Origin of the sequence: Campylobacter sp. BCW_6873, assembly GCF_001762365.1 — a bacterium.
Lineage (GTDB): Bacteria > Campylobacterota > Campylobacteria > Campylobacterales > Campylobacteraceae > Campylobacter_D > Campylobacter_D jejuni.
The window spans coordinates 1627-57904 of sequence record NZ_MJWS01000107.1; the positions used below are offsets into that span (position 1 = coordinate 1627).

Annotated in this window: 62 protein-coding genes and 9 tRNA genes (1 of these 71 cut by a window edge); 30 read left to right on the top strand and 41 right to left on the bottom strand. The window is 30.8% G+C overall.

Translation table 11 applies throughout. The features are described 5' to 3' along the window. Positions 1–309: 309 nt before the first annotated feature. From AJ932_RS09195 to AJ932_RS09205, 3 genes are read right to left on the bottom strand one after another with little or no spacing between them, the layout of a single operon-like run. Positions 310–1086, bottom strand: a complete 777-nt coding sequence (locus AJ932_RS09195; protein ID WP_070261517.1) for a UDP-N-acetylmuramate dehydrogenase — start codon at positions 1084–1086, stop codon at positions 310–312. Continuing rightward, positions 1083–1352, bottom strand: coding sequence for a flagellar biosynthesis protein FliQ (fliQ, locus tag AJ932_RS09200; RefSeq protein WP_070261516.1), 270 nt, complete (start codon positions 1350–1352; stop codon positions 1083–1085). The genes AJ932_RS09195 and fliQ overlap by 4 nt, the downstream gene beginning before the upstream one ends. 11 nt (positions 1353–1363) lie before the next feature. After that, positions 1364–2224, bottom strand: a complete 861-nt coding sequence (locus AJ932_RS09205) for a menaquinone biosynthesis family protein (RefSeq protein ID WP_070274047.1) — start codon at positions 2222–2224, stop codon at positions 1364–1366. A gap of 106 nt (positions 2225–2330) precedes the next feature. Here AJ932_RS09205 and recA point away from each other — a divergent pair, with 106 nt between their 5' ends. The 12 genes from recA to AJ932_RS09270 all read left to right on the top strand — a co-directional run bounded on the left by recA (position 2331) and on the right by AJ932_RS09270 (position 8188). Next, positions 2331–3362 (top strand): recombinase RecA, encoded by a 1032-nt coding sequence (gene recA / locus AJ932_RS09210; RefSeq protein ID WP_002862302.1) that lies wholly within the window; start codon positions 2331–2333, stop codon positions 3360–3362. Continuing rightward, a complete protein-coding gene (eno, locus tag AJ932_RS09215) occupies positions 3362–4606 on the top strand; it encodes a phosphopyruvate hydratase (RefSeq protein WP_070277714.1) in 1245 nt (414 codons plus the stop codon). The genes recA and eno overlap by 1 nt, the downstream gene beginning before the upstream one ends. A gap of 65 nt (positions 4607–4671) precedes the next feature. After that, entirely contained in the window at positions 4672–4875 is a 204-nt protein-coding gene (locus AJ932_RS09220) for a hypothetical protein (protein WP_002839177.1), read from the top strand. After that, complete coding sequence (gene cgpA, locus AJ932_RS09225) at positions 4865–5527, top strand: glycoprotein CgpA (RefSeq protein WP_070277998.1); 663 nt, start codon at positions 4865–4867, stop codon at positions 5525–5527. The genes AJ932_RS09220 and cgpA overlap by 11 nt, the downstream gene beginning before the upstream one ends. Continuing rightward, complete coding sequence (locus AJ932_RS09230) at positions 5527–6375, top strand: DNA ligase (RefSeq protein ID WP_070261512.1); 849 nt, start codon at positions 5527–5529, stop codon at positions 6373–6375. Before cgpA ends, AJ932_RS09230 begins: the two co-directional genes overlap by 1 nt. A 42-nt stretch (positions 6376–6417) precedes the next feature. Beyond that, positions 6418–6495: transfer RNA gene (locus AJ932_RS09235), tRNA-Pro, on the top strand. A gap of 24 nt (positions 6496–6519) precedes the next feature. After that, a tRNA-His gene (locus AJ932_RS09240) sits at positions 6520–6596 on the top strand. Between the two features lie 4 nt (positions 6597–6600). Beyond that, positions 6601–6677 (top strand) — tRNA-Arg (locus tag AJ932_RS09245). Between the two features lie 13 nt (positions 6678–6690). Continuing rightward, a tRNA-Arg gene (locus AJ932_RS09250) sits at positions 6691–6767 on the top strand. 5 nt (positions 6768–6772) lie between these two features. Then, positions 6773–6857 (top strand) — tRNA-Leu (locus AJ932_RS09255). 174 nt (positions 6858–7031) lie between these two features. Further along, positions 7032–7448 (top strand): hypothetical protein, encoded by a 417-nt coding sequence (locus AJ932_RS09260; protein WP_070209896.1) that lies wholly within the window; start codon positions 7032–7034, stop codon positions 7446–7448. Between the two features lie 302 nt (positions 7449–7750). Then, the gene (locus tag AJ932_RS09270) at positions 7751–8188 is read left to right on the top strand and encodes a DUF411 domain-containing protein (protein ID WP_044779906.1); all 438 of its coding nucleotides are present in this window, start codon (positions 7751–7753) and stop codon (positions 8186–8188) included. Positions 8189–8197: 9 nt separating this feature from the next. Here the strand turns inward: AJ932_RS09270 and AJ932_RS09275 are convergent, their stop codons facing one another. From AJ932_RS09275 to AJ932_RS09315, 9 genes are all read right to left on the bottom strand, one after another. Then, positions 8198–8701, bottom strand: coding sequence for a TlpA family protein disulfide reductase (locus AJ932_RS09275; RefSeq protein ID WP_070233505.1), 504 nt, complete (start codon positions 8699–8701; stop codon positions 8198–8200). Next, positions 8662–9150 (bottom strand): TlpA family protein disulfide reductase, encoded by a 489-nt coding sequence (locus AJ932_RS09280; protein WP_002851267.1) that lies wholly within the window; start codon positions 9148–9150, stop codon positions 8662–8664. The genes AJ932_RS09275 and AJ932_RS09280 overlap by 40 nt, the downstream gene beginning before the upstream one ends. Then, positions 9147–9800, bottom strand: a complete 654-nt coding sequence (locus tag AJ932_RS09285; protein ID WP_002860103.1) for an ABC transporter ATP-binding protein — start codon at positions 9798–9800, stop codon at positions 9147–9149. The genes AJ932_RS09280 and AJ932_RS09285 overlap by 4 nt, the downstream gene beginning before the upstream one ends. Continuing rightward, a complete protein-coding gene (locus AJ932_RS09290) occupies positions 9797–10915 on the bottom strand; it encodes an ABC transporter permease (RefSeq protein WP_070277997.1) in 1119 nt (372 codons plus the stop codon). The genes AJ932_RS09285 and AJ932_RS09290 overlap by 4 nt, the downstream gene beginning before the upstream one ends. Then, positions 10905–12194 (bottom strand): ABC transporter permease, encoded by a 1290-nt coding sequence (locus AJ932_RS09295; protein ID WP_044779903.1) that lies wholly within the window; start codon positions 12192–12194, stop codon positions 10905–10907. The genes AJ932_RS09290 and AJ932_RS09295 overlap by 11 nt, the downstream gene beginning before the upstream one ends. Next, on the bottom strand, positions 12184–13587 hold the full coding sequence (locus AJ932_RS09300; RefSeq protein ID WP_070277996.1) for a Fe-S-containing protein: 1404 nt from the start codon (positions 13585–13587) through the stop codon (positions 12184–12186). Before AJ932_RS09300 ends, AJ932_RS09295 begins: the two co-directional genes overlap by 11 nt. A gap of 83 nt (positions 13588–13670) precedes the next feature. Continuing rightward, complete coding sequence (locus tag AJ932_RS09305) at positions 13671–14210, bottom strand: iron transporter (protein ID WP_002778842.1); 540 nt, start codon at positions 14208–14210, stop codon at positions 13671–13673. Then, positions 14207–16297, bottom strand: a complete 2091-nt coding sequence (locus AJ932_RS09310; protein ID WP_070277995.1) for an FTR1 family protein — start codon at positions 16295–16297, stop codon at positions 14207–14209. Before AJ932_RS09310 ends, AJ932_RS09305 begins: the two co-directional genes overlap by 4 nt. A gap of 351 nt (positions 16298–16648) precedes the next feature. Continuing rightward, complete coding sequence (locus AJ932_RS09315; RefSeq protein WP_002862290.1) at positions 16649–16861, bottom strand: hypothetical protein; 213 nt, start codon at positions 16859–16861, stop codon at positions 16649–16651. A gap of 360 nt (positions 16862–17221) precedes the next feature. On the opposite strand from AJ932_RS09315, the gene AJ932_RS09320 reads away from it, so the two are divergent. The 6 genes from AJ932_RS09320 to map all read left to right on the top strand — a co-directional run bounded on the left by AJ932_RS09320 (position 17222) and on the right by map (position 21843). After that, positions 17222–17404 (top strand): YjfB family protein, encoded by a 183-nt coding sequence (locus AJ932_RS09320; RefSeq protein WP_002856010.1) that lies wholly within the window; start codon positions 17222–17224, stop codon positions 17402–17404. Between the two features lie 141 nt (positions 17405–17545). Further along, positions 17546–18694 (top strand): Na+/H+ antiporter NhaA, encoded by a 1149-nt coding sequence (nhaA, locus tag AJ932_RS09325; protein ID WP_032603391.1) that lies wholly within the window; start codon positions 17546–17548, stop codon positions 18692–18694. Further along, a complete protein-coding gene (gene nhaA / locus AJ932_RS09330) occupies positions 18691–19860 on the top strand; it encodes a Na+/H+ antiporter NhaA (protein ID WP_070277993.1) in 1170 nt (389 codons plus the stop codon). Before nhaA (AJ932_RS09325) ends, nhaA (AJ932_RS09330) begins: the two co-directional genes overlap by 4 nt. Before the next feature lie 8 nt (positions 19861–19868). Beyond that, the gene (locus tag AJ932_RS09335) at positions 19869–20330 is read left to right on the top strand and encodes a C40 family peptidase (RefSeq protein ID WP_002862288.1); all 462 of its coding nucleotides are present in this window, start codon (positions 19869–19871) and stop codon (positions 20328–20330) included. Position 20331: 1 nt separating this feature from the next. After that, positions 20332–21075 (top strand): glutamate racemase, encoded by a 744-nt coding sequence (gene murI / locus AJ932_RS09340; RefSeq protein WP_002862287.1) that lies wholly within the window; start codon positions 20332–20334, stop codon positions 21073–21075. A gap of 9 nt (positions 21076–21084) precedes the next feature. Then, positions 21085–21843, top strand: coding sequence for a type I methionyl aminopeptidase (map, locus tag AJ932_RS09345; protein ID WP_002856112.1), 759 nt, complete (start codon positions 21085–21087; stop codon positions 21841–21843). Between the two features lie 370 nt (positions 21844–22213). On the opposite strand, the gene AJ932_RS09350 is transcribed toward map, so the two are convergent. The 13 genes from AJ932_RS09350 to dnaG all read right to left on the bottom strand — a co-directional run bounded on the left by AJ932_RS09350 (position 22214) and on the right by dnaG (position 34228). Beyond that, complete coding sequence (locus tag AJ932_RS09350) at positions 22214–22714, bottom strand: flagellar FLiS export co-chaperone (RefSeq protein ID WP_002862286.1); 501 nt, start codon at positions 22712–22714, stop codon at positions 22214–22216. A gap of 55 nt (positions 22715–22769) precedes the next feature. After that, positions 22770–23369: an ABC-type transport auxiliary lipoprotein family protein gene (locus AJ932_RS09355; protein WP_002862285.1), complete on the bottom strand. Its 600-nt coding sequence runs from the start codon at positions 23367–23369 to the stop codon at positions 22770–22772. Next, entirely contained in the window at positions 23369–24259 is an 891-nt protein-coding gene (locus tag AJ932_RS09360) for an MlaD family protein (protein WP_002862284.1), read from the bottom strand. The genes AJ932_RS09355 and AJ932_RS09360 overlap by 1 nt, the downstream gene beginning before the upstream one ends. 2 nt (positions 24260–24261) lie before the next feature. Then, positions 24262–24984 carry an ABC transporter ATP-binding protein gene (locus AJ932_RS09365; protein ID WP_002862283.1) on the bottom strand — a complete coding sequence of 241 codons (723 nt, stop codon included), beginning with the start codon at positions 24982–24984 and terminating at the stop codon, positions 24262–24264. Further along, positions 24985–26094: an ABC transporter permease gene (locus tag AJ932_RS09370; RefSeq protein ID WP_070277991.1), complete on the bottom strand. Its 1110-nt coding sequence runs from the start codon at positions 26092–26094 to the stop codon at positions 24985–24987. A gap of 1 nt (position 26095) precedes the next feature. Further along, entirely contained in the window at positions 26096–27994 is a 1899-nt protein-coding gene (gene tkt / locus AJ932_RS09375) for a transketolase (RefSeq protein ID WP_070277989.1), read from the bottom strand. Between the two features lie 9 nt (positions 27995–28003). Continuing rightward, the gene (locus AJ932_RS09380) at positions 28004–28849 is read right to left on the bottom strand and encodes a polyprenyl synthetase family protein (protein ID WP_070277987.1); all 846 of its coding nucleotides are present in this window, start codon (positions 28847–28849) and stop codon (positions 28004–28006) included. Next, a complete protein-coding gene (locus AJ932_RS09385) occupies positions 28846–29940 on the bottom strand; it encodes a PDZ domain-containing protein (protein WP_002870243.1) in 1095 nt (364 codons plus the stop codon). The genes AJ932_RS09380 and AJ932_RS09385 overlap by 4 nt, the downstream gene beginning before the upstream one ends. Next, positions 29937–30248 (bottom strand): YbaB/EbfC family nucleoid-associated protein, encoded by a 312-nt coding sequence (locus AJ932_RS09390; RefSeq protein ID WP_052949887.1) that lies wholly within the window; start codon positions 30246–30248, stop codon positions 29937–29939. Before AJ932_RS09390 ends, AJ932_RS09385 begins: the two co-directional genes overlap by 4 nt. 3 nt (positions 30249–30251) lie before the next feature. After that, positions 30252–31535: a UDP-N-acetylmuramoyl-L-alanyl-D-glutamate--2,6-diaminopimelate ligase gene (locus AJ932_RS09395; protein WP_070277984.1), complete on the bottom strand. Its 1284-nt coding sequence runs from the start codon at positions 31533–31535 to the stop codon at positions 30252–30254. Then, positions 31519–32070, bottom strand: a complete 552-nt coding sequence (locus AJ932_RS09400; RefSeq protein ID WP_070277981.1) for a histidine kinase — start codon at positions 32068–32070, stop codon at positions 31519–31521. Before AJ932_RS09400 ends, AJ932_RS09395 begins: the two co-directional genes overlap by 17 nt. After that, positions 32057–32329 (bottom strand): NifU family protein, encoded by a 273-nt coding sequence (locus tag AJ932_RS09405; protein ID WP_002866611.1) that lies wholly within the window; start codon positions 32327–32329, stop codon positions 32057–32059. The genes AJ932_RS09400 and AJ932_RS09405 overlap by 14 nt, the downstream gene beginning before the upstream one ends. Before the next feature lie 81 nt (positions 32330–32410). Next, positions 32411–34228, bottom strand: a complete 1818-nt coding sequence (gene dnaG, locus AJ932_RS09410; RefSeq protein ID WP_070277979.1) for a DNA primase — start codon at positions 34226–34228, stop codon at positions 32411–32413. A gap of 69 nt (positions 34229–34297) precedes the next feature. Between dnaG and AJ932_RS09415 the strand changes: the two genes are divergently transcribed. From AJ932_RS09415 to aroC, 4 genes are read left to right on the top strand one after another with little or no spacing between them, the layout of a single operon-like run. After that, on the top strand, positions 34298–35284 hold the full coding sequence (locus AJ932_RS09415) for a hypothetical protein (protein WP_044779894.1): 987 nt from the start codon (positions 34298–34300) through the stop codon (positions 35282–35284). Next, the gene (gene rnhA / locus AJ932_RS09420) at positions 35271–35711 is read left to right on the top strand and encodes a ribonuclease HI (RefSeq protein ID WP_002851277.1); all 441 of its coding nucleotides are present in this window, start codon (positions 35271–35273) and stop codon (positions 35709–35711) included. The genes AJ932_RS09415 and rnhA overlap by 14 nt, the downstream gene beginning before the upstream one ends. Continuing rightward, positions 35698–36372 carry a ribonuclease III gene (gene rnc / locus AJ932_RS09425; RefSeq protein WP_070277977.1) on the top strand — a complete coding sequence of 225 codons (675 nt, stop codon included), beginning with the start codon at positions 35698–35700 and terminating at the stop codon, positions 36370–36372. The genes rnhA and rnc overlap by 14 nt, the downstream gene beginning before the upstream one ends. Beyond that, positions 36372–37460 (top strand): chorismate synthase, encoded by a 1089-nt coding sequence (aroC, locus tag AJ932_RS09430; RefSeq protein WP_002862274.1) that lies wholly within the window; start codon positions 36372–36374, stop codon positions 37458–37460. Before rnc ends, aroC begins: the two co-directional genes overlap by 1 nt. A gap of 84 nt (positions 37461–37544) precedes the next feature. On the opposite strand, the gene AJ932_RS09435 is transcribed toward aroC, so the two are convergent. Continuing rightward, positions 37545–38528, bottom strand: coding sequence for an MnmA/TRMU family protein (locus tag AJ932_RS09435; RefSeq protein WP_002862273.1), 984 nt, complete (start codon positions 38526–38528; stop codon positions 37545–37547). A 94-nt stretch (positions 38529–38622) separates the two neighbouring features. Between AJ932_RS09435 and AJ932_RS09440 the strand changes: the two genes are divergently transcribed. Beyond that, the gene (locus AJ932_RS09440) at positions 38623–38784 is read left to right on the top strand and encodes a hypothetical protein (RefSeq protein ID WP_002778908.1); all 162 of its coding nucleotides are present in this window, start codon (positions 38623–38625) and stop codon (positions 38782–38784) included. A gap of 3 nt (positions 38785–38787) precedes the next feature. Beyond that, the gene (locus AJ932_RS09445) at positions 38788–39657 is read left to right on the top strand and encodes a hypothetical protein (protein WP_002862272.1); all 870 of its coding nucleotides are present in this window, start codon (positions 38788–38790) and stop codon (positions 39655–39657) included. 12 nt (positions 39658–39669) lie between these two features. On the opposite strand, the gene AJ932_RS09450 is transcribed toward AJ932_RS09445, so the two are convergent. From AJ932_RS09450 to exbB, 3 genes are read right to left on the bottom strand one after another with little or no spacing between them, the layout of a single operon-like run. Then, on the bottom strand, positions 39670–40353 hold the full coding sequence (locus AJ932_RS09450) for an energy transducer TonB (RefSeq protein ID WP_002862271.1): 684 nt from the start codon (positions 40351–40353) through the stop codon (positions 39670–39672). After that, positions 40350–40739, bottom strand: a complete 390-nt coding sequence (gene exbD / locus AJ932_RS09455; protein WP_002851470.1) for a TonB system transport protein ExbD — start codon at positions 40737–40739, stop codon at positions 40350–40352. The genes AJ932_RS09450 and exbD overlap by 4 nt, the downstream gene beginning before the upstream one ends. Further along, on the bottom strand, positions 40732–41157 hold the full coding sequence (gene exbB / locus AJ932_RS09460) for a TonB-system energizer ExbB (RefSeq protein WP_002862270.1): 426 nt from the start codon (positions 41155–41157) through the stop codon (positions 40732–40734). The genes exbD and exbB overlap by 8 nt, the downstream gene beginning before the upstream one ends. Positions 41158–41315: 158 nt before the next feature. Here exbB and AJ932_RS09465 point away from each other — a divergent pair, with 158 nt between their 5' ends. From AJ932_RS09465 to AJ932_RS09480, 4 genes are all read left to right on the top strand, one after another. Continuing rightward, positions 41316–42059, top strand: coding sequence for a DUF4261 domain-containing protein (locus AJ932_RS09465; RefSeq protein WP_002881746.1), 744 nt, complete (start codon positions 41316–41318; stop codon positions 42057–42059). A 64-nt stretch (positions 42060–42123) separates the two neighbouring features. After that, positions 42124–42540, top strand: a complete 417-nt coding sequence (locus tag AJ932_RS09470) for a PepSY-like domain-containing protein (RefSeq protein ID WP_070277975.1) — start codon at positions 42124–42126, stop codon at positions 42538–42540. 260 nt (positions 42541–42800) lie between these two features. Continuing rightward, entirely contained in the window at positions 42801–44051 is a 1251-nt protein-coding gene (locus AJ932_RS09475) for an aromatic amino acid transport family protein (protein WP_002862268.1), read from the top strand. Positions 44052–44065: 14 nt separating this feature from the next. After that, a complete protein-coding gene (locus AJ932_RS09480; protein WP_002855898.1) occupies positions 44066–45430 on the top strand; it encodes an L-serine ammonia-lyase in 1365 nt (454 codons plus the stop codon). Between the two features lie 7 nt (positions 45431–45437). Here AJ932_RS09480 and AJ932_RS09485 read toward each other — a convergent pair whose 3' ends face one another. The 7 genes from AJ932_RS09485 to AJ932_RS09515 all read right to left on the bottom strand — a co-directional run bounded on the left by AJ932_RS09485 (position 45438) and on the right by AJ932_RS09515 (position 48351). After that, on the bottom strand, positions 45438–45959 hold the full coding sequence (locus tag AJ932_RS09485) for a hypothetical protein (RefSeq protein WP_002862267.1): 522 nt from the start codon (positions 45957–45959) through the stop codon (positions 45438–45440). Then, a complete protein-coding gene (gene ribD, locus AJ932_RS09490; RefSeq protein WP_074470060.1) occupies positions 45940–46950 on the bottom strand; it encodes a bifunctional diaminohydroxyphosphoribosylaminopyrimidine deaminase/5-amino-6-(5-phosphoribosylamino)uracil reductase RibD in 1011 nt (336 codons plus the stop codon). The genes AJ932_RS09485 and ribD overlap by 20 nt, the downstream gene beginning before the upstream one ends. Positions 46951–47152: 202 nt before the next feature. Further along, positions 47153–47240 (bottom strand) — tRNA-Ser (locus tag AJ932_RS09495). Positions 47241–47262: 22 nt separating this feature from the next. Continuing rightward, a tRNA-Cys gene (locus tag AJ932_RS09500) sits at positions 47263–47336 on the bottom strand. Positions 47337–47354: 18 nt separating this feature from the next. Further along, positions 47355–47443: transfer RNA gene (locus AJ932_RS09505), tRNA-Leu, on the bottom strand. 9 nt (positions 47444–47452) lie between these two features. After that, a tRNA-Gly gene (locus AJ932_RS09510) sits at positions 47453–47527 on the bottom strand. A gap of 71 nt (positions 47528–47598) precedes the next feature. After that, positions 47599–48351, bottom strand: a complete 753-nt coding sequence (locus tag AJ932_RS09515) for a hypothetical protein (protein ID WP_070277971.1) — start codon at positions 48349–48351, stop codon at positions 47599–47601. A gap of 72 nt (positions 48352–48423) precedes the next feature. Between AJ932_RS09515 and mutY the strand changes: the two genes are divergently transcribed. Beyond that, positions 48424–49443, top strand: coding sequence for an A/G-specific adenine glycosylase (gene mutY / locus AJ932_RS09520; protein ID WP_002868837.1), 1020 nt, complete (start codon positions 48424–48426; stop codon positions 49441–49443). On the opposite strand, the gene AJ932_RS09525 is transcribed toward mutY, so the two are convergent. Beyond that, positions 49429–50688, bottom strand: coding sequence for an MFS transporter (locus tag AJ932_RS09525; RefSeq protein ID WP_002851199.1), 1260 nt, complete (start codon positions 50686–50688; stop codon positions 49429–49431). The genes mutY and AJ932_RS09525 overlap by 15 nt on opposite strands. Positions 50689–50853: 165 nt before the next feature. Between AJ932_RS09525 and AJ932_RS09530 the strand changes: the two genes are divergently transcribed. Next, on the top strand, positions 50854–51711 hold the full coding sequence (locus AJ932_RS09530) for a radical SAM/SPASM domain-containing protein (protein ID WP_002862259.1): 858 nt from the start codon (positions 50854–50856) through the stop codon (positions 51709–51711). Here the strand turns inward: AJ932_RS09530 and AJ932_RS09535 are convergent. The 4 genes in view from AJ932_RS09535 to AJ932_RS09550 are tightly spaced (each overlapping or abutting the next) and all read right to left on the bottom strand, a layout consistent with a single transcriptional unit that may run on beyond the window. Further along, entirely contained in the window at positions 51708–52514 is an 807-nt protein-coding gene (locus AJ932_RS09535; RefSeq protein ID WP_002862258.1) for an ABC transporter substrate-binding protein, read from the bottom strand. The two genes, AJ932_RS09530 and AJ932_RS09535, sit on opposite strands and share 4 nt — an antisense overlap. Beyond that, positions 52511–53287 carry an ABC transporter ATP-binding protein gene (locus tag AJ932_RS09540; protein WP_044794091.1) on the bottom strand — a complete coding sequence of 259 codons (777 nt, stop codon included), beginning with the start codon at positions 53285–53287 and terminating at the stop codon, positions 52511–52513. Before AJ932_RS09540 ends, AJ932_RS09535 begins: the two co-directional genes overlap by 4 nt. Then, positions 53287–54273, bottom strand: a complete 987-nt coding sequence (locus AJ932_RS09545) for a FecCD family ABC transporter permease (RefSeq protein WP_070277969.1) — start codon at positions 54271–54273, stop codon at positions 53287–53289. The genes AJ932_RS09540 and AJ932_RS09545 overlap by 1 nt, the downstream gene beginning before the upstream one ends. After that, positions 54248–56278: the 3' portion of a TonB-dependent receptor gene (locus tag AJ932_RS09550; protein ID WP_070248922.1), read on the bottom strand. It continues 93 nt past the right edge of the window; the window shows 2031 of its 2124 coding nt (coding positions 94–2124); its start codon lies off the right edge, out of view; the stop codon is at positions 54248–54250. The genes AJ932_RS09545 and AJ932_RS09550 overlap by 26 nt, the downstream gene beginning before the upstream one ends.

A 56278-nucleotide genomic window follows, 5' to 3' on the forward strand; every position in this document is an offset into this window, starting at 1 on the left:
GCTAAGAAAGAAATAGCAGCCAAAGATAAAACTATCTTTTTAGAATTTAAACAGGATTCTTTACCCTCTCCTATAGGTGTTTTAGTTAATGTGATATTTTTCATAAGAATTTCCTCCCTTTATAATTTGTTCTATATATTATATTTTTTAAAAATAATATAAAATACAAAATAAAACGACAGAATATTAAAATAGTTATACTTAAAATATTATTAAATACTTATTATAATAAAACTATATTGTTTGAATTTATGTTTTATTTAAAGTTAGATTAAGAGTAAATTTTTAGACTTTTATTGTTTTCTGTGTTTAGATTATAATCACTTCATTTTCTAAGTTTATGCCAAATTCTTCAAAGACTTTTTTTCTAGCTAATTCGATAAGAAAAAACGCATCTTCAAAACTTGCATTTTTTTTATTGATTAAAAAATTTGCGTGTTTGTCGCTTAACATAGCATCTCCCTTGCTAAATCCTTTAAGTCCTACAGCTTCGATTAAACGTCCTGCAAAGTCGTTTTTTGGATTTTTAAAGATAGAGCCAAAGCTTGCCCCACTAGGTTGGTTGCTCCTTGCATTTTTTAAAGTTTTATCTTTAAGGGTATCAAAGCCAAAATTTAGTTTAAATTCAGCCCAAAAAAAAGGCATATTTAAAGGACAAAAACGATAATCAAAATTTATATTTTCTCTTAAAATTTCGCCTTGAAAAGTAGCAATTTTGATTAAATTTTGACTAATGCACTCTCCTTTAAGTCCTGCATTCATCTTCAAAAGCCCGCCAAGTGTACCAGGAATTTTGCTTAAATACTCAAAACCCTTAAGATTATTTTCTTTGGCAAAACGATACATTTTGCTTGATTTTGTTTTGCAGCCTATGCGAAGATGTATAAAATCTTTATTTTGATCTAAAATTTGTATAAAATCAAAACTATCTCCTAAAATTCCTATATTTTTAGGTTTTGGGCTAACTAAAAGGTTATTTGCGCCGCCTATTAAAAAACCATCAAAATCACAAATTTGATCCAAAACTAAAACTTCAAATTCATTTCCTATACGCACAGAAGAGTATTTTTTAAAATCAATGATCATTTGATAAAAGTTGGAATTTGATTTAGTATGTTTTCAGTAAAGTCAATCATAGTTGTAGTCATCCAAGGCATTAAAAAGATTAAAACAACTACAACCAAGATGATTTTAGGAACAAAAGAAAGTGTCATTTCGTTAATCTGTGTAGTTGCTTGAAAAATACTGATTACAAGCCCTGCAATAAGCCCTGCTAAAAGCATAGGCAAGGAAAGTAAAAGTGTGATTTTAAAGGTTTGCACTCCAAGAGCAACTAAGGTACTTTCATCCATTTTTATCCTTTTTAAGAATTTCTAACTTCTTCGTATTCGCTAGGGATAAGATAATCATTTACATGTATGATTTTATCATAAAATTTATAATCATATCCTAGTTTAAAAAGCGTATCTACAGCTAAAAGTTGAGTTTGATTCATGCTAATGGAGTTTTTATTGGCGTATAGATTAAGATAAGTATCCAGTTTTTCTTCATCAACACGGATAAGTTTTCTTTCCATAAGCATAGGGGCTAAAATTTTACGATTTGCATCGGCGATTTTTACAGCATTGGTTAAATCCTTTTCGATCTTAATCGCATCGCTTAAAGGCAAAGAGCGACGCAAAGCCATTCCACCTAAAGGCAAAGGTAAATTTTCTTTAGCAAATTCAAGCCATATATCCCAAAGTTCTGCTTCCACGCAAAGACTTTGATCAAATTCTAAAATGCTTTCATGGATCAAAACTCCTGCATCTACTTCACCACTTAAAACTGCATTTTCAATGTCTAAAAAATTCTTATAAATAATTCTAGCTTCAGGATATTTCATACGAAAAATCAAAGCATTGGTGGTATTTGCTCCACTCAAAGCGACTTTAAAATTTCTTTTTAAATGCGTATCTTTTTTCTTGATGAGTTTTGGCCCATAACCTTCGCCAAAACTCACTGCTGTGCGTAAAAGCGCATACTCAGAAGCGATTAAAGGATAAAGCCCAAAAGAAATAGCTGTAGCATCAAATTCATTTTTCAAGGCAAATTCATTTAAAGTTTGTATATCTAAAGCTGTATTTTCATAAGCAAAATCATTCCCCATCCACCCAAATTTAATAGCCATATACATAAAAATATCATCAGCATCAGGAGAATGTGCAATAGTAATTTTTTTCATCTATGCTTCCTTGTAAATCTTTGCTTTAATTCTAGCAAAATAAACCATTATTTAATTTTATTTTGTTAGAATTCTAACTAAAAATTTAGAATTTTTAAGGAAAGTTATGGATGATAATAAAAGAAAATCCCTAGATGCTGCCCTAAAAAGTTTAGATAAAACCTTTGGAAAAGGCACTATCTTAAGACTAGGGGATAAAGAAGTCGAGCAAATCGATAGCATAGGTACAGGTTCAGTTGGGCTTGATCTTGCTTTAGGTATAGGCGGTGTTCCAAAAGGAAGAATCATAGAAATTTATGGGCCTGAAAGTTCAGGTAAAACCACTCTAACTTTACACATTATCGCAGAATGCCAAAAAGCAGGTGGAGTTTGTGCTTTTATCGATGCAGAACATGCGCTTGATGTAAAATATGCTAAAAATTTAGGTGTAAATACAGATGATTTATATGTTTCACAACCTGATTTTGGAGAGCAAGCCTTAGAAATTGTAGAAACTATAGCAAGAAGTGGTGCAGTAGATCTTATCGTAGTAGATAGCGTTGCAGCACTTACCCCAAAAGCAGAAATTGAAGGCGATATGGGTGATCAACATGTAGGACTTCAAGCAAGACTTATGTCTCAAGCTCTAAGAAAACTTACAGGTATAGTTCATAAAATGAATACCACAGTAATTTTCATCAACCAAATTCGTATGAAAATCGGCGCTATGGGTTATGGTACTCCTGAAACCACAACAGGTGGAAATGCGTTAAAATTTTATGCTTCTGTGCGTTTAGATGTTAGAAAAGTAGCAACCTTAAAACAAAACGAAGAACCTATAGGAAACCGCGTTAAAGTAAAAGTAGTTAAAAATAAAGTTGCTCCTCCATTCAGACAAGCTGAATTTGATGTGATGTTTGGAGAGGGTTTAAGCCGTGAAGGTGAGTTGATTGATTACGGTGTAAAACTTGATATCGTAGATAAAAGTGGTGCGTGGTTCTCTTATAAAGATAAAAAACTTGGACAAGGTAGAGAAAACTCAAAAGCTTTCTTAAAAGAAAACCCTGAAATTGCAGATGAAATCACAAAAGCGATTCAAAATTCTATGGGAATAGAAGGTATGTTCAGCGGTAGCGAAGATGACGAAGGAGAAGAATAATGTTAGTAATTGAAGATGTTAGAGCCTATGAAGTTCTTGATAGTAGAGGAAACCCAACCGTAAAAGCTGAAGTTACGCTAAGCGATGGAAGTGTAGGTGCGGCCATAGTTCCAAGTGGTGCAAGTACAGGTTCAAAAGAGGCTTTAGAATTGCGTGATAATGATGAAAGATTTGGCGGAAAAGGCGTTTTAAAAGCTGTTGTAAATGTCAATGAAACCATTGCAGATGAAATTTTAGGGCTAGATGCTTTTAATCAAACTCAACTTGATGATACTTTGCGTGAGCTTGATGGAACAAATAATTACTCAAATTTAGGCGCAAATGCGACTTTAGGCGTGTCTATGGCAACAGCTCGTGCAGCTGCGGCTGCTTTGGGAATGCCTTTGTATCGCTACTTAGGTGGTGCAAATGCAAGCATTTTGCCTGTACCAATGTGTAATATCATAAATGGCGGTGCTCATGCAAACAACAATGTAGATTTTCAAGAATTTATGATCATGCCTTTTGGTTTTACTAGTTTTAAAGAAGCTTTGCGTTCAGTTTGTGAAATTTATGCGATATTAAAAAAAGAACTCGCAAATTCTGGACATTCTACGGCTTTAGGTGATGAAGGCGGTTTTGCTCCAAATTTAGCTAACAACACAGAACCTATCGATCTTTTAATGACTTGTATCAAAAAAGCAGGTTATGAAAATCGTGTAAAAATCGCTCTTGATGTAGCAAGTACAGAATTTTTCAAAGATGGCAAATACCACATGGAAGGCAAGGCTTTTTCAAGCGAGGATTTGATCGAACGCTATGTAGAACTTTGTGCAAAATATCCAATTTGCAGTATCGAAGATGGCTTAGCTGAAAATGACTTTGAAGGTTGGATCAAGCTTACTGAAAAATTGGGCAATAAAATTCAGCTTGTGGGTGATGATTTATTTGTAACCAATGAAGATATTTTAAGAGAAGGCATCATCAAAAAAATGGCAAATGCTGTACTTATCAAGCCAAATCAAATCGGAACTATTACCCAAACTATGAGAACTGTGCGTTTAGCGCAAAGAAATAACTATAAATGTGTGATGAGTCATAGAAGCGGCGAAAGTGAAGATGCTTTTATAGCAGATTTTGCCGTAGCTTTAAATACAGGACAAATCAAAACAGGAGCTCTAGCAAGAGGCGAAAGAACCGCAAAATACAATCGCTTGCTTGAAATTGAACTTGAAAGCGATGAATACTTAGGAGAAAAGCTCTGAGCGATTTACTTAAAGAATACGATGAAAGCACAAGAAAAAAAAGTTTTTATACCCATGTTATAAAAATGATTTTTTGGGCTTTTCTTGTTGTAATTGGAGCGATTTATTTTGGCAATATGTTTTTTGGGCAGTATTCTTTGGATACTTTATTAAGCTTAGAAAATACCAAAGAAGAGCTTAATAAAAAGATTATTTTACTTAAAGAACAAAACGCTAAAGCACAAAAAGATTATTTTGAATTAAAAGGATTATATCCAAATGAAAACTAGAATTTTAGCAATATTTTTTATTTTTACCTCTCTTTTATATTCTGATGAAAATCCTTTCAAGGCAGATCAAAATATAACCTTGGTTGCTCCACCTGAATTTCAAAAAGAGGAAGTTAAATTTAATTCTAGTGCAAGAATTTTAAAAAGCATCACTTTTAATTATATCAATTTAGACGGAAGTGAAGATAAGATTGATTTAGATGTTAATAAAAGTATTGATTGGCACGATACTTATACTATATCAAGATTTAAAAGCCCTGATCCTTCAAAAGTACTCGATGTTTCAGTTACTATACCTGAAAAAAATAGCTCTAAACAAGAATCAAACTCAACAGCCAATGTTGAAATACCTTTACAGGTTGCAAAGATTTATGATTTTATTTCTTACGCGGTTTATAAAAACAAAATAAAACTTAACACTAGTGATGAAATGATCACAGATTTTTCAGTAGGAAATCCGAGCAAAATCGTTATAGATTTTAGGTCTAATTTGATTAGCCCTACAAAAAACATACGCCTTAGCAATTCTATTTTTAAACGCATAGGCTTTGGATCTCATAAAGGATATTATCGACTTGTAATATATCTTGATGGAACTTATAATTATAATATTCAAAAAGATGCAACTGGATATATGATTAATCTGCTTTGATGAGATTTATTTTTTTAATATGTTGTGCTTGTTTAGTTTTTGCTAATGAAATTTTACTTCTTAGCAAATTCGATAAGCAAGATTTTAACTCTAAAGATTTTAATGCTTATTTGATGAGCGAAAAACTTGATGGAGTGCGTGGAATTTGGGATGGGAAATATCTAAAAACTCGCCAAAATTACCAAATAAAAACTCCTGACTTTTTTACAAAAAATTTCCCTCCTTTTGCTATTGATGGTGAGCTTTGGATAGCAAGAAATAAATTTGATGAAATTTCAGCTTTAATTCGTAGTGGCGATAGCAATTTGACCTTATGGAAGGAAGTAACTTATAATATTTTTGATGTGCCAAATGCTTGCGAAGAATTTCAAATTTCTACTTGTACTCTTAAAAATCGTTTGGCTGTTTTAGAAGAGTATTTGCAAAAATATCCTAGTGCCTATATAAAAATTATTCCTCAAATTCCAGTTGAAAATCAAAATAATTTAAATCAATTTTACGAAAGCATTATAAAAAATCAAGGTGAAGGTATTGTCATACGCAAAAATTTAAGTCCTTATGAAAAAGGCAGAAGTAAAAATGCTATGAAATTAAAACCCTATGATGATGCAGAATGTGAGTTGGTAGGATTTCGCAAGGGTAAGGGTAAATTTGAAAATCAAGTAGGTGCCTTACTTTGTAAAATGCCTAATGGACAAATCATTAAAATAGGCAGTGGTTTAAAAGATGAAGATAGAAAAAATCCTCCAAAAATTGGTAGTATTGTGACTTATAAATTTAATGGATTGACCAAAAATTCCTTACCTCGCTTTCCGGTTTTTTTAAGAATAAGAGATGAAAATCCTTGACTTTAAAATTATTTTGTGATAAAATATTTCCTTTTATTTATTCGGGGTGTAGCGCAGTCTGGTTAGCGCACTTGGTTTGGGACCAAGGGGCCGAAGGTTCGAATCCTTTCACCCCGACCATTTTTTATAAATTTATACAAAATGGTGAGTGTAGCTCAGTCGGTTAGAGCATCAGATTGTGGTCCTGAGGGTCGTGGGTTCAATTCCCATCACTCACCCCACTAAGCGCTCGTAGCTCAACTGGATAGAGCAACAGACTTCGGATCTGTAGGTTATGGGTTCGATTCCTATCGGGCGCACCACCAGATTTTATATGCGTTCATAGCTCAGCTGGATAGAGCAACGGCCTTCTAAGCCGTAGGTCAGAGGTTCGAATCCTCTTGGGCGTACCACTTTAGCGGATGTGGTGAAATTGGCAGACACGCCAGACTTAGGATCTGGTGCAGCAATGCGTGAAGGTTCAAGTCCTTTCATCCGCACCACTTACTTTTATTATTTTCAAACAAGAGTTGATTTCTCATAAATTTTTATTTCATTTTAAAATTTCTTATGATTGTTAGATAAAATGCAAATTTAATTTAGATAAATTTAAAAATTATCTTGCAAAAGATTTGAAAAATAATTAAAATATACAAAATTCAATTCAAGGAGATAAAATGAAAAAATTAGGTTTAGCTTTAGCAGCTTTAGTTGCTTTAAATGTGTCAGCATTTGCAGATTTGATAGTTATCAATAAAAAAGATTTAGTTCCAGTTTCAGCAAGCGAAATGCAAAACAAATATTTCCAAGAGAGCATCAAACCAATTATAGATCAGCCACTTTTTAAAAAGGCAACTTTTTATGAAGCAGATATTGTTGCAAAAGTTGATCCAAGAACTTATAATTCAACTCAAGCTATAATACAAAAAATATATTCAGATAAAAGCAATTATGTTTATTATAAACAAGTTCTTATATTAACTAGTGATGGTAAAAGAGCTAAGCTCTCTACTCTTTCTTGCGAAATTGCAAGTTTTGATAAGAAGGGATATTTATGTGGAGGAACAAGCGATCATAATTATTCTATTAAGTAAATATTGCAAATAAAAATCCGCCTTGAGTTTTCACTCTTGGTGGAAATCCACTATTAGAACATACTATGAAAAAACATAGTAAGTATAAAGTATATCTAAATTTTAAGCTTTTTAAGTTAAAAAATTCTAGTTTTTTTTAAAATCGTTTTATCTTTTATATCTTTGCCGTAAAGACAAAATCAGCACCCATTAAAAATCTTTTTCTTGATTAAATTTTTGTAAATTCATTTTTAGTGTTAAAAATGTGATGGTATTAACTTTATAAAAGTATTATTACATATTTTTTACTTAGGATAGCAATTATGAAAAAAACAATTTTAACCATTCTTTTTTTACTCACTCTTACGCAGGCTAAGGAAATACAAGTTTATGAAAGTCCTACTTGTGGCTGTTGTGATCTTTGGGTTGATTATATGAAAGCTAAGGGTTATGAGGTTAGTATTCATAAAACCAATGATTTTCTTAAAATCAAAGAAAAAATGGGTATAAAAGATGAGTATCAAAGTTGCCATACGGGTGTGATCGAAGGCTATGCTATTGAAGGGCATGTTCCTGAAAGTGCCATAGCATGGTTGCTTGAAAACAAACCTAAAGATGTTATAGGAATTTCAGCTCCTGGCATGCCGCAAGGAAGCCCAGGAATGGAACAAGGTTATAGTGAAAAATATCCTGTAATTTTGATGAAAAAAGATGGAAGCTATGAGCTTTATGGATATTTTATAGGAGATAAAAAGCTTTAAAGTAAATTTTTAGCTTTTTACTTTTTTGATTTCTTTTTCAAGTATGCTATAAGGAGTTAAGCCTATGAATTTTTCATCCATTTTTCCTTCTTTGAAAAAACTAAGCACAGGTACTCCATATATTTCCCCAATGGCACTTGAAAGGTATTTAGCTGCTCTTTTTTCATAAAACATTGCTAAATTAGATAAACCTTTTTCATCAGCCCAAGCTTTTGCATCATTTGCATCATTTGCATCGCCTAAAACCACAAAGATATTAAAATCATAATTTTTAGCCAAATTCTGTAAAATAGGAATTTGTTCTTTACAAACTCCACAATCTTTTGTGAAAAATATTAAGGCAAAATTTTGTGCTTTATCATTTATTTTTAGGCTTTTTTCAAAACCATTGTAGGCAAAATTATAGGTTTTATCACTATTTAAAGCTTTAAAATTTTCTCCACTATCACAAGCTACAAAAAATAAAGCTATGATTAAAGCAAAGAAATAAGCTTGGATTCGAAAAATTCCCATGGTTTTTCTCCTAAAATTCTATCTTTTATCATCCCATCTTTAATGATGATGGTAGTAGGGGTTGCAAACACAGCATAACGATCATTGGTGATTTTAAGATCGTCTTTTAAAACTTTTACATTTTTAAAGTCAAATTGTTCGGCTAAAACTTTAACCACATTGGCATTATCGATGGAATTTATAGCATAAACACTGATTTTATTGGGGTGATTTTGTATGAATTCATCCAAAGAAGGGAGTTCTTTTAAACAAGAAGGGCAGCCATTTTGAAAAAAGACTAAGACTTTTAAACTTGTATTATCATCAGCAAGTTTTACAGCTTTTCCTAAAGTATCTTTAGCTGAAATTTCAGCGCTTTTTTCTCCAACTTTTCCAGTATCTTTTGAATTTTCAAAAGAACAAGCATTGAGCAAAAACAAAATGCTTAAGATTAAAAGGCTTTTTTTCATTTTAACACCCCATGTTGTAAGATAAGGGTTCGATCTGCGAATTTGGCTAAATCAGGATTGTGTGTGATTAAAACTATGGTTTTACCTTCATTTTTTAATTTTTGCAAGGTTTGAAGAACGATTTGTTCATTGGCTTCATCTAAATTCCCTGTGGGTTCATCTGCGAGTAAAAGCTCTGGGTTGTTGATCAAAGCTCTTGCTATACAAACTCTTTGTTGTTCCCCGCCACTTAATTGGCTAGGTAAATGAGTGAGTCTATGTGAAAGTCCTACTTTTTCAAGAACCATTTTAGCATCTTCTTCATCTACGCTTGAGTGATAATACTGAGAGAGCATAACATTTTCTAAGGCGTTAAGATAGGGGATAAGATGAAATTGTTGAAAGACAAGTCCTATTTTTTCACGACGCAAGGTGATTTTTTGCTCTTCATCCATTTGCTCTAGGTTTTCATTGTCTAAGATATACTCCCCAGAGCTTGGAGTATCCATGAGTGATAGTATGTTTAAAAGCGTTGATTTTCCACTTCCTGATGGACCCATGATGGCAAGCCATTCTCCTTCATAGACGCTTAAGTTGATATTGTTTAAGGCTTTAACTTTGCCAAATTCTTTATTTAAGTTGTTTATTTTAATAAGTTCTTTTTTCATCATTCACCTTTCAAATTTTCACACACATTGATTTTTAATGCTCTTTTTATAGGAAAAAATGCAGCCAAAAAGGCAAAAATCAAAGAAATGATTAAGGCTATAAAAACAGCTATAAATCTAAAATCAATACTAGAATTAAAAATCAAATAACCAAAGACATTGGCTAAAAATATCCCACAAAAAGCTCCGATTAAACTAGCAAAAAAACTTACTATAAAGCATTCACTAGCAAAAAGTTTAAAAATTTCACTTTTTTTTGCACCCAAGGCTAAACGCAGTGCGATTTCTTTTTTGCGAGAAAATATAATAGAACTTAAGGTCGTATTAACGCTAGTGGTGACTATGATCAATACTACAAGTATGATTAAAAACATTAAAGCTTTGATTTTTCCAAGTACTAAACCTTCGCTTAAGGATACTGAAGATATAGGTTTTGCATCGATGAATTCATTGTTGATTGCTTGTGTTTTGGCTTTAACTTCATCAAAATTTCCATAAACTACAGCATTAGCATAGTTAATACCGGCTCTATCGCTTAAATTTTGCACCACGCTTAAAGGGGCTAAAACAATGCTATCAAATTCATCATTGCTTGAAAGTATGCCTTTTATGGTAAGTTTTATGCTTTTTCCGTTGTTTGGATTGTAAATTTGAAGTTCATTGCCTGTTTTTAGGCCTAGTTGCTTGGCTAAATTAACCCCTAAAAAGGCTGAATTTTCATCAAAATCATTTAGAGAAAAGCTTCCTTCTTTAACTTCTAAAAAAGGTTTAGTGATTTTTAAAGCCCTAAAATCAGTGCCTAAAACCACTCCGCTTGTACTACCTAAATTTAAAAAATCATGCAAAAAAGGAGTTAAAGCCCTAGCCTTTAAATTTTCTTTTATTTTTTCATACTCAGCATTGGAGATAAAATTTTCATCCTGCTTCGGGCTTATCATTACATTTGCTCCATAGGCTTTTAATTCTTTAGAAAGTTTGGTGTCAATATCAAAATAAATATTTAAAAAAGCTGAGCAAGTAAGTGCTCCTATAAAAACACTTAAAACTATTATAAAAAGTCTTTGATAAGAAAAGCTAATGCTTTTAAAAAGCTCATTAAGGAAAAACTTATCTACCATAAAGCACTCCTGCAGCTGAAAGTTGTGTGATATTTTTGATAGGAAGCAAGCAACCTAGCAAGGCAATAAGTCCTGCAAAAATAAAGCTTAAAGGTAAAGCTACAAAGGCTATATCAATAAAATATCCAAAAATGCTAAGGCTGATGATTTGAGAAAGTGCTGTGCCAAAAATAAAGCCAAATAAAGCAGCAAATAAAGCTACGATTAAATTTTCACTAGCAAAGATGAGATAAATTTGAAAAGTATTAGCACCAAGTACTTTTAAAAGTCCTATTTCTTTTTTTCTACGATGAATTTCAGAACTCATCAGACTTGAAATCGCAATACTTGCAACAATAAGACAAATAATACAAGTAATGCCCATTAAGGATTGGATCTTTTTAACCACCAAGCTTTGAGCATCGCTTATAGCATTTAGAGCTTTTGCATCAGCACCTGGTAAGCCATCACTAATTTGACTAGCGATTGAGCCTACATAAGCTGAGCAATACCATTTGTCATATTCTAACTGATCTAATTTTTCTTCGCCCATGCGACGCACTTTTTCAGAAAGGGCTGATTCAGGTATGGTAAAAGCTCTTACTTCTGCACTTGAGTAAAGCCCTTGTTTGTTGAGTAAATCTTGAGCTAAATTTAAAGGAGCGATGATTTTATTTGACATTTTAGGATTGGCATGAAGTAAAATGCCTACGATTTTTGCTTCTTTGCTTTGATTGTTTTCTCCTATGAGTTTGATAGTATCTCCTAATTTTAGTTTATTGTTTTTAGCAAAGTCTTCGCCTAGCATGATTTCATTGCTATCATCTTTTGCCCATTCCCCTTGGACTGCTAAATAAGGATAAAGACTTTTTATACCTGTGATAAAATCATCATCATCTTTAATTTTTATGGCTTTTTGAAAATAAGTGCCATAAATAAGTGCTTTTTGCTGGGAGTTTTCAATTGCGATTTTACCTTCTAAAAAAGGAGCAAGTGCGGTGATGTTGTTACGCCAATAAATGTCTTTGATCATATATAAATTTTTTTCTTCTAGGTAGTTTTTGTTTTTTAAGGGTTCATAAAGTTCATTACCTATTTCTATACTAAGGCTTGAGCCTTTGGGTAAAACAAGGATATTAGAGCCATAGCTTTTGAGTTGTTTAGTTACTTCATCGCCTATACTTAGGGTAATATTTAGCATAGTAGAGAGTAAAAGCGTGGCTAAAAAACAAGTAAGAAAGGCTAAAAATTTTTGAATTTTGTTTTTAAATATAGAGTTAAAAATCATTTTAGCCAACATCGTTTCTCCTTTGGATTAAAAATTGGGCTTCGTTTTCTTCTACATATTTTGCAGGATCTTTTTTAAATTCTTCATAGTTGTTTTGATTTGAAAAATAATAAGTAATCCCTTTATAGCTATAAGAAAAAGGAGCTTGGGTGTTTATAATTTTTGTTTTTGATACAGGATCTTGCACTTCGATTTCTTTGATTTGACTAAAATAATTAGATCCTGCTATTACATCTTTAACATCTATGGTGATTTTTTTACCATCGTATTCGTATTTGAGTGGGATAGGATTGCAACCCCCGCTTTTGCCTACACTAGGCAAGAAAATACGCACATTGCAAGAAATGCAAATGAGTTGTCCATCTTTTTTGATATAGCCCATATCTCCACAAATCATACAAGCATCAAAAACAGCTACAGGAGAATCCTTATCTTCTCTTTTGTTGATAAGAAAAAACCTTATCACTTTGCCTTCAGCACTGATATAAGCAAAGCGGTGGAGTTTGTTATCCCTTAAAAGAGCTATATCAAAGATAAATTTGCCATTCTTATCGGGTAAAATTTCTTTAGGCTCATCTATGGTTAAAGGCTTAGAGCTTACCATAAAAAAGTATAAAACAATGCAAAAACTTATAACACAGGAGATAAAAACACTGGAAAAATAGCGATTAATAAGACTTGTTTTAGCTTCATTTTTGCGATAATTTATATCTAAAATTTGTTTTTTGCTTATATTTTTTTTGCGAATTTTTAAGCTTAAGAATGCTAAAAAAGTGATGAAAATTAAATAAACATAAATTCCAAAAACACCAAAATAATTACTTTTTCCTACAAAACTCACCAAAAAAGCATGAGTTTCTATGATGGAATTTCGCATTAAAGTAAGCAAGATATTGGCTAGAGCTTTATCGCTTTCTATAAGGATAAGCAGTAAAAACAGCATAAAGCTTGTTTTTTGATTAAAATTTTTTTGCCATTTTAAAAAGAAGAAAATCAAAATACAAACAAGCAAGGCTAAAGCAATAAAACCTAAAGAGCTTATACCTTCGCTATCGATTAAAGAGCTAGTAAAAATAGGGAAATCTTGACTTAAAAAATAATAATGCAAAGCGGTGCAAAAACTTAAAATTCCTAATAAAATAAAATTTAAAATTTCAATTTTTTTCCAAAAATAAAATATAAAGCTTACTAGCAATAAACCTATAAAAACAAAATCAAAATTAAAGATTAAATTTTCGGTTTTTAAAAATTGTGCCGCGATAAAAAAAGCAAAATATCCAAATAAAAAGCCCAAAAAAACTACTAAAAAACTTTTAAAAATATATTTTTTATCAGGAGTGATAAAGGCTATTAAAATACTTAGTGGCAAAACACTGATAAGAAAATGCACAAAATATATACTCATAATTTACTCTTTAAACATTGTTATTTTAATTTTTTCAAATAAAAATAAAAATATTTAAACACTCGGAAAATCCGAGCGTAAAATTATTTTGGCGTGCCTGTGTATTTGAATTTATAATCTACTTTAAAAGGCTCAAACCACTTGCCCACGCCTGTTTCTTCATCAACATGGCGTCCAAAACCTTGTTTTTCTGGATTTGAGATATAAAAAGTAAGTTCATAATTTCCTACGCCAAAGCCACCTTTTTTATCTTTTTCCATAGCAATATTTGCACCATAGTGAGGACCATCATCAGCCACCATAGGCATCAAAGTTCCACGTTTAATTGCACCTGTGTCGGTATTTTTAAGTTCATAAGCTATAGTTAAATAAGGCATCCAAAAACCTTCTGGAAAACCATTTGGATTGTTTTTAAGTGCGTGAATGTCAGCTTCTAGGTGAATATCTGCTAAAGATGCAGCTAAATCAATACCTCTTGGCTCCATTTCAATAGGTTGTAAATAAACAGCGGCTATTTCCATGCCATTAAGTTCTTTTGGATCGCCGATCGGCACTTCGCCTGCAAATAAATTTGTACTAATAACCGCAGCTGCAGCAACTACTGATAAAACTTTTTTTATCATGATTCTACTCCTTTTTTTGAAATTTGTTTTGTTATTAAAATGCCAATAATTAGCATGATCAAAGCTATAAATTGAGGGATTAAGGTTTCATAGTAAGGATAAATTCCAAGCCATAAAATCGGTTCAAAATTCATAGGTATAAGACTAGGAATGATGACTTTTCCTTCTATGAGTTCAGCTATGCCTTTGCCTGTAAAAACAAAAACCATGTAAAAAATAATGTAAGAAGTGATATAGAAAAATTGTTTTACAGGTATGCGAATGGCTCCTGCTTTTAAAAGAAAATATAAAACAATAAGTATTAAAATTCCAAGTCCAAGCCCACCAAAAACAGCACTAAAATCAGTGCTTGTTTTAGCATCAAAAAGCAAGGCTTGATAAAAAAGCACAGTTTCTGCACCTTCTCTATAAACAGCTAAAAATACGGTGATCCAAAGGGTTTTTGCACTATTGTTTGATATAGCATCTATAGCACCTTGTTTGATAAAGCTTGTCCATTTTTTATTTTGTGCGTTTGAAAGTAGCCAAAAGCCCACATAAAAGAGTAGTAATACGGCTATAAGCATGGTAATACCCTCTATAAGCTCTCTACTTTGTCCTGCATTTTCTTTGAATAGCCAAGAAACTCCAAAAGCGGTAATAAAACTTAAAATCACTCCTGTAAAAAGAGCACTATAGGCGATATTTAGACGATTTTTGTTGCCACTTTGCACAAGATAAGAAACAATGGCTACAACGATAATCAAAGCTTCCAAGCCTTCACGCAAAATAATGCCTAAAGCCCATATAAACAACGAATAAGGGGTGGAATCTTGAATTTTATCTACACTGTTTGCTATGAGTTGTTCTAAGTCATTAAAAGTAGCTTCAAGCTCTTTTTTATCTGCACTTGCTTTAATCAGTGCTACGCCTTTGGAAAATAAACTTTCTATTTTAAGTTTTAAGCCGCTATCTACAGCACCGATTTTATTTTCCATACCGCTTGCTTCAAAAGTATCTAGATAAATTCCTTGCAAATCATCTACTATAGAAGCGCTAAAGCCATCATAATGTTTCAAAATTCCATCTAAGGCAAGTTTGATATCATTAGAAACTTTGGCATAATCTTTGCCTTTTGTTTCATCATTAAAGCCTGAAATTTGCAAACTTGAAAGTTCTGAATTTGGAATTTGTAAGAAAACATCAAAAATTTGTTCTTCTATGTTATCTAAGCCATTTCTTAAGTCTTTTTCATCTATTTTTGCATCGTTGATTTGGCGTATAAGGGTGCGTATGGCTTGTTGAATTTTTTGATCGTTTCCTGCTTTGGTAAATTTATTTACTAAAATTTCTACTTTGGTATTGCGATAATCACTAAATAAGGCATCATTTAAAAAATCTTTACTAGCTTGGTAGTTTTTTTCTTTAAAAGCATTAGCTGCCTGTGAAAATTTGGTAGAGATATTATCTAGTATAAATTGCAATCTTGCGTCCATTGCAGCAGCAGCTTGTAAATCAGCGCTTGCATTATCATCTGTAAGTTTGCTCGCATCGTTGTTTGTAGGTGTAGGAACTTGGGTGGTTAAAGAGCTTTGTGCTAAATCTTTTTTATCCACGCCCATCATTTGTGCGATTAAAGCTTCTGCATCAGCTTCGCGTTTGGCATTGGCTTCTAGGCTTGATTTTTCAGCTTTAGCCTTATCATAGTTTGTATCGCTTGCTTCTGCTTTTAAACGATATCCATTTTGTAAGATTGGGGCTACTTCATCAAGATCATAATAAAGACTATCAATTAAAGCATTAATTTGTGTTAAAGGAGCTTCATCTTTATACATGCGACGCAAATTTACAAATTTACGCTCCATGGTGATGGCTTTTCTTCCTATGTTTCTTCCTATAGGGCCTTCCATATTTTCAAAATGTTGAAAATACGCATCTTCGCTAAGCTTTTTAGCACCTAGATTATCACCCTTTTTGTAAGTTTCTATGCTTTGTTTTAGCATATCTTTGATAAGATTTGCTTCATTAATATAATCATCTACTCTAGCAAAAGCTGAGCTTGATAAAAAAATACTTACAATTAAAAATATAATTTTAAAAATTTTCATTATCATTACCCTTGGTTTTTGATAAAAATAATATTTATTATCAAAATAAATAATGGCTAGTATAATATTAAAAATCTTAAATAGAACTAAAAAATAAGCTTTTGTATCGATAATATTTTTTATTAATTATATTTAAGATATATTTTAATAAATTTTTAAATATATCTTATTTTTGTGATTTAATATGGGTTGTTTTTAAGTATCGCAAGGCTTTCTTCTAAGCTATGCACTTTGGGATATTGTTTTTGTATTTTTAATTTTTCATTTTTTAGTGTTTTAAAAGCTTAATAAAAATCAAAAAATCATTTATTGCGTATTCTTTAAGGAGATATAGCTATAGTATATTTTAGACTAAGCAGATATATCCAAAAGTTTATCTTTTTTGTTGGTATCTGTGTTTGTAGAATCGCTATTGTCTTTATTTACTTCTTCTTTCTCAGCTTCAGCTTCTACTTTCTCTTTTTTTTCTTGAGATTTTAAAGAAAAATCTATAGTTTGCCTATTTACTTCACTTTTGCCAAAATTTGTGGTATCCATAACGCCACAAGGTGTTACCAGTATCATTTCATTAACCTCTTAGTTTACAATGTTTACTAAACTTAAGATATTTTTTTCATTTTTTTCTTAAGTTGTAATTTTTGATTATATTATAAATCGTATAAAATAAGATAAAACTTAAATTTATTGAAATAAATTTTTATCCATTTAATTCACTTTTAAAAGTACCAACCATTTATATTTTGCTTATTGTTTCATAGTGTAAAAATTTTTAAAATAGGATTTTATCTTAAAAAATTTATGATTTTTAATTTCAGATATTGGTTTCCTTGAAAAATTTTAAAAAGTTTAGTAAAAAATATTAAGTTTTAAAAATATCATCCGATTTAAATAAAGTCTTAAGACTCAATCTAAAAGGAGGATGATATGGTTTCAGATGTTTCTATGGGTAATGCTAATTTAATGACTGCTGTTAATACTTCAGTTTTGAAAAAATCTATGGACACAAACGAGGCATTGATGAATGAACTCATCGAAGGTATGGAAGGTGTCTCTCAAGCCTCCGCTCCACAAGTTTCTAGCTCTAGTGGTTTGGATATTTACGCTTAAATATCTTAAGAACAAGCTTAAGAACTTGTTGGTATCTTGAGCTTGTTTTTTTAAATAATTATTTCTTTAGTATTTTTTCGTTATAATTTTGCCATTTTATTTATCGTATTAAATTTTTATAATATTTATTTAGGAGCAAGGATGCAAATGATAAAGAAGATGGTTTTAAGTGAAACTTTCCCTGGTATTTTGCTTATATTTTTTACATTTTTAGCCTTATTATGTAAAAATTCTTCTTTAAGTGTTATTTATACAGATTTTTTTCATGCTAATTTTACAGTAGGATTTGATCATTTTCAAATTTCAAAGTCGTTGGATTTATGGATAAATGATGGTTTGATAGCTATATTTTTTCTATGTATAGGGCTTGAGTTAAAATATGAAATTTTACGCGGACAGCTTAAAAATATAAGAGCTGTGTCTTTACCTATATTTGGAGCTTTTGGGGGTATGATTACTCCTGCTTTAATTTTTGCTACTATTAATTATTCCCATGATTTTGCTATGAAAGGTTGGGCAATACCTACAGCAACTGATATAGCTTTTGCAGTAGGCATTTTGATGCTTTTAGGAAATAAAATTCCTACAAGTTTAAAGCTTTTTTTACTTTCTTTAGCTATTTTTGATGATTTGGGCGCTATTGTTATTATTGCTTTATTTTATACAGATCAGCTTTCAGCTTTGGCGATTATTATTTGTTTGTTTTGTATATTTGCTCTGCTTTTGTTAAATTATTATCACATCACCCATCTTTCTTTGTATGTGTTAGTAGGTGTTGTATTGTGGATAGCTATGCTTAAAAGTGGAGTACATGCGACTTTGGCTGGTGTGATTATTTCTTTATTTATACCGCTTGATACAAAAAATAAAAAACCTTATTTGCATGAAGTTCTTAAGGATTTAAATCCTTGGGTGGTTTATTTTATCTTGCCTTTATTTGCTTTTGCTAATGCTGGGATTGATATCAGAGATATGCATCTTGGTTCAGTATTTTCACCTGTAAGCCTTGGAATTATTCTAGGATTATTTTTAGGAAAGCAACTAGGTGTTTTTACTTTTTGTTTTATTGCTATCAAACTTAAGCTTGCAAAACTACCTGAAAATATTAAATATGGAAAATTTTATGGTATATGTATTTTAACAGGCATTGGTTTTACGATGAGCTTATTTATTGATGGTTTGGCCTATAAAAATAGTGATATTTTTGAACATGCGGATAAACTTGCTATTTTAATAGCTAGTTTTTTAAGTGCCATTGTTGGTTTTATTTATCTTAAGATTGTTAAATGAATAATATAGTACATAAATTAAAAACTTTAGTTTTAAATGAGGCTTTTGGTGGTGTTTTACTTATAGTTTGTACTTTGCTTGCTTTGCTTGTGCAAAATGGATCTTTTAGCGAACATTATCGAGAATTTCTAAATTTAAAAGTCGGATTTAGTGTAGGTGAATTTGAGCTTAATAAACCTTTTTTGCTTTGGATAAATGATGGGCTTATATCTATATTTTTCTTTGCTATAGGGCTTGAGCTTAAGAAGGAATTTTTGCATGGGGATTTTAAAAATCCTAAAAATATTGTTTTACCTTTTATGGCTGCTTTAGGGGGTATACTTATACCAGCAATGTTGTTTGCTTTGGTGAATATAGGAGATGCTTATACCTTAAAAGGTTGGGCTATACCTACAGCTACAGATACAGCGTTTGCCTTAGCGATTTTAATGATGTGTGGTAAGCATATTCCATCAAGTTTAAAAATTTTCTTACTTTCTTTGGCTATTTTTGATGATGTGGGTGCTATTTTAATTATAGCTATTTTTTATACGACAAAATTATCAATAGTTGCTTTTGTCGTTGCAGGAATTGCTATTTTGGTAATGCTTGTTTTAAATATTTTAGGAATAACAAGAAAGTCTTTTTATTTTATTTGCTCAGTTATTCTTTGGATTAGTGTTTTAAAAAGTGGTGTGCATGCAACTTTGGCTGGAATCATAACAGCGTTTTTTATACCGATGCAAACTAAAAATGGAGAAGCATTTTTAGAAGAAATTTATGAAAGTCTAAAATTTTGGCTCACTTTTGTTATCTTGCCTTTATTTGCTTTTGCTAACGCTGGGGTAAATTTATCCAATATCGATATGGGAGCAATTTTTTCAGGTGTAAGTATAGGTATTTTCTTGGGGCTTTTTGTGGGTAAACAAGTGGGTGTATTTTTGTTTTCTTATTTGGCAATCCGCTTTAAATTTGCAGCCTTGCCCCAAGGTTCAAATTTGAAACAACTTTATGGGGTTTGTATACTTACAGGTATTGGTTTTACAATGAGTTTGTTTATCGATGGCTTGGCGTATGAAGTCAGTGATATTTTTAATTATGCAGATAATTTAGCTATTCTTATAGCTTCATTTTGTTCTGGGATTTGGGGTTTTATTTATCTTAAATTCTTTGCTACTCGATCTTAAGGGGACTGATGAGGCATATTTTTTTCATCATCACGATTGTATTCTTTATAAGTGGATGTAGTTTTTATCAGAATTTAAACTATACTCGTCCGATTTATAATACAAATAAAGAAACAAAACTTAAAACTATAGCAAATGAATGGAAAAAAACTCCTTATGTTTTAGGTGGAACTACTAAAAAAGGTGCTGATTGTTCAGGATTTACACAGAGTGCATTAGCTCAGCTTAATATACGCATACCTCGCACTACAAAAACTCAATTAGGTTCTGGGAGAAAAGTTTCTAAATCAAAATTGCAAACAGGAGATTTGGTATTTTTTAAGACAGGTAGAGGGCCAAATGGTATGCATGTTGGTATTTATACGAGCAAGGGAAAATTTATACATTTATCTACTAAAGGTGGAGTAAAAGAAGTCGAGTTAAATAGTTCTTATTGGAAGGCTCGTTATATAGGAGCAAGAAGGTATTAAAGTGAAAATAGGTGTATTTGATAGCGGAGTAGGGGGGCTTAGTGTTTTAAAATCTCTTTATGAAGCTAGACTGTTTGATGAAATTATCTATTATGGAGATACCGCAAGAGTTCCTTATGGGGTGAAAGATAAAGATACTATTATAAAGTTCTGTCTTGAAGCATTGGAATTTTTTGAACAATTCCAAATTGATATGCTTATCATTGCATGTAATACTGCTAGTGCTTATGCTTTAGATGCTTTAAAAGCAAAAGCACATTTTCCAGTATATGGTGTAATTGATGCAGGGGTTGAAGCAACGATAAAAGCTTTACATGATAAAAATAAAGAAATTTTAGTCATTGCAACAAAAGCAACCATTAAATCAGAAGAATACCAAAAGCGTTTATTATTTCAAGGATATACAAATATAAATGCTTTAGCTACAGGGCTTTTTGTGCCTATGGTTGAAGAAGGTATTTTTGAAGGAGATTTTTTGCAAAGTGCTATGGAGTATTATTTTAAAAATATCACAACTCCAGATGCTTTGATACTCGCTTGTACTCATTTCCCTTTACTAGGTCGTTCTTTAAGTAAGTATTTTGGCGATAAAACAAAATTAATTCATTCAGGAGATGCTATAGTTGAATTTCTTAAAGAAAGAGAAAATATAGATTTGAAAAATCATAAAGCAAGATTGCATTTTTATGCTTCAAGCGATGTTGAATCTTTAAAAAATACTGCTAAAATTTGGCTAAATTTATAAGGAAATAAAATGATAGAATTGAAAAAACCAGATGAAATAGAAAAGTTAAGAATAGCAAATCAAATTGTAGCAAAAACTTTAAATTTTTTAGAGAATGAAATTAAAATAGGAATGAGCTTAAAACAAATCGATAAAATGGCAGAAGATTATATTTTAAGCCTTGGCGCCAAGCCATCATTTAAGGGACTTTATGGTTTTCCAGGTGCCATTTGCACATCTTTAAATCAAGTTTGTATCCATGGAATTCCAGATGATAAAATTATCAAAGAGGGTGATATTTTAGGTCTTGATGTGGGAAGTTTGATTGATGGGTATTATGGGGATGCAGCAAGAACTATTGCTATAGGAGAAGTTTCACCCACTGATAAAGCTTTAATCTCTTGTGCTAAAGACGCGTTATATCATGCTATAGATATTATTCATGATGGAATGCGTTTTAAGGAACTTTCAGCTGCTTTAGGCGAATTTATCCATGCAAGAGGTTTTGTCCCGCTTCGTGGATATTGTGGACATGGTATAGGACGAAAGCCCCATGGAGAGCCTGAAATTTTAAATTATTTAGAAAAAGGTGCGAGTGCAAAAAGTGGCCCTAAAATTAAAAATGGAATGGTGTTTTGCATAGAGCCTATGATATGCCAAAAAGATGGAACACCAAAGCATTATAATGGAAAATGGGATGCTGGAAGTATTGATGGGCTTAATGCGGCTCATTATGAACATTGTGTTGCTGTGATTAATGGGCGTGCTGAAATTCTTTCTATGATATGATATTAAATTATAAAAATAATATTTTTTTCTTAAAATTCTAAAAATTTAAAATTTTTTAAATAATATTGTAGTAATATTCTTTAATAATTTAAGTTACTAAATGATATTTTTATAGCAGATTAAGTGTTTTTAGAATAAAATGTCACATCGTATTAAACTAAAACATAAATATGGTTTAGATAATTTAATAAAAATTGTTAAATTATCTAAATATTTATTTTAGTTTAAAGAGATCTTTTAAGATCTCGTTTGGGTTAGGCTATTTCCCTCCCCCTTTTTATTCGTAGCCTAACTCTCTTTTAGAGTTTGGAAAATCTCTTTAAGCTAAAATATATTATATTTGCTTAAAGAGAACAAATGATTACTATTCTTATTTAAATAAATTTTTAAAATCCATTGTAGAGTTATAAATTCCAGCATTATCCACAGTTTCGCCCATGGTGATTGCGGTTGCTAACTCTGATAGAATGATTTTTATTTCATCTCTTTTATCTTGTATATAGGCTAATACACCTTCGTAATTACTTGTTTGAAGAATTAAAAGTGGATTAGCAATTTCAAATTCAAAAAGTTTTTTACCAACATAAACATTGAAAATATTTCCAAAAAGGGCTGTTCCCATGAAAGAGCAGTTTTGTATAAGTTGTGATGCTGTGGCATCAAGAGTTCTTTTTTGCATATCATCTGAATTTTCATCTATTCTTTCTAGAATGCTTTTTTCTATTTTTTTTAAAGACATATCAAGTACTTGAAGTGCTCCTATAAAATCATTTGCATCATTGATTTGAGAGCAAATTTGATTTGCTTTAAATTCATTCACGCTTTGAATTTCGCCTAAGTGTTTTTTAAATATATCTAAATCACTTTTCATTGTTTACCTTTCAAAAATATTGCTAAATATTTAAAAAGCAAAAAGTGTTCCTAAATTAGGATAAATTAGAATTTACCCAAAAAACAATCTCATTTCCAATTTTATTTAAGGCTTTTTGAAAAGCATTATAAGTAGAGCGGATATCTTTTTTTTCTATTTTTTCTTTAGTATTGAAAATTTTATGAGCTATTATTTGATTGTTTTCAAGATTTATGAAATTTACGCTTATAGAAATTTGAGCGTAGTTTTCATTGTTGTTAAGAATTTGTTCAAAAGAGTTAATCCTGCTTTCAAGGGCATAATCCGCATTTAAAGAGCTTGTTGAAGAAAGTAAGGTTGTAAAAATATTGCTTTGTTCAAATTTTGATAAAATTAAAAAAGAATAAAGATTGCTTGGTAAGTCTCCCCAGAAATAATGTGCGTATTTGTTGCTAAAACCATTATCTATATAAACAATAGCTCGCGAGTTTAAATACCAAGGTGCATTTGCATTGCGAATTTTAAGAATTTTACCGGTTTTTTTAAAAAAAATATTTGAGTCTATTCCTTCATCTTTTAATATGATATTTTCATTTTTGTTGATGGTTTCGTGTCTTAAAGAGCATCCGCATAATATAAAAATAAAAGTCAAAATATAGAATAATTGCTTTAGCATTATTTTTCTCCTGGTCCTAGTTTAGGTTTAGTTTCTTTAAAAATCAAATCAGCAGGGCTGTTTTGTAAATTTTCTATTAGAATATTGCTTTCAATTAAAATTCGTTTAAAAAGCTCTAAATTTTGCATCAAAGATGCTTTAATATCATCATAAGTGTTTAATTTTTCATCAGCTTTTTTTATGAAATTTTTTAAAATCATCGTGCTTTCTTTTATGTCTTTAAGACTGGAGTTGAAATTTTGCGCACTAAGGCTTATATTATCAGCCATTTTTCCTATTTTTAAACTTGTGTTTGAAAGATTAAGGCTTAAATTTTTAGAATTAGCATTTAAATTTGCACTTAATTCTGCTAGATTTTGCAAAAAGATTTCTAGATTTTTAAGATTTTTTTCGCTTAAAAGTTCTTTTGATTTATCATCGGCCGTTTTAACCAAAGAAAAAATATGTTCACTTTGTCTGTCTATGGTTGCTAAAAAACTTTCTTTAAAAGGAATGACTGGAAGTTTTCCCTGTATAGATACTAAATCTTTGCTATTTTTGCTTCCGCCTTGAAGTTGGACAAATTTAAGTCCTGTGATACCTTGAAGTTGCAAAGTAGCAAAGGTGTCTTCTTTTATAGGGGTATTGTTTTTGACCTTAATGCGTATGTTAACGCCGAGTTCATCTTGATTGTAAATGCTGATTTCTTCTACGCTACCTACTTCCACGCCCAAAAGCCTTACGGGTGCTTTTATGCCAAGTCCTGCAACGGATTCTTGCGTGTGAATTTCATAATACTTAAAACTTTCTTCTTTAGAGTATCCACCAAGCCAAAGTATGAAACCAAGACTTGCAAAAAACACTCCAAAAACAAAAAGTCCTACAAAAAAATAATTTGCTCTATTTTCCACTTTTACTCCATAAATCTTTTAAAAAGTCGTTCATTTTGCAGGCGTAATTCTTCATAAGTACCGCAAAATCCAACTTTTTTATTTTCTAAAATGATAAAGCGATCGAGTAAATTTTTCATACTTTCTTTATCATGTGTAACCAAAATGATATTTAAATCAAAACTTTTTTTTAATTCTAAAACCAAATCGTCAAATTCGCGACTACTATGAGGGTCAAGTCCTGAGGTAGGTTCATCTAAAAAAAGTAACTTACTATCAAGTGCTAAAGCTCTAGCAATTGCCACTCTTTTTTGCATACCACCACTAAGTTCGCTTGGAAATTGTTTTAAAACACTTTCGTTTAAACCTACCATTTTTAGCTTCATTAAAACCAGTTCTTGTATGCTATTTTCATCTAAATGAGTGTATTCTTTTAAAGGAATGGCTATATTTTCATAAACATTAAAAAAGCTAAAAAGTGCAGCAAACTGAAAAACCACACCCCATTTTTTACGCAAAGCAAGTGCATCTTCTTCGTTGATATTTTTAAGTTTATAACCTAAAATTTCATATTCTCCACCATCAAAATGTTCAAGCATAAGCATTTGTTTTAAAAGGACGGATTTTCCACTTCCACTACCTCCTAAAATACCAAAAATTTCGTTTTTTTTGATTTCAAAACTTACGCCATCATGGACGATTTTTTCTCCAAATTTTGTAATGATATTTTGTGCTTTAATAACCATTTAAATTCCTGCAGAAGTTAGAATAACAGAGAATAAAGCATCAAAAGCTATCACCCAAAAAATAGCATTTACAACGCTTTTTGTGGTATAAATTCCTATGCTTTGTGTAGTGTTTTTTACCTCAAAACCACGAAAACAAGCAATAAGCCCTATTAAAAATCCAAAAATAGGTGCTTTTACAAGTCCTATAAAGATATGTTTTATATCTACAGCTTCTCTAAAGCGTCTTAAAAATTCGGCAAAAGAAATATCAAGATTTAATTTTGCAACCATCATTCCACCTATAATACTGATTGCATCGCTAATGGCAACGATTAAAGGCATAGCCACTACCAAAGCCATAACACGTGGAATAATAATAAATTCAAAAGAACGAAAACCCATAGTATTCATAGCTGCAATTTCATCAGTAATTTTCATCACTCCAATTTGTGCGGTATAAGAGCTTGCACTTCTTCCTGCGATCACTATGGCGGCGATTAAAGGTGCAAGTTCTCTAGTGGCTGAAATTCCCATCAAATCTACTATGAAAATATTGGCTCCAAATTGTGCGAGTTGATAAGCGGCCTGATAGGCTAAAACCACTCCTACTAAAAGAGCAGTTAAAATAACTATAGGCAAGGCTTTAAAAGCAGAATTTTCTATATGATATAAAAAAGCAATAAAGCGAAAATTTTTAGGATTTTTAAGGCATAAAAAAAGACTTGTGGAAAAAGCTCCTGTGAAATTGATGAATTTTCTTAAAATTTTTAAAAGTTCTAAACTTAATTTTCCAAGATCGATAAAGTATTCACTGAAATTTTTATGTGATTTTTTTGTTTTGCTTAGTCTTTGGTAGTTTTTTTCACAAAGTTCAAAAAGGGTTTGAAAGCGTGAATTTAAGCCTTCTTTGGTGATTTTAATATTTTTATCTTTAAGGTCATTTTCCAAAGCAAGGAAAAATCTCACTCCAGCGGTATCGATTGCTTTTAGATCTTTAAAATCAAAAATCACTTCCTTGCTTTGAATCAAAGCTAAAAAATCTTTTATTTTTAACTTATAAATACTTGTTTTATCCCAAATTCCAAAGATAAAAAGAGTGTTATTTTGAAATTTGAAATTTGTATTCATTTTATTTGCTAAGGATAAAATTTACAAGCTTTGAAACGCTAAAGCCAAAGTGTTCAAAAACATCCTTGTCTTTGCCACTTTCTCCAAAACTTTCTATACCATACACTTTATGGCAAAATTTATAAAGTTCATTAGAATGCGCTGCTTCAACACCTATAACTTCACCTTTTAACAATCTTTCTTGATAAGCTTTATCTTGTTTTTCAAAAAGTTCAAAACAAGGCATGGAAACAACATTACAAGCAAAACCTTGTTTTTCTAGTTCGTTTGCACTTTCTAAACAAAGCCAAACTTCACTTCCGCTCGCTAAAAGTGTAAATTTAGCATCTTTGCTTTCTTTAAGTAAATATGCTCCGTTTTTTACATCTCCAAAAACGGGTTCATTTAGAGCTTTGAGTTTTTGGCGTGAAAGCACAAAAGCACTTGGAATACCTTCATTTAAGGCTATTTGCCAAGCTTTGACATTTTCCACTCCATCAGCAGGTCTAAAGGTTAAAAAATTTGGCATAGCTCTAAAAGTGCTAAGTTGTTCTATAGGTTGGTGTGTTGGTCCATCTTCGCCCACACCTATGCTATCGTGTGTGAAAATGAAAAAATGTTTGATTTTCATTAGGGCTGCTATTCTTGCGGCAGGTTTTAAGTACTCGCTAAAGATGAAAAAAGTTGCCGAAAATGGTAAGAAAATTCCATATCTTGCAAAAGCATTGTTAATCGCTGCCATAGCGTGTTCTCTGATGCCAAAATGGATATTTTTACCTTCTATAAAGTCTCCCATACCGTGAAGTTCTGTTTTATTTGAAGGGCCTAAATCCGCACTTCCACCTAAAAATCCTTCTAAATTTTTAGCTAAAACATTTAAAATTTCACCATTGCTATCTCTTGTAGCAAGATCTTTTCCTTTAAAATCAGGATAAGCTATCTTGCTAAAATCAGGGTTTAATAGCCTTTCTAAAAGTTCTTTTTTACCACTTTTTTCAAGTTTATCTTTCCATTTTGCTTCTTCTAAATCCCCAAGTTCTACAGCACTTTCAAAGCGGATTTTGCTTGCTTGTGGGATATGAAAACTGATATTTGGAACAAAACCTGCTTGTTCTTTGGCTTTTTTAATCACTTCTTCGCCCAAAGGTGCACCATGGCTTTTATGACTGCCTTCAAGCTCTCCTGCACCCTTTGCTATAGTTGTTTTTGCGATGATAAGACAAGGTTTTGTGGATTTTTTAGCTTGTTCTAAGGCTTTATTGATTTCTTCGTAATTGTGTCCATTTATACTTAAAACTTCAAATCCTTGTGCTTCAAAACGCATTTTTACATTTTCATTAAAGGCTAAACCTACATCGCCTTCTATGGAGATATTGTTGCTATCGTAAATAAGTATGAAATTATCAAGTTTGTGAAGTCCTGCTAAAGAACAAGCTTCATAAGAAATGCCTTCTTGTAAATCCCCATCTCCGCAAAGACAATAAATTTTATGATCGATTAAATCACTACCTAGCAAATTTTGTGCTTTTTTTGCTGCCATAGCAAAGCCTACGGCATTGGCAACGCCTTGCCCTAAAGGGCCTGTAGCGATTTCTACTCCAAGAGTTGAAATTTCAGGGTGTCCAGGGGTTTTAGCATGAAGTTGGCGGAAATTTTTAAGATCTTCCAAGCTTAAATCATAGCCACTTAAATGTAAAAAACTATAAAGCAAAGCACTTGCATGTCCACCTGAAAATATAAGTCTATCACGGTTTAGCCAAGTGGGATTTTTAGGATTGTGCTTTAAATGATAACTTAAAACACTTAAAATATCTGCTAAGCCCAAAGGTGCACCTGGGTGTCCTGAGTTTGCTTTTTGCACCATATCGGCACTTAAAAATCTTAGAGTATTTGCCTGTTCTTGTAAAATTTGAATGTCCATTTTTTGCCTTTATAAGTATTGAATTATTAAATTTTGTATCATTTGTGCGAGTTTTTCATTAAGTTTTTCTAAGTCTTGTTCGCATTCACTAAGAAGATTTTCTTTTGTTTTTATGGCTTGTTCAAGTCCAAGCAAATTGACAAAAGAATTTTTATGAATATCGTTGTTAGTAGGCTTTCCGCTTTGTTCTTGACTTGTAGTTACATCGATAATATCATCATTGATTTGAAAAATCAGTCCTAGTTTTAAACCAAGTTTGTAAATTTGATTGCTTTCTTCGTTGTTAAGTTCGCAAATTTCACAACCCATTTTTAAAGCTGCAGCGATTAATCTTGCGGTTTTGTGTGTATGTAAAAACTCAAGTTCATTTAAACTCAGTCTTTTGTCTTCAAAAAAACAATCAATAGCTTGTCCTATAACCATTCCATTAAGTCCTGCATTAAAGGCAAGGGTTTTTATGAGTTTGATTTTGATTTCATCTTTTAAATGAGCATGACTTAGAGCTAAAAAAGCTTCAGTATTTAAAGCATCGCCCACTAAGATGGCTGTAGTTTCATCGTAGCTTTTGTGTAAGGTTGGAATTCCTCGTCTAAAGTCCGCATTATCCATAGCGGGTAAATCATCGTGTATGAGTGAATAAGTATGGATAAATTCCAAAGCTAAAGCCACATCTAAAGCTTGATTTAAAAGTTCAGGTTTATTGCTTTGTACTACGCTTAAAAGCAATTGTGCACGAAAATGCTTTCCTCCTGCTTTTAGCATAAGGGCTAAAGCTTCATTAAAAAAAGGATGAAAGCTTTCAACCTTAGGTAGATTTTTTTCTAAGTGATGGATAAAAAGTTCTTTTAAATTCACTTAGTAAGCCTTATGAAAAATTGAAATTTACCATCGCCACCTGAGTTGGCATTTCCGCCTAGTTCATTGTTGAAATTTGATAAAGGTAATTTAGTACTTTTGCGTTCAATTAAGATGCTAAAGTCATTACCAGCGCTTAAAATATTTTGTAATTCTTTAAAATTATTTAAAATAATATTATTAACGCGTAAAATTTTATCTCCTACCATAAATCCTGCATTTGATGCTTTTGATTTTGGATCTATTTTGGTTACAACAAGACTAGTATTAACCGTTAAACCAAGATTGCTTGTGAAATTTGTAATTTTTGGTTTTGGTTTAGAATCAGGAAGGTTAAATTTGCTCAAATCTTTTGCAAAAACTTCAGTAGAAATATTTAAATCCATATTATCACGCAACACTTGAAAATAAAGAGTGCTTCCGCGATCTGCAAAAAGAATTTTTTCATTGAGTTTTCTTAAATCATTGGCGGGCAAGCCATCAACACTTATAACTTGATCGTTGATTAAAAATTGTGGATTTTTTCTTACATTGTTAACATAAATTTTATTTTCTCGAACAACAAAATCAACGCCAATATCCCCCCAATAAACATCGTTATATTTCATAAAATGTTTTAAATAGCGATTGCCTATAAAAGAGCTATTATTTAAAGCAATCCCCATCATTTCACAGCATGGAGTCCCTAAAAGTCCTATTTTAGAATTAAAATCAAGTTGATCTTTTTCATCAATATTTTGAGCTAAATACTTAATATGTCCTATATAAGGTTTATTAGGATCCCAAATTCCAACCCAATCATTACGAGTAAGTTTTTCTTCATCACCCATAGGAGTAGGGATTAGGCTAAAGTCAGTTCTTACAAGATATAAATTTAAAAATGGATCGTATTTTACATATTTATTAAGCTTAGCATTAGGTTGTTTTAATACAGCAAGTAAATTTTCACTGAGTGCAAAAGCTGGCATTCCTTCATAGTTGAGCATGCTTGCCTTATTTCTTTCATAACCTGCTAAAAAATCTTCAAATTTAGGTCTTTCTATACCAAAAGACAAAGTAAAAAGCATGCAAATAATTAAAATTTTTTTCATAATTTCATACCTCCAAAACCGCCTAAAACATCATTCGCCATATTGGAACGATTTTGCGCAACCATAGCCAAAACATCATTAATTGCAGAAATAAGTAAAATTTGCAAGGACTCTTTATCTTCAAGTAAAGAATCATCAATGCTAACATCGATAATCTCGCCTTTTCCATTGGCGCTTACTTTAACAAGTCCTGCTCCACTTTTGGCGCTAAATTCACGATTTGCAAGTTCTAATTCTATATTTTTTGCTTTTTCTTGAACTTGATTTAAAAGTTCTCCCATTTTAGAAAAATCCATATTTTCAAACATTGATTATCCTTGATTTTTTAAAATTTCATTAACAACTACTTTATCGCTAAAAGGATATTTTATCCCTTTAATTTCTTGAGTAGTTTCATCACCTTTGCCTAAAATAACGACTAAATCGTCATTTTCTTTTAGTTCTAAAGCTTTTTTTATGGCTTCTTTTCTATCTTCTATCACTAAAACTTTTTCTTTTTTAGCGAAGCCTGATAAAATTTCTTCCATGATGGTTTTTGGTTCTTCGCTGCGTGGATTATCACTTGTAATGATAGCAATTTTTGCAAAATGTTCGACGATTTTTCCCATTAAAGGGCGTTTGGTTTTATCTCTATCTCCACCTGCTCCAAAAACAACGATGAGCTTTTTATTTTTAAGAGTGTCAAGCACTTTTTCAATGCCATCAGGCGTATGAGCAAAATCCACAATCACGCCTTTTGCTACTTGTTCTACCCTGCCACAAACCCCGCCAAATCCACTGATAGCATTTTCCAAGTCTTTTAAATCAGGCTTTACGAGTTCATTCACACAAGCACTAGCAACTAGAAGATTGTAAAGATTAAAAAGTCCTAGCAAGGGCGAGTCTATGTGAAAAGTTTGATTTTTATTTGTTACAATAGCGCTAATACCTTCTTCTAAAGAATAAGCTTTGATTTGATATAAAGCAGGATTTTCTATGCCATAAGTAAAAGCGTTACGCACATTAAATTTAATAGCCAAAGCATCTTTGTTGATAAATTTTAAACTCTCATCTGTAAAAAAAAGTTCTTTTGCTTCTTTGTAATTTTCAAAAGTACCGTGAAAATCTAAATGATCTTGAGTGATATTGGTAAAAATTTTAGCAGCAAAATTTAAGCCTTCGATACGGTTTTGAACGAGTGCGTGTGAGCTTACTTCCATGATGAAAAAATCACATTTTTTTTGAGTGGCTATTTGTAGGTACTCTAAGGTTTTAAGAATAGGGGAGGTGGTTAAGGATTTTTCATCAACTTGTTCATCGTTGATAAAAGCTCCTCTTGTCCCGCAAAGCCCGCATTTATAACCTAAATCCAATAAGATAGAATAAATCGCTGCTGCGGTTGTGGTTTTGCCATTGGTTCCTGTGATTCCTATGATTTGAATCTTTTCATCGATTTTTAAAAGTTTTTTACACTCATTTACATCAATAATTTTTGCACCTTTTTCTAAGGCTTGAGCGTGAAATTTAGTATTTTGTGTGGTTTGTAAAAAAAAGCATTCTTTTTCGCACTCTAAGGTATTATCTGTAATGAATGAATTTTCAAGTTTTAATTTCACTTTTAAATCCTATGAGTTTTTCTTGGAGTTTGATAAATCTATCATTTGCCCAAAAATGAGGCATAACATTTTCTATATAATTTAAAGTCATATCTTTATAGCCATTATCAAGTAATTTTTCCAAAAAATCTAAAAAATCATCACGATTATCAATAACTAATTTAGTGCTATTAATGATATTTTCAAAACTTTTTTGAAAGCCAAGTTCTTCTTCGCTTTTTAAAAAATCTTGATAATTTAACGCATGCCCATCTTCAAATTCGTTTTCTTGTTCGTTTTCTTGTTTTTTAAATTCAATTGTACTTAAAATTTCTTCTAAGTCTTTATCAATGCTAGAGATTTTGTAATGTTCTATATAAAAATCAAAAAGTAAAGAAGCTTCTTTAGGAGATTTTAAAGCAAGATCGCAAAGGCAGATAAAATTTAGCAAGCGTTTATTTTTGCGTTTTTCATAGGCCATAGAAAAATACATTTTTGCAGTTTTAAAATCTTTTTTGTAAAAATGTTCAATTCCAAGTTTTTTATAATTTTGCAAATTCGTCTGCTCCGCCGTTTAAATTGATTATAGTGATTTCTGGATGAATATCAATCTTAAGTTGCCTTTCAAGACCGTATTTTAGTGTCGTTCCACTTGATGCACAACCTTTGCAAGCTCCTATTAAATGGACATAAACAACCCCATTTTTAATCCCTAAAAATTCAAGCCCTCCGCCATCACGTTCAAGCATAGGCAAGCTCTTTTCTAAACTTGCTTTAACAGGATTTATAAGCTCTTCATCACTAAAAGGCATCATAATTTATCCTTAAAAATTTTTATATACTTTAGCGTGATTGTGTTTAAAAAAAGGTAAATTAAGGCTTGAAATTTAAATAAATTAAAAAGGTTCGTCATTATCTTGTGCGCTAAATCCTAAATCATAAGCTGTAAAGTTTTTGTTACTAAAAATTCCATTTAAGTTTCTAAATGATTGTTGCAGAATTTCTTCGTTTTTTTCATATTTTAAGAAGCTTAAATATTCTTTTAAAAAATTATTTAATTCTTCGGTATTTAAATTTTTAATTAGAAGATTTAAATTTTTATCAATAAGCGTAAAAAGTTGTTTTTTTAATGCGAGTGTAGAATTTTTAATTTTTACATTGTTTAAAAAAGCTAAATTAACCTTGCAAATACCTAACAAGAATTCGCTATAGTTTAAATTTTTTCGAATATTTTTACTTTCAAATTCTCTAATATCACTATCTTCATAACCTTTTTTTTCTAAAATTTTATCCAATAAAATTTTATGCTTAAAACAAACACTATCACTAATTTGCTTAAAATCGTTACATATATCTGGATGCTGTTTTAAAAAAGCTATAAGTTCTAATTCTGCAATGTGAATTTTTTCTTTAGGAAAATTGTATTTATTTTGAGAAATTAAAGGGGTTTGTATGGTTTTTTTTGAATTTTGTGATAAGACGATAAATTTTTCATCCACTTTTAATAAATTTGAAACTAGACCAGTGTAAGAATTTGCCACTAAAGGTTCAAGATTAAAGGTGAATTTTTGTATAGTTTCTAAAGCTTTTTGTTTGTCAAGAGCAGAAATTATGGAATGAGTGGATATTAAGCGTCTGATATAAAATTCACCAAGCTCTATTCCTTCATCGAGTATATTATGAAGTTTTGTGCTTTCATTTTTTGCTACGAGCTCAGCGGGATCTTTTCCGCCTTGTAAAATTGCCACTTTACCGTCTATTTTGTTTGTGCTTAATAAAAATGCAGATCGTGTCGCAGCTTTTAATCCTGCTTCATCATTGTCAAAACATAAAATCACTTTTGCATCATAACGGCGGATTAAGGGTAGATGATGTTCGGTTAATGCTGTTCCAAGAACTGCTACAGCGTTGTTAAACCCTGCTTTGTGAAAAGCTATTGCATCCATGTAGCCTTCACATACTATTATTTCTTTTTTTTTGGCTATATTTTCTTTAGCGATGTTAAAAGCATAAAAAATTCTACTTTTATCAAAAAGTATATTTTGGGGTGAATTTACATACTTTGCCGGTACATTGGGATTTAAAGTACGCCCTCCAAACCCTACTAATAAGTCTTTATGATCGTAGATTGGAAAGGTGATACGCCATATAAAACTTGCGTAAAATTCATTATTTTCATCTTTTTTTAAAGCTCCAACACTCATAGCATCTTCTAAAGGAATTTTTTGATTTTGCAATAATCTTATACTATCTTCACTTGCTCCTGCAAAACCTAATTCGAATTTGGCTATATCTTTGTCATTTAAAGCTCTTTGGTAAAGATAGGTTAAAACTTCTTTGTGGTGTTTGAGATTATCTTTAAAATATGCATTTAAGCTTGGTAGTATAGACTTTAGCTCTTTTTTATTTTCTTGTTTTTCTTTTGTATAACTCAAAGTAAAATTACTAAGGCTTGCAACTTTTTCAACTGCATCGGCAAAACTTAATTTTTCATAATCCATTACAAATTTAAAAGCATCTCCACCAGCCTTGCAAGCAAAACAATGATAAAAACCTTTGGTAGGATTGATATGCATAGACGGGTTTTTATCTGCATGGAAAGGACAGATACACACAAAACTAGAGCCTTGTTTTTTTACTTCAATATAATTTTCTATAATATCAACAATATTAAGTCTTTGGGATAAATTTTCTATACTTTCTTTAGTTATCATTTTACAAACCTTGTTAAAATTATACAAAGATTTGGCTATAATTTGGCATAAAATTTTTAGAGCGAGACTATGGATTTTTTCTTTGTAGAATACAGAGACCCTTTAGTAGGGCTTATAATTTTAACCATTTTAGTATTTGTTGTAGCTGTTGCAAATTATATTTGGAAAATATTTGCTAACAAAGATGAAGAACAAAAGCTTGAAAAATTTATAAAAAAATTTGAAATGGATAACGCTCATAAAGAGTTGTTAAGAAATAGTAGCTTGAGTTTTGGAAATTTAAGTTTTTTGGCTGAAATTTTTACCAAAAGTGGGGAATTTGAAAAAGCAACTCAAATTTATTTGATTGCTCTTGAAAAATGTAAAGATAAACAAGAAAGAGAATTTATTTTCCTTTCTTTAGCAAAAGTTTATTTTAAAGCAGGATTTTTAGAGCGTGCAAAAGAAGTTTTATTACAAGTTTTAAAACTGCGTCCAAGAAATATACAAGCCTTAAAACTTTTAAAAATTGTTTATTTAAAACTCCGTTCTTATAAAGAAAATTTAGAACTTTTAGAATGTCTTTTTGAGCTTAATGAAGATGTGCAAAAAGAGCATGATTTTATCAAAGCTTTAGAACTTTGTACTTTTAATATCACTGATGAAGAAAAAAAGAAAAAACTTTTAGAATTTAAAATAGAAGATAATCCTATGTTAGGGCGTTTAGTTTTTGAAAAATATCATATGTTTTTAGGGCAAAATTTTTTTGATATTTGTGATTTGCTTTATAGAGAAAATGAAGCGTTTAATTTAGAAAATCAAGATTTTTTAGAATTCTTTTATGCTTTGGGTAAAATTTCAAAGCATGATGATACACATCAGTTTGTTTTTAAAAATTCTAATTTTAAAATGTTAAAAATTTTAAAAGATAATTCTTTTAATGCGGGGTTAGAATTTTCATATCGTTGTTCTGAGTGTAAAAATGTTATGCCTTTATTTTTTTATCACTGTCCTATTTGTTATGAGTTTAATACTTGTACAATTATTTATGAAGTGAAAAACAATGAAACACATTGAAATTTATACAGACGGTTCATGTCTTAATAATCCAGGTTTTGGCGGATGGGCTTATATTTTGCGTTATAAGGAGTATCAAAAGGAAGGTTTTGGAGCTGAGGCTAATACTACTAACAATAGAATGGAGCTAATGGCAATTATTGAATCTTTGAAGGCTTTAAAAGAGCCTTGTGAAATTTCGCTTTTTACAGATTCTAACCTAATGGTTCAAAGTATTAATGAATGGCTAGAAGGATGGATAAAAAAGGATTTTAAAGGTAAAAAAAATATAGATTTATGGAAGGAATATATTAAAGTGGCAAAATCTCATAAGATTAAGGCTTTTTGGGTAAAAGCACATAATGGACATTTGGAAAATGAAAGATGTGATACATTGGCGCGTGAAGCTGCTTTGAAAATTGCAAGGGAAAATGATGAAAAACATTGAAAAACTAGAGCAGAGTTTAACTTATGAATTTAAAGATAAAAGTCTTCTTATACATGCTTTAACCCATAAAAGTTTTAAAAAATCTTACAACAACGAACGCCTGGAATTTTTAGGTGATGCCGTGCTTGATTTAGTTGTGGGTGAATACCTTTTTCATAAATTCGCCAAAGATGCCGAAGGAGATTTATCTAAGCTTAGAGCGGCTTTAGTGAATGAAAAGTCTTTTGCAAAAATTGCAAATAGTTTAAATTTGGGCGATTTTATTTTTATGAGTGTTGCTGAGGAAAACAATGGAGGAAAAGAAAAGCCTTCTATACTTTCAGATGCGTTAGAAGCCATTATAGGTGCTATACATTTAGAAGCTGGGTTTGAGTTTGCAAAAACTATTGCTTTAAGACTTATAGAAAAAAATTTCCCTCAAATTGATGCAAAAATTCTTATAAAAGATTATAAAACAAAATTACAAGAGATTACACAGGGAAAAATCGGACAAACTCCGCAGTATGAAACAGTGCGTGCTTTTGGTCCTGATCATTTAAAGCAATTTGAAATCGCTTTAATGCTTGATGGTAAAGAACTTGCAAGAGCTATTGCGGGAAGCAAAAAAGAAGCACAGCAAATGGCAGCAAAAATTGCACTTGAGAAATTAGGAGCTTTATAGTGAATACCTTTGGTACGAGATTGAAATTTACAAGTTTTGGTGAGTCTCATGGTGTGGCTGTTGGATGTATTATTGATGGAGTGCCTGCTGGAGTTAAATTTGATGAAGAATTTTTACAAAATGAGCTTGATAAACGCAAAGGCGGAAGTAAATTTGCAACACCAAGAAAAGAAAGCGATAAAGCTCAGGTTTTAAGTGGAGTTTTTGAAGGATATACAACGGGTCATCCTATAGCTATAGTAGTTTTTAATGAAAATGCTCATTCTAAGGATTATGATAATTTAAAAGATCTATTTCGTCCTGCTCATGCGGATTTTGCTTATTTTTATAAATATGGCATAAGAGATCATAGGGGTGGAGGTAGATCAAGCGCTAGAGAAAGTGTTGCTAGAGTGGCTGGTGGTGCAGTTGCAGCGATGCTTTTGTGTGAATTTGGCATTTGTGTTCAAAGTGGTGTTTTTGGAATAGGAACTTTTGTATCAAATTTGAAAGAAGAAGAATTTGATTTTGAATTTGCTAAGAAAAGTGAAATTTTTTGCCTTGATCCAAAACTAGAAAGTGACTTTAAAAATGAAATTTTAAATGCTAGAAATTCAAAAGATAGTGTAGGCGCTGCTGTTTTTACAAAAGTTAGTGGTATGCTTGTGGGACTTGGAGAAGTTCTTTATGATAAGTTAGACTCTAAATTAGCTCATGCTTTAATGGGAATTAATGCTGTTAAAGCAGTTGAAATAGGCGAAGGTATTAATGCAAGCAAAATGCGCGGATCGTGTAATAATGATGCTTTAAAAGATGGCAAGTTTTTAAGCAATCATAGTGGAGGAATTTTAGGAGGAATTTCAAATGGAGAAAATCTTATTTTAAAAACTTATTTTAAACCTACTCCTTCTATTTTTGCCAAGCAAGAAAGTATAGATAAATTTGGCAATAATTTGGAATTTGAACTCAAAGGTAGGCATGATCCTTGTGTAGGTGTTAGAGGAAGTGTTGTAGCTAGTGCTATGGTGCGTTTGGTTTTGGCTGATTGTTTGCTTTTGAATGCGAGTGCGAATTTAAACAATTTAAAAAATGCTTATGGATTAAAATAAAAAAGCCCATTTTCATGGGCTTGATTGCAATATTTTGAAAAGATTCAAATACTATATCGCTTGTTTTGCTAAATACTTTATACTTTAACTAATAAAAAATTGATTAATATCAGCCTTATTTTCAAAAGCTATACTTGTATAAGCTTGATTTTTAAATTTAAGTTCATGGCTTTTTCCTACTTCGTGTTTAGTATAGGTAAGGGCTATTTTTAAGGCAAGTTCTAAGTCTTTTTCTGAAATTTTTTCATCTACCAAAGAGTAAGCTCCGATTAAATCTCCAAGTTCTATTACTTCATATTTAGGAGTTTTTAAACCTTTTAAAAGAGTATTTTCAAGTTCATTTCTACCTATGATCATTTTAGCTCCATTGGGTAATCTTAAATGACGACCATATTTTAAAAGTTGTGCGTCATTAACCTGCATATCTTTGTCAAATTCTATGAAATCTCGAATTTTTTTAGCAAAACTATCAAGAGTTAGCAAACAACCTCCACCTGGGCTTTCAAAGTCTTCTAAGCCAAATTTAGCTGCAAGTTCAAGTTGTCTTTTACGACTTCTTCCACTAATACCTTCGAGTTTTTCTCTATCTACCCAACCTTCTCTTTCAGGTTTGGTTAGAGGTAGGTTTTTTGCACACATAGGACGTAAGATTAAATCTTCTTCATCAAGAGCAAGTTTTTTAACCTTTGCCATCGCATCACTTCTTTGACTCATAGGGCGTTGTCCTAAAACTTCTCCTGTGATGATAAAGCTTGCATTTTCTTCTTTTAACATAGCAAGAGCAGTTTTAAACATAAAAGCATGACAATCTATACAAGGATTAAAATGTTTGCCATAGCCATATTGTGGATTAAAAAGCACTTCTTGAAGATAGGAATTTCTTACATCTATCATTTCAAAATCTGCACCTACCATTGCCGCACGCTTTTTCATGATTTCGCTTTTATCACTTGTGCTTCCAAAACCTATGTTGATATTTAGAGCTTTAACTTCTATGCCTTGTGCAGTGATGAGTTTCATTGCAAGCATACTATCAAGCCCACCGCTAAAAAGAGCTAATGCTTTCATTGATTCCTTTCTGAGATTATAAAATTTTTTAAGATTTTGTCGATTATAAAAGGTATAATTTTAACTAAAAAATCTTTAAAATAAGGATTGGAAAATGTTAAAAATAATTTTGGTTTTAAGCATTTTGAGTTCTTTTGCTTTTGCAAATTCTTGTGCTAACTACGAGCAAGAACTTAAAAAGTGTAATTCTTTAAAAAATTCACATGAGAGAAAAATGTGTCGTTTAGGTTTATTTGCAAAATGTAAAAAAGGATAAATAATGAAAATCGATACTTCTACTAGTTTAACTCATTCTTTAACTAATAATGTTGATAAAAAAGAGCTTAGCGTATTAAAAAAAGAAGATCAAGATAAAATTCCCGTGCAAGATCTTTCGAGTTTAAATAGCGATGGTGTTAAGGTTGTTTTTGAAAATAAGCAAGGTGAACTTATAGCTTTAAATTTAAGCGATGAAAATTATAGTAGTTTACAAAAAAATTTCAGTTCTTATACGAATTATGTTGCTAGAAATGATGGTAGTATAAGGCTTAATGGCGAAGCAAACCAATTTGTTTCAAATTGGTTTGAAAGTGTAAAAGATAATTTTGGTTCTTTAAATTCAAATTTAAATAATAAACAACAAAGTGTAAAATTAAATTTTAATACAAGCACCCTTCAACAAAGTATGCAAAATTTAGGCTTTAAAACAAGCGATGAAAAAATATCTGATGATGCAAATATAGAAGAAAAATTAAATTTTTTTATTGATAAAGATGTAAATAAAGATGGTAAAGTTGATGATAGTGATGTTAAAGAGCCTAGCATGAGAGAAATTTTAAGCGACATTAAAGAAGCATCAGGTGGTGGAGCTAATGCTATGAAAACCATAGATCCGCAAAAAATCAATAAAAAAGATGATAAGGAAAATAATATCAAAGAAAAAGAAGACGAAGATTTACTTCAAAAAGCCCAAGAAAAAGGTTTAAGTGCTTTAAGTGCTGATGAGCAGGCAAAGCTTGAGGCTAGCAATCCTGAAGAATTTGAAAAACTGAAGCAAAAATCTTTGCAAGAATTAAGTCAGAATTTAAGTAAAGATTTTCAAAATAAAATTGAAAATCAAGAAACACAAATTGTAGATAAGAGAGTGTAGCAAATTATAATTTTACCCTCTTAAGATTTTAAAATCATATATAATAGGTAGTGTAATTCTTAAATCCCCGTTATAGTGTGGAAAATTTAAAGAAGCTTTTTTTATGCTTTCTAAAGCACTTTTATCTAACAAATCATATCCTGAGCTTTCTATGATTTTTAAATCTGTTAAAGTTTTATTTTCTTTCCATAAAAATTCTACTTTTACAGTTCCTTGCATACGCATTTTTTTTGCTTGCCTTGGATAAAATTGTGCTTGTTGTATAGCTTTTTGGATTTCTTTTAATACAGGGTGATTATCTTTTCCTTGTGTTAATTGGGTGATTTTAGGTTTGACATTTGTATCAGTTGTTTTTGTAAAAGTTTTAACTTCTTGAGTTGGTGCTATTGGGATTTTATTTGGTATTGGATGTGAAGGTGTTTTTTTTATCTTTTTTTGCATTTTTTCAGGAGTTTTTTTAATAACTTTTGGCTGAGGTTTTGGTTTGATAGGTTCTATAATGGATTCTGTTGGTTTAGTCTCATTTGTTGGATTAGTTTGGGTAAACTGTTTTATTGCTAAAGAAAAAGAATCTTCATTTTTAATTTCCATTTTAAAAAAGTCATTTGAGTGAAAAATGACAAAAAGCAAAGGTATAAAGACTATAAAAGTTATATAAGAAGCTTGGTATTTATGATTTAAAAATAAAGTTTTCATTTGTTTTTCTCAGTAAGAATTTGAAAATTTTCATGTTCTTTGGCTTTTAAAAAATCTATAATTTTTACAAAGCTTTCAAATTTAGCATTTTTATCGCTTTTTAGTTCTACTATGGTTTTTTTATCAAGTGAAAAAATAGCATTTTGAACTTCATTTAAATCAGCTAATTTATCATTTAAATAAAAAGTATTTTTTTCGTCTATGGTTATAAGAAGTTTTTTTTCATTATTGCTTATATTGGTAGCATTTTCACTTGAAGGAAGTGAGATTTGAATTTTTCCATGCGCAATAAAGGTTGAAATACTAAGTACTATAGCAAGCAAAACAAGCATAATGTCTATAAATGGAACTATATTTAAACCTTCATTTTTTGGTAGTTTAAGCATTTTTATTTGCCTTATAAGCATTACTTAAGAGGGAAACTTTTCTAAGTAAGGTATTATAAGCCATTAAAGCAGGAATAGCAACCAAAAGTCCTAAGGCTGTAGCTTTAAGAGCTAAAGAAAGTCCCACAACTATAGATTTGACATCTATATTGCCCGTTAAGCCCATTTCGTAAAATGTAACCATGATGCCTATTACAGTGCCTAAAAGTCCTATATAAGGGGCATTGGAATAGATGATATATATAGTGGTTAAATTTTCACTAATCGCATCATCAAATTGCTCTTGATTCTCATAATTTTTAAAGTTAATTTTTCTAAAAAATAGCATTCTTTCTACAACACACCAAAAAGCTATAAATGCCATAATTCCTAGAATTAAAAAGATAATTAAATCGATGTAATCTTTTAGAAATGCCACATTTTTCTCCAAAAATATACTTACTAAATTTTAAAAGATTATACTATATAAAAAATAAATTTATAATTAATATCAATTATCATAATTTTTAAGAAATTCTTGTTTATAGTTTTTATTTTTATTAGGTTATAATTTATAAAAATTTAATAGGGTTTAATATGACTATAGATTTAAATCACAATTTTACCTCTTTTGTTCTTCTTGATGAAGTTGATTTTAATTTTTCGGAGTTAAAAAGCATTTTAGAAGATAAATTTAATATAAAAATAGCTGATGAAAATTTTACCAAAGAGGGAGTGATTTTTTCACATGAAAATATGTTGGTTACTCTAAATTTGATTAAAAATCCTATACCTAATCACGAAGCAGAATACTATGCAAATTTTAATTTTATATGGAAAGATGCCTTAGAGCAAACTAAAAAACATAAAGCTCACCTTCTTATAGCGGTGCTAAGTCAAGATCAAAGCAAATTAGAACAAGCTAAAATGTTTACGAAAATTGCAGCTTTATGTTTGGATAATAAACATGCTTTAGGTTTTTATACAGGTGCAGTTGTTCTAGAGCCCAGTTTTTATATAGAAAATGCAAAAATGTTAGATGATAATCGCTTACCGGTATATAATTGGATATATGTTAGTGTTTATCCTAGTGAAAATGGAGTTAATGCTTATACTTATGGGCTTAGAAATTTTGATAAATTAGAACTTGAAGTTTGTGATTTAAACATAGAAGAAAAAGAACTTTTCTTTTGTATTTATGATATTGTTTTACATATTTTAACTTATGATATTAATCTAAAAGATAAAGATATTTTAAAATTTGAAGATGGAAAAGAAATAAAATTTATAAAAAGTCAAGGTATAAGTGTTGAGAACGAAAGCTTGAAAATTATTTTTTAAGTTTCACATTCACTTCACAGTTTTGAGTTAAACTTTCGCCAACCAAGACAAAAAAGGAGAAACTATGAAAGCAAAATTAACTTTACTTGCTTTGTTGGGTGCTACAGTGCTTTTAGCTAAAGATATGGTTGTTCCTGCTAGCGAACTTCCAAATAATGCCAAAGAATTTATTTCTAAAAATTTTAAAACCGCTCAAATTGGTTTGGTGAAAAAAGATATAGATTCTTATGATGTAATTTTAAATGATGGAACTGAAATTGATTTTATGATCAATGGAGATTGGAAAGAAGTTGATGGAAAATATAAGGCTTTACCACATACTATTTTACCTAGTGTTATGAAAAAAGTAAGCACAACTCAACCAAATGCTCAAATTCTTGAAATAGATAAAGAAATTAATGGTTATAAATTTAAGTTTAATAATAACATGAAAGTTTATACGGATATGCAAGGAAATGTCCTAGGTCAAAAATTAGATTAATTTTTGAAAATTTAACTCCCTTAGAAAATTTGATGCAAAAATTTGGAAGCATAGTCTTCCAAATTTTTTCTTTTTTGATTGCAAAACCCAAAATATATTTAGTTTTAAAATAATACTTTATTGATACAAGTGATTGTTTTTTTATAAAATTAAATTTACAAAATGTTACATAAGATTTAAAATATTTTTTTTAAAAAATAATTATTTATAAATATTTTGCTAAAATAAAAGAGATGTAATCTTAAATTTAAGGAAGAATAATGAATACTCCTAAATGGACTAGTCACGATACAAGGTGGGTTTTATCTCTTTTTGGAACAGCTATTGGAGCCGGTGTACTTTTGTTACCTATTAGTGCTGGGCTTGGTGGATTGATACCTTTGTTAGTTATACTTGTTTTAGCTTTTCCTATGACTTACTTAGCTCATAGAAATTTATGTCGCTTTGTGCTTTCAAGTTCTAATCCAAAAGATGATATTACTTTTGTTGCAGAAAGTTATTTTGGCAAGGGCGGTGGATTTTTAATTACACTTTTGTATTTTTTTGCTATTTTACCTATTTTATTGGTTTATAGTGCTAATCTTACAACAACTTTGCTTGAGTTCTTAATCAATCAGTTTAATTTCAATGCAGATCTTACTCATGCTGCTCGTTGGTGGGTGAGTTTTTTGATTGTTGGAGTTTTGGTTTTGATTTCTATTCTTGGTGAAAATGTTGTAACAAAAGCAATGAGTTTTCTTGTTTTTCCTTTTATTATATTTTTATTTATTTTTTCATTGCTTTTAATTCCACAATGGAATTCATCATTATTTACAAATGTTGATTTTTCCGTAATTTCAACAAGTAATTTTTGGGTTACTTTATGGCTTGTTATTCCTGTGATGGTATTTAGTTTTAATCACTCTCCTATTATTTCTTCACTTGCTTGTTATTGTAAAAAAGAATATGGTGATTATGCTGAACCTCGCGCTAGAAAAATTATTTCTTTGGCAATTATTCTTATGGTTTTTGTTGTAATGTTTTTTGTTTTTTCTTGCGCTTTAACTTTTACACCAGAAGATTTTGCATCAGCAAAAGATCAAAATATCAATATTCTTACCTTTATAGCAAATAAATTTCCTGAAGTTTCTTTGCTGACTTATGTTGGGCCTATTGTTGCACTTGTGGCCATTAGTAAAAGTTTCTTAGGACATTATCTTGGTTCTCAAGAAGGCTTAAACGGTATTTTATATAAAGCAAGTAATGGTAAAATTCAAGGTAAATTCGCTCAAACTTTAACAGCGATCATTACCTTTGTTATCGCTTGGCTTGTTGCGTATAAAAATCCAAGTGTTATAGGAATTATTGAGGCTATTGGTGGTCCTGTTTTGGCTATTTTGCTTTTCTTGATGCCGCTTTATTGTATTTATCGTTTTGATATTTTGGCAAGATTTCGTAATAAATTTTTAGATCTTTTTATTTTGGTAATGGGAATAGTTGCAATTTCTGCTGCAATTCACAATCTTTTATAAATTAAGGATAAAAAATGAGTAATTTAAGCATTTTTAAAATAGGTGTCGGTCCTTCTTCTTCTCATACTTTAGGGCCTATGCTTGCCGGAAATTTATTTTGTAAAAAAGTTGCTAAAAAGCTTGATGAAATTGATAGAGTTGAGGTTACTCTTTATGGTTCTTTGTCATTAACAGGTAAAGGACACTTGAGTGATAAGGCTGTAATTTGGGGGTTAAATGGCCTAGAAGCTAAAAATTTAAGCGCAGCAATACAAGATGAAGTAAATAAAAATGCTATTGAAAATGCTCAAATTGATTTTTGTGGTGAGAAAAAACTTTGTTTTAATTATGAAAAAGATTTGATATTTTCCAAAGATTTTTTACCTTTACATGAGAATGGTATGAAGATTAAAGCTTATGATTGTAAAGGTGGGTTAGTTGATGAAGAAACTTATTATTCTGTAGGTGGAGGCTTTGTTTTAACAGCTGCACAATTAGAAAAAAAAGGTAAAAATTCCAACCAAAATAAAAAGAAAAAACTAGATATAGAGCTTAACAATGCAAAAGAAGCTTTAGAGCTTTGCGATAAAAGAGATTGGGATTTAGCAGAGCTTTCTTATCGTTATGAATTGCAATTTCACACTAAAGAGGAAATTCGTGCTTATTGTCTTGAAATTTGGGAAGTAATGCAAGAAGTGTATTATAATGGTACGCATCCAAATGAAGATTATTTGCCTGGAAAACTTCATTTAAAGCGTAGAGCCAAAGGACTTAAAGAAAGAGTGGCGATGACAGCTGATCCTATGGGCATTATAGATTTTATTTCTTTATATGCTATTGCGATTGCTGAAGAAAATGCTAGCGGAGCAAAAGTTGTAACCGCGCCAACAAATGGAGCATGTGCTGTTATCCCTGCTGTTATGCTTTATCTTAAAAATCATACTATAGGTTTTAGCGATGAAAAGGCTATAGAGTTTTTATTAACAGCAATGCTTATAGGTTCTTTTTATAAGAAAAATGCAAGTATTAGCGGAGCAGAAGCAGGCTGTCAAGCAGAAATTGGTAGTGCTAGTTCGATGGCAGCTGCGGCTATGGCAACAGTTTTAGGGGCTAATGCTTTTAAAGCATGCAACGCTGCTGAAATGGCAATGGAACATCATCTAGGTTTAACTTGCGATCCAGTTGCAGGGCTTGTGCAAATTCCTTGCATAGAAAGAAATGCCTTTGGAGCTATTAAGGCTATAAGTGCTGCTAGAATGGCAATGACACGTAAATCTACTCCTATGGTAAGCCTTGATGAGGTTATAGAAACCATGTATGAAACAGGAAAAGATATGAATTATAAATACAAAGAAACTTCTTTAGGTGGTCTTGCTACAAATTTAAAAACAGTATGCTAAAGTGTTTTTACACTTTAGTGTATTTTTTCATTCTTTGACTTAAAAATTCTTTCATTTCTTCTTTGGAAAAACTTTTAAGAATACGAATTTGCTTAAAAAGCAAGCCAAGATTAATTACTCCCATCACTAAAAGCAATAAGCAAATCATTAAAAAAACAAGATCTATGGCTCCAAATTCATTAATCATAGCCAAACTTGCAAAAAATACACTCGCTAATAATAAAAAAAATAAAAGCAATATTTGTTTTAATTTTGCTTCATTAAAATTATCGCAATTTTGAGTGAAATTTCTAAAAAGTATGATCTTTTTACCCAAATTTGAAACTAAAATTTCATCATTTTCTTTAAATAAGCCTTCTTTTAAACTTTGATAAAAAAAGATTTCATTGTTTAAATTTAAAGCATCTTTATAGCTTGATAAGGTGTAGTCTTTGTAAAAAAAGGATTTTAATTCATTTTTCTTTTCTATTTTAAATAATCTTAAATCATTTCTCGCATAAAAAAATCCACTAAAGTTCATAAATGCCATAAGTATCGCTCCCTAAAAAATTCCTATAAAGTGGCTTGAAATTTAAAGGTATTGTAACATTTTTTTCATCATTTAAACTTGAACTTTGGAAAATCAAAAACATATCTATTTCATCTTTAAAGATTTTGAGAAAATTTTCTCCACCCTCATACATTAAAAATTTAGCTTCACTTGGAATTTGGGTATAAATTTGGCGGTTTGGAACTTTAAATAAAGGGATATTTTTATCAAAATTATCTATATTTTGACGGCTTAAGATACAAAGATTAGGCGCTTTTGCTTTGCAAAGCCTAGCATCTAGTATAGGGTGATCTTTTCTTATGGTTTCTCCACCGACTACAAGCAAATCAATCACCGCTCTAATTTTATGTGTATAAGTGCGACTTAGATCATTGCTTACGATTTTGCCAAGAGGCGAGCCATTCATAGAAAGGGCTAATTTAAAAAGTTTAAATTGCCCTTTTTGCCATTTTAAAAAAGGTTTTAAAAGTTTTTTTCCTTCTTCTTTAAGTATGTCAAATTCAACCTCTATGCCTTGTTTTTTTAAAAATTCAGCCCCACCACTTGCGATTTTATTTTCATCTTTAACGCTGATGAAAATTTTTTTAAAACCTAGCTCGCTAAAGAGTTTTGCGCAAGGAGGCGTTTTTCCTTGATGAGAGCAAGGTTCAAGTGTTACAAAAGCTATACTATCTTTAAATACACCTTGATGGTTTTTGCAAATAAACTCATGTAAAGCGTTTGCTTCTTTAGGCAATGAAATTTCAGGTCTTAAACTTTTAAAAGCATGAGCTATGGCATTAAGTTCTGCATGAGCCAATCCAGCTTTTTCATGAGCTTTTATGGCTAAAATTTTTTCATTTTTATCTAAGATTACACAGCCTACAGCCGGATTCGGATAGGTTAAAAACTGATATTTCCAAGCCTCATTTAAAGCTAAATTCATATAAAATTCTTTCATTTGGCTACCTTGTATTTTAAAATTTGACATATTTTTAAAATTTTATATTTTTGTTTTAAGATAATAAATTCTAAATTTTCCATTTGTATTTCTTATTTTTAGTTATATTAACCATAGTTTTTCTAAGTTTTTTAGGATATAACAAAAATAGTAAGACCGAAATTATTTTTCATCTGTAGCATCCTTTATAATTTTAGGAATGACATAAGCTTGATAAACTAGAAAGTTTTGGTGGCCGGGAGAAAGGGATTCGAACCCCTGGAGGTGTGACCCTCAACGGTTTTCAAGACCGCCGCTTTCGACCACTCAGCCATCTCCCGATAAAGTAAAGTTTTGCCTTTTTGGAGGCGACATCCGGATTCGAACCGGAGATCAAGGCTTTGCAGGCCCATGCCTTACCGCTTGGCTATGTCGCCCTGATAATGTTGAAAAAGTGGTGCCCGAGGCCGGACTTGAACCGGCACGGAAGAAAAATTCCGAGGGATTTTAAGTCCCTTGTGTCTACCAATTCCACCACCCGGGCGGGTGATTATGGAGCGGGAAACGAGATTCGAACTCGCGACCCCAACCTTGGCAAGGTTGTGCTCTACCCCTGAGCTATTCCCGCATAAATTTCTGAAAGAATTGAAGATAAAAGTATAGCAAAATAAACTTAAAAGGAGTTTATTTTGCCTTAAGTTATTTGCAAATAAATAAAGCTTTTGCACTTAAAATTTGTTCTTTTTCGCCGATAATTGGAGATGAAAGTTCTATATTATCAGATTTTGCATTTAGCATTCTAGGTGCGATATTGGCATTGGCATTTACTTGTAAATTTTTCAATACACAAGTTTTATTAAGATCTAAAGAGTAAGTTTTTTCATATTCGTATGATGTTTTTAAAAGCTCTTTGTAGAGATTTTCTTTGTTGTTGTTTAGTGTATCTTTTGAAAATTTTGTTTGTATGGCTGGTGTTGAAACGCTGATGAAATTATTTTTAGCTATGATAGAATTGATGTCATTTAAAAGCTTGTTAAAATCTGCAAGTTGGTTTTCTTTAAATTCACATTCTAAATTCGCATCAAATCTTTGACCTTTTGGAGTTTGTATACCATCTTTATAGGAAAAATTAGGTTCTAAAGAAAAACTTCCTCCGCTACAAAAATTTTCTTTTTTTGAGCGTTCTAAAATTTGATTGAAAGTATTTGTGATTTCGGCTTTTTCACTATCGTCTAATGTGATTTTTGAGCTTAAATTTTCATTTGCCCAAAAATTAATATTTGCATATAAAATATCGGGTTTTAGTGTATTGCTTACTTCTATATTTCTTGAAAAATATAAATCATGATTAGAGTCTTTTTTGCCTAAAAATTCTACATTAAAAACTACTCCTGCAACAAAAAGTAATAAACATAAAAAACCTATACCTAAACCTTTAAAAAAAGCTAACATGGATATCCTTAATAATTTAATTTGAGCTAATTTTAGCAAAAAATTTTAAAATTTTTTGTTATACTCTCATTTATGCAAAAAAAAGAGCTTGAAAAACTACAAGAAAATTTACTTCTTTGGTATGAAAAAAATGGACGCAAAACTTTACCTTGGCGTAATTTACAAAGTCAAAATTGTGATGAAAGTTTAAAGCATATTGATAGAGCTTATGGAGTTTATATCAGCGAAATTATGCTTCAGCAAACTCAAGTTAAATCAGTTTTGGAAAGGTTTTATTTCCCCTTTTTGCAAAAATTTCCTACTTTAGAAAGTTTGGCTAATGCTAATGAAGATGAGCTTTTAAAGGCTTGGCAAGGACTTGGTTATTACACTCGTGCTAGAAATTTAAAAAAGGCAGCTTTAGAATGTGTGGATAAGTTTGAAGCTAAATTACCCAAAGAAGTTGAGGATCTAAAAAAATTAAGCGGTATAGGAGCTTATACAGCAGGTGCTATAGCTTGTTTTGGTTATGATCAAAAGGTTTCTTTTGTTGATGGTAATATACGCCGTGTGCTTTCTCGTCTTTTTGCTTTAGAAAATCCTAGCATGAAAGAACTTGAAAAAAGAGCTAAAGAGCTTTTAAATTTAAATCATGCTTTTGATCATAACCAAGCCTTGCTTGATATAGGGGCTTTGGTTTGTGTGAGTAAAAATGCAAAGTGTGGGATTTGTCCTTTGTATGATTTTTGCCAAGGCAAATTTCATACAGAGCTTTATCCAAGAGCTAAAAAAATACTTTATGAGAGTGTAAATTTAAATCTTTTTTTGTTTGAATTTAATAAAAAATTTGCCATAGGGCAAAGCCAAGATAAGCTTTATAAGGGTATGTATAATTTTCCTTTTTTTAAAGAAGGAGAGTATAAACTTTCTAAAGATATGGGTTTTGTAGGGGAGTTTAAGCACAGCTATACTAAGTATAAACTTAATATCAAGGTTTATCATCAAATTTTAAACAATGAAAATAAAAATTATGAATTTAAAACCTTAAAAGAGTTAGAAAGTACCGCACTTTCGGCACTTTCTTTAAAAGCGTTAAAATTAATTAAGCTCTGATTTTTTAGGCAAACATAAAGTAGCTATAAGCATGATGATTGTAAAAATAGCTATATATATAAAAAAGCCATTTTCTATACCTGCATTTTTAAATTGTAAAGCAACCCAAGGAGCAGATCCTCCAAAAACAGCATTTGAAATAGCATAACCCAAACCTGTCCCTAAAGCTCTTACATGTTCAGGAAAAAGTTTTGCTTTAAAAATCCCAGCAACTGAAGTATAAAAACTTAAAATAACAAACAATAATACCACCAACATAAATGTCAAAGAAGGATTATTTTGTGCGTTATTGGCTATAAGTGAAAAAATAGGATAAATTCCTACCAATGCCAAAATACAAAATACAATTAAAGATCGTTTGTGACCTATTTTATCTCCTATATATCCAAAAAGAGGTTGAATGATCATTAGTATAAATAAAGCACCTAAGAAAAGATTATTAACAAGCATTTTATCCATACCCGTATTTTCCATAAAAGTTTTAGTATAAGTTGTAATGGTGTAAAAAGCTAAAGAACCTCCAGAGGTAACTCCAAGTACCATTAAAAAAGGTTTCCAAGATTTGCATAATGCCTTTAAAGTACCACGATCTTCATGCTGGTGAAGTTTTGTAGCACTTTCATTCATCATTTTTCTTACAAAAAGCGAGCCTAGTGCTAAAATTCCGCCTATTACAAAAAGTATTCTCCAAGCATAATCTTTCATATCATCAATGCTAAAAAATAAAAACATTATACTAATGCTTGCAACGGCCAAAAGTTGACCACCTATTAGGGTTACATACTGAAAAGATGAGTAAAAACCGCGTTTTCCTTCCGTAGCAAGTTCTGAAAGATAAGTAGCTGCTATGCCATACTCCCCGCCTACACTAAGACCTTGAATAAGTCTTGCTATTAAAAGCAAGATAATAGCAAGATCGCCCACTGTATCTTTGCTTGGTAAGGCTGCTATCATAAAAGAGCCTAAAGCCATTAAAACCACTGATATAACCATAGATTTTTTACGACCTACTTTATCAGCTAAAGAGCCAAAAAGCCAAGAGCCTATAGGACGCATAAAAAATCCTGCTGCAAAAACCCCAAAGGCATTGATTTGCTGGATAACAGGATTATCTGAAGTTGAAAAAGTATGAGCAAAATAAGTTGCTGTAAAAGCATAGATATAAAAATCAAACCACTCTACTAAATTTCCGCTACTTGCAGCAATAATAGAGCGAATTTTTTTCGTGCGAGTAAGCTCTTGCATAAACCCTTCCTTAATTTTAGATTTTTATTTAAGTATAGTGTGATTTTTGTTTAATATATTTAAAAATAAAGAAGAGAAATAAAAAAGATAAAAATATCGATAAAAATGTTACATATTTTAATAAATTTCATAAATTTTGGTAAAATGTTTACTCTAGGAAATATAATGAAATTTAAAAAAATATATATAGAATTAAGCGATATTTGTGGTTTAAAATGTGATTTTTGTCCTTCTCAAAAAGGAATTCGCGGGGTAATGAGTGAAGAAAAATTTCAAAACTTAGCTTATGAAATTTCTAATAAAGCTGAGCTTTTTACCTTTCATCTTTTGGGTGATCCTTTGCTTTTACCTAATTTGGAAAATTATCTAAAAATCGCAAAAGGTGAAGCTATGAAACTTGAAATCACTACAAGTGGCTTTTATCTAAATTCTAAAAATCAAGCTTTATTGTTAGGGTATGAGAATATCCATCAAATCAATATTTCTTTAATGTCTTTTTTAAGTCAAAGCAAAATTTCTTTAGAACAGTATTTTAAGCCTATTTTAGAACTTTGCAAAAAGCATTTAGAGCAAAAAAGCCTTTCTTTTATCAATCTAAGACTTTGGAATTTAGATGCTAATTTTAAAGCACCTAAGTCAAATTTAAAAATTTATGAGTTTTTAGCCAAAGAATTTGAAGCCAAGATCAATGCAAGCTTAAGTAAAAATCGCTTGCAAAGACATATTTTGCTTCATCAAAATAAACTTTTTAAATGGCCAAATTTAAAAGATAAACCCCTTTATAAAAAAGGAAAATGCCATGCTTTAAAAGAGCAAATTGGGATTTTAAGTGATGGAAGTTTAGTGCCTTGCTGTTTGGATACTAAAGCAGATATTAACTTAGGAAATGTTTTTGAAAATAACTTTGATAAGCTTTTTAAATCACCGCGTATAAAGATGATGAAAAAAGCTTTTGAAGAAGATAAACGCATAGAAAAACTTTGTCAAACTTGCGAATTTTTTAAAGCAAGATTGGGTGATTAAAAATTGTTATTTTCTAGCTTTGTTTTAAATTCTTGAATTCTATCTATTATCTTAGGACTAAGGCGTAATAATATATGTGTATCTTTGTTAAAATAAATACTTCCTGTTTTAACTGCTTTGGTATTTTTCAATAAAGCATTTGTATCTAAAAGATTATTTTTGGCATCCATTCCAAGAATGAGTATATCTGGATTTTGTTTAAGTATGTATTCTGCTGATATAACAGGTCTTGAAATTTGACTTTGCGGACTTAAATTTTTAATCCCTATAAGTCTTAAAATATCAGCTATTAAAGAATTATCATTAAAGGCCATTAAAGGGTTGCTAGAATAAAGATAAATCGCACTTTTATTTAGGGGTTTATCGCTTATTTTTTTTAAATTTTGGGTAAATTCTTGTTTTAAAAGCTCTGCTTCTTTTTCTTTCTTGGTGATTTGGCCTAAGGTTGTGATATTTTTTGTTATATCTTCTAAACGCTCGGCTTTTAAATTGATACTTTTGATACCAAAATTTTTAAGTCCTTCTTCTAAATTTAAAGAATAAGAGCTTAAAATCACCAAACTTGGTTTTAGTGCTACTATTTTTTCAAGTGAAGGATTTGAAAAAGTGCCTACGCTTGTAAGTTTTGAGGTTTGATCTTTAGGATAGATATTTGAGTGTTGTAAAGTGGCAATGCCTACGATTTGATCTTCAGCCTTAAGCATAAAAAGGGTTTCTATGCTTGCAGGATCAAGCACTACAAGGCGTTCTTTTGCATTTAGTGCGATTAAAAACAAACTCATAATAATTAAAATTTTTTTCATTTTTTCTCCTTTAAAGCTAAAATATAAGGTTTAGAATTTTTATAAATAATCTCGCAGTTTAAATCATAAATTTCTTTTAAAATTTCTTGAGTAAAAAGCTCTTTGCTCGTTCCAAAATACTTTATCTCCCCTTCTTTTAAAAAAAGGATTTTATCGCAGAATATAGAAGCTAAATTTAAATCATGCAAGATAGCAACAACGGCTATATTTTTTTCTTTAATTAGTTTTTCGCAAAGGTTTAAAAGCTCTATAGCATAGTTTAAATCAAGGGCTGAAGTGGGTTCATCTAAAAAAAGAATTTTTGGCTTTTTAAGCAAAGCTCTTGCTAAAAGCATTCTTTGAAATTCACCTCCGCTTAAAGAAAGTATGCTTCTTTCTAGAAAATTTTCAAGTCTTAAATCCTTAGCAAATTCTTTAATTTCTAAAATATCTTCTTTAGAATAAGAACTAAAAGCGTGTTTTAAATTCGCATATTTACTCATTAAAAGCACATCGATGACTTTTAAAGGGGTGTTTAATTCTGATTTTTGAGGCACAAAGCCACAAATTTTGGCAAATTCTTTAAGAGAAAAATCCTTGATATTTGTGTTAAAAAGACTTATCACTCCTTTATTTGGACTTAAATTTTTAAGTATAAGTTTTAAAAGAGTGCTTTTGCCTGAGCCATTTGGCCCTAAAATTCCTATAAAAGCTTGGTTTTTAAGTTCTAAATGAATATTTTTTAGTAAATCTTTTTGGTGATAAGCAAAGCTTAAATTATGTATTTTTAGCATTATAAAAATCTCCTAGCGCTTAAAGCTAAGTATAAAAAAATAGGAGCTCCAAAAAATGCAGTTAAAATTCCAATCGGAATTTGCACAGGAGCTAAAAGAGTTCTTGCTAAAGTATCACAAATAAGTAAAAATAATCCTCCAAATGCTGTACATAAAGGGATAACTAAGGCATTATTATAATTTTTAAGCAAAAGTCTTATAGTATGAGGAATGATGAGTCCAACAAAGCCTATAAGTCCGCTAAAAGCAACCGCAAAAGATACAGCTAAGGATGAGACAATGAGTAAATTTATTTTTAATTTTTGAGCATTTACCCCTAGATTTCTAGCTTCATCATCTCCGCTTAAAAGTATGTTTAATTCGTTTTTATGAGCGTAAAAATAAAACAAACAAAAAATTAAAGGCAAGATTAAAATTCCCACACGAAACCAAGAAGCATTGCCTATATTTCCCATAAGCCAAGCGACTATTTTAAAAGAATCCTCGCCTATAAGATAAGTGAAAAAAGAAGTAAAAGCCCCTAAAAAAGATGAAGCTGCTATGCCGATAATGAGTAAAGTTGCTATAGAAGCTTTAGAAGAAATTTTAAAAACCCCTAGAGCAAAAAAGGCAGAGCAAACAAAACCTAAAATTCCATAATAATAATCATTCAATTTTAACAAATACGCCAAAACCGCACCAAAGGTTGCCGCAGAAGCTATACCTATGATATAAGGATCGGCTATAGGATTTGAAAATACATTTTGAGTGATAGCCCCACTACTAGCTAAAAGCATACCGATTAAAATCGCCATTATAATGCGTGGCAAGCGTCCATCTATGATGATTTGTCTTAAAATTTCATCTTGGCTAAAGATATATGAAAAAAGTTCTTTTGGGTTTAAATTCTTATCTCCTAAGCAAAGTGCTGTAAAAGAAGCGATTATATAAGCTACCAAAAGCCCTATAATCACTAAAATTTTAGAATGCGTATTTAAATTCAACATAGTAGTTTCTGCCATTCCCAACTAGGTATTGATCATTTATACTGTCTTGGTATGTGTAGTATCTTTTATCGAAAAGATTGCGAATTCCTGCTAAAATTTGTAATTTTTTATAATTATATTTCATACCAATATCTGTTAAAAAATAATCCCTTATCCAAGAATTTTTAGACATTTTTCCTGTATTTTCATCTATAGTTCCACCATCTTTTGCTCTAGAAAAATAGGTTAAATCAATAAAATTTGAGAAATTTTTATTCCAAGCGTATTCGAGCCCAGCTGTGGCTTTGATTTTTGAAACATAAGGAATTCTCATGCCGTCATTAACACCTTTAGAAATTTTAGCATCAAGATAAGTTAGACTTTCTCTAAAGATTAAATCATCATCTAAAAAATTTTGACTCAGACTTAATTCTACTCCTAAACGGCGAGTTTGATCTATATTATAATATTGCCAAAATCCTCCACCTGTGGCATGAGGGTTTCCAAGATAAGAAATTTCATCTTTGCTTAGGGTGTAAAATAAAGTTAGATTAAAGCCGTAAAAATCCCACCAAAAATCATCAATTCCTAGTTCAAAGGTATCAAAGATCTCAGGATTTAAATTTGCAGAATAATACTTTTGTGAAATTTTATCCTTATTGACAAATTGTGCTGGACTTGGAGAGACAAAACCTCTTTCGTATTTGATATAAAGCTTTCCTGTGTCTGAGTATTTAAAATTTGGAGTGATTTCAAAGGCGAAGTTATGACTTGTATCATCGGTTGAAAAAAGTTCTGGAGTGCTTGGTTTAGGAATGTTTGATATAACCATATTGCTAGTGTAATTTCTATTTGTGTCATAAAGACTATATTCATATCTTGCTCCACCTGAAATACTAAAAATATCGTTAAATTCATGAGAATCAAGAGCGAAAATAGAATGGCTTTGTTTATCCATATCCATAAGCGTTGTCATGGTGTGACTCATTTGAAATTTGCCGGCATTTACATCATAATGAATAATGCTTGTTCTTTTTGCATCATGGTTTGCAAATTCATAACCAAAAATAAAATAAGAATTATTTGCATAATTTAGTTTGTTTTTTAAACTTATCCCTGTAAGCGTGTCTTCAAAACCACTTCCATTTTGATATACAGGGACGCTTAGCCCCATAGAGCTCATTTCAGAAACATCTTTTAGATAGTTGATCTTTTGATTTTGCCAAAAAGCTTCTAGGTTAAATTCCCATATATCATCAAAATAGTAATGATAATCCAAAGAAATTTCAGGGCGATTGATTTGTGTGATATTGTCACTATTGCCTTTTTGAGTTGGATCGCTTTGAGCTTGTGCTTTTGTTAGATAGCCACTGCTGGTATTTTTGCTTTTAAAATAATTATACCCCAAAGTTAAATCGCTATTATCATTGATATCAATATAGGTTTTTGTGTTGATAAAATAACCTTTTTCATTATAACCTTCTTGATATCCATCAAGATTAAAACTTTGTATATCAAAGCTAAAAGCTAAATTTTCATTTATTTGTTTGGCGCCATTGATACCTAAATTTCCACCTATTCCACCATGATCATAAGCACTGCTTTTTAAATTTATAGCAAAAGCATCTGATTTTTGTTTTTTTGTAATGATATTAATCACACCCCCTCTAGTACCACTTCCATAAAGCACAGACCCACCTCCAGGTATGATTTCTATGCGTTCTACATTATCTAAATTGATACTATCTAGCGGGGTTACACCATGGGAATTATCAAGAATATTAATAGCACGCCCATCGATCATAACTTTTACAGCTATATTGGATTTATCTCCTTGTCCACGCATATCTATATTGCGTCCAAGTCCAAAATTTACAAAACTAATGCCTGAAATTCTTTCTAAGGCTTGTTCTAAGGAAACATAACCTTTATTTTGCAGATCTTTGCCTTCTATGCTGATTACATTGCGTAAATTTGAGTCTGCATCTTGCTCAAAACCTGTTGCACTAACAACAACTTTTTGTAA

Excerpts from the sequence above, each read along its gene's own strand:
- AJ932_RS09195 (WP_070261517.1), bottom strand. The coding sequence starts at position 1,086 with ATGATCATTGATTTTAAAAAATACTCTTCTGTGCGTATAGGAAATGAA.
- fliQ (WP_070261516.1), bottom strand. The coding sequence starts at position 1,352 with ATGGATGAAAGTACCTTAGTTGCTCTTGGAGTGCAAACCTTTAAAATC.
- AJ932_RS09205 (WP_070274047.1), bottom strand. The coding sequence starts at position 2,224 with ATGAAAAAAATTACTATTGCACATTCTCCTGATGCTGATGATATTTTT.
- recA (WP_002862302.1), top strand. The coding sequence starts at position 2,331 with ATGGATGATAATAAAAGAAAATCCCTAGATGCTGCCCTAAAAAGTTTA.
- eno (WP_070277714.1), top strand. The coding sequence starts at position 3,362 with ATGTTAGTAATTGAAGATGTTAGAGCCTATGAAGTTCTTGATAGTAGA.
- AJ932_RS09220 (WP_002839177.1), top strand. The coding sequence starts at position 4,672 with ATGATTTTTTGGGCTTTTCTTGTTGTAATTGGAGCGATTTATTTTGGC.
- cgpA (WP_070277998.1), top strand. The coding sequence starts at position 4,865 with ATGAAAACTAGAATTTTAGCAATATTTTTTATTTTTACCTCTCTTTTA.
- AJ932_RS09230 (WP_070261512.1), top strand. The coding sequence starts at position 5,527 with ATGAGATTTATTTTTTTAATATGTTGTGCTTGTTTAGTTTTTGCTAAT.
- AJ932_RS09260 (WP_070209896.1), top strand. The coding sequence starts at position 7,032 with ATGAAAAAATTAGGTTTAGCTTTAGCAGCTTTAGTTGCTTTAAATGTG.
- AJ932_RS09270 (WP_044779906.1), top strand. The coding sequence starts at position 7,751 with ATGAAAAAAACAATTTTAACCATTCTTTTTTTACTCACTCTTACGCAG.
- AJ932_RS09275 (WP_070233505.1), bottom strand. The coding sequence starts at position 8,701 with ATGGGAATTTTTCGAATCCAAGCTTATTTCTTTGCTTTAATCATAGCT.
- AJ932_RS09280 (WP_002851267.1), bottom strand. The coding sequence starts at position 9,150 with ATGAAAAAAAGCCTTTTAATCTTAAGCATTTTGTTTTTGCTCAATGCT.
- AJ932_RS09285 (WP_002860103.1), bottom strand. The coding sequence starts at position 9,800 with ATGATGAAAAAAGAACTTATTAAAATAAACAACTTAAATAAAGAATTT.
- AJ932_RS09290 (WP_070277997.1), bottom strand. The coding sequence starts at position 10,915 with ATGGTAGATAAGTTTTTCCTTAATGAGCTTTTTAAAAGCATTAGCTTT.
- AJ932_RS09295 (WP_044779903.1), bottom strand. The coding sequence starts at position 12,194 with ATGTTGGCTAAAATGATTTTTAACTCTATATTTAAAAACAAAATTCAA.
- AJ932_RS09300 (WP_070277996.1), bottom strand. The coding sequence starts at position 13,587 with ATGAGTATATATTTTGTGCATTTTCTTATCAGTGTTTTGCCACTAAGT.
- AJ932_RS09305 (WP_002778842.1), bottom strand. The coding sequence starts at position 14,210 with ATGATAAAAAAAGTTTTATCAGTAGTTGCTGCAGCTGCGGTTATTAGT.
- AJ932_RS09310 (WP_070277995.1), bottom strand. The coding sequence starts at position 16,297 with ATGAAAATTTTTAAAATTATATTTTTAATTGTAAGTATTTTTTTATCA.
- AJ932_RS09315 (WP_002862290.1), bottom strand. The coding sequence starts at position 16,861 with ATGATACTGGTAACACCTTGTGGCGTTATGGATACCACAAATTTTGGC.
- AJ932_RS09320 (WP_002856010.1), top strand. The coding sequence starts at position 17,222 with ATGGTTTCAGATGTTTCTATGGGTAATGCTAATTTAATGACTGCTGTT.
- nhaA (WP_032603391.1), top strand. The coding sequence starts at position 17,546 with ATGCAAATGATAAAGAAGATGGTTTTAAGTGAAACTTTCCCTGGTATT.
- nhaA (WP_070277993.1), top strand. The coding sequence starts at position 18,691 with ATGAATAATATAGTACATAAATTAAAAACTTTAGTTTTAAATGAGGCT.
- AJ932_RS09335 (WP_002862288.1), top strand. The coding sequence starts at position 19,869 with ATGAGGCATATTTTTTTCATCATCACGATTGTATTCTTTATAAGTGGA.
- map (WP_002856112.1), top strand. The coding sequence starts at position 21,085 with ATGATAGAATTGAAAAAACCAGATGAAATAGAAAAGTTAAGAATAGCA.
- AJ932_RS09350 (WP_002862286.1), bottom strand. The coding sequence starts at position 22,714 with ATGAAAAGTGATTTAGATATATTTAAAAAACACTTAGGCGAAATTCAA.
- AJ932_RS09355 (WP_002862285.1), bottom strand. The coding sequence starts at position 23,369 with ATGCTAAAGCAATTATTCTATATTTTGACTTTTATTTTTATATTATGC.
- AJ932_RS09365 (WP_002862283.1), bottom strand. The coding sequence starts at position 24,984 with ATGGTTATTAAAGCACAAAATATCATTACAAAATTTGGAGAAAAAATC.
- AJ932_RS09370 (WP_070277991.1), bottom strand. The coding sequence starts at position 26,094 with ATGAATACAAATTTCAAATTTCAAAATAACACTCTTTTTATCTTTGGA.
- tkt (WP_070277989.1), bottom strand. The coding sequence starts at position 27,994 with ATGGACATTCAAATTTTACAAGAACAGGCAAATACTCTAAGATTTTTA.
- AJ932_RS09385 (WP_002870243.1), bottom strand. The coding sequence starts at position 29,940 with ATGAAAAAAATTTTAATTATTTGCATGCTTTTTACTTTGTCTTTTGGT.
- AJ932_RS09390 (WP_052949887.1), bottom strand. The coding sequence starts at position 30,248 with ATGTTTGAAAATATGGATTTTTCTAAAATGGGAGAACTTTTAAATCAA.
- AJ932_RS09405 (WP_002866611.1), bottom strand. The coding sequence starts at position 32,329 with ATGATGCCTTTTAGTGATGAAGAGCTTATAAATCCTGTTAAAGCAAGT.
- dnaG (WP_070277979.1), bottom strand. The coding sequence starts at position 34,228 with ATGATAACTAAAGAAAGTATAGAAAATTTATCCCAAAGACTTAATATT.
- AJ932_RS09415 (WP_044779894.1), top strand. The coding sequence starts at position 34,298 with ATGGATTTTTTCTTTGTAGAATACAGAGACCCTTTAGTAGGGCTTATA.
- rnhA (WP_002851277.1), top strand. The coding sequence starts at position 35,271 with ATGAAACACATTGAAATTTATACAGACGGTTCATGTCTTAATAATCCA.
- rnc (WP_070277977.1), top strand. The coding sequence starts at position 35,698 with ATGAAAAACATTGAAAAACTAGAGCAGAGTTTAACTTATGAATTTAAA.
- AJ932_RS09435 (WP_002862273.1), bottom strand. The coding sequence starts at position 38,528 with ATGAAAGCATTAGCTCTTTTTAGCGGTGGGCTTGATAGTATGCTTGCA.
- AJ932_RS09440 (WP_002778908.1), top strand. The coding sequence starts at position 38,623 with ATGTTAAAAATAATTTTGGTTTTAAGCATTTTGAGTTCTTTTGCTTTT.
- AJ932_RS09445 (WP_002862272.1), top strand. The coding sequence starts at position 38,788 with ATGAAAATCGATACTTCTACTAGTTTAACTCATTCTTTAACTAATAAT.
- AJ932_RS09450 (WP_002862271.1), bottom strand. The coding sequence starts at position 40,353 with ATGAAAACTTTATTTTTAAATCATAAATACCAAGCTTCTTATATAACT.
- exbD (WP_002851470.1), bottom strand. The coding sequence starts at position 40,739 with ATGCTTAAACTACCAAAAAATGAAGGTTTAAATATAGTTCCATTTATA.
- AJ932_RS09465 (WP_002881746.1), top strand. The coding sequence starts at position 41,316 with ATGACTATAGATTTAAATCACAATTTTACCTCTTTTGTTCTTCTTGAT.
- AJ932_RS09470 (WP_070277975.1), top strand. The coding sequence starts at position 42,124 with ATGAAAGCAAAATTAACTTTACTTGCTTTGTTGGGTGCTACAGTGCTT.
- AJ932_RS09475 (WP_002862268.1), top strand. The coding sequence starts at position 42,801 with ATGAATACTCCTAAATGGACTAGTCACGATACAAGGTGGGTTTTATCT.
- AJ932_RS09480 (WP_002855898.1), top strand. The coding sequence starts at position 44,066 with ATGAGTAATTTAAGCATTTTTAAAATAGGTGTCGGTCCTTCTTCTTCT.
- AJ932_RS09485 (WP_002862267.1), bottom strand. The coding sequence starts at position 45,959 with ATGGCATTTATGAACTTTAGTGGATTTTTTTATGCGAGAAATGATTTA.
- ribD (WP_074470060.1), bottom strand. The coding sequence starts at position 46,950 with ATGTCAAATTTTAAAATACAAGGTAGCCAAATGAAAGAATTTTATATG.
- AJ932_RS09515 (WP_070277971.1), bottom strand. The coding sequence starts at position 48,351 with ATGTTAGCTTTTTTTAAAGGTTTAGGTATAGGTTTTTTATGTTTATTA.
- mutY (WP_002868837.1), top strand. The coding sequence starts at position 48,424 with ATGCAAAAAAAAGAGCTTGAAAAACTACAAGAAAATTTACTTCTTTGG.
- AJ932_RS09525 (WP_002851199.1), bottom strand. The coding sequence starts at position 50,688 with ATGCAAGAGCTTACTCGCACGAAAAAAATTCGCTCTATTATTGCTGCA.
- AJ932_RS09530 (WP_002862259.1), top strand. The coding sequence starts at position 50,854 with ATGAAATTTAAAAAAATATATATAGAATTAAGCGATATTTGTGGTTTA.
- AJ932_RS09535 (WP_002862258.1), bottom strand. The coding sequence starts at position 52,514 with ATGAAAAAAATTTTAATTATTATGAGTTTGTTTTTAATCGCACTAAAT.
- AJ932_RS09540 (WP_044794091.1), bottom strand. The coding sequence starts at position 53,287 with ATGCTAAAAATACATAATTTAAGCTTTGCTTATCACCAAAAAGATTTA.
- AJ932_RS09545 (WP_070277969.1), bottom strand. The coding sequence starts at position 54,273 with ATGTTGAATTTAAATACGCATTCTAAAATTTTAGTGATTATAGGGCTT.